A 55,746-nucleotide genomic window follows, 5' to 3' on the forward strand; every position below is an offset into this window, starting at 1 on the left:
AGCTGTACGCGGTTTGCTGGTTAGATCCCAAAATATGGGATGTAAATATATATATTGAGATTATTTGGCGGTCGGGTTTATAGTCGGTTCCATCAGCGATACGCACTCACACTAAAAAAACAAGACAGGTGAAGTGATGCAACGATCTTCCTCCGTACCGCCTGGCGGCGTACGCGATTCCAAAAGCCTATCGGCCGGTCATCTCTGGATGTCCGGTTTTCGTCGTGCTTACGGACAGGAGTCTTGAGTCATGGCCCAGACCCTGTCCTTGTCACCGATGCCCGAACCACCGAAAGGCGAACGCCTGAAAAACAAAGTGGTGCTGCTGACCGGTGCCGCTCAAGGCATTGGCGAGGCGATCGTCGCCGCGTTCGCCTCGCAGCAGGCCCGTTTGGTCATCAGTGACATCCAGGGCGAGAAGGTTGAGACAGTCGCTGCCCTCTGGCGTGAACGCGGGGCGGATGTGCAGGCACTCAAAGCCGATGTGTCCAACCAGCAGGACCTGCATGCCATGGCCCGTCGTGCCGTCGAGCTGCACGGTCGCATTGACGTTCTGGTGAACTGCGCGGGCGTGAACGTATTTCGTGACCCGCTGGAAATGACCGAGCAGGATTGGCGCCGCTGCTTCGCCATCGACCTGGATGGTGCCTGGTACGGCTGCAAGGCGGTGTTGCCGCAGATGCTCGAGCAGGGCGGGGGCAGCATCATCAACATCGCTTCGACCCATTCATCCCACATCATTCCCGGATGTTTCCCTTACCCGGTGGCCAAGCACGGTCTGCTCGGCCTGACCCGTGCATTGGGTATCGAATACGCGCCTAAAGGTGTGCGCGTGAATGCCATTGCACCGGGCTATATCGAAACCCAATTGAATATCGACTACTGGAACGGCTTCGCCGATCCACATGCCGAACGCCAGCGTGCGCTGGATCTGCACCCGCCACGCCGCATCGGCCAGCCGATCGAAGTGGCAATGACGGCCGTGTTCCTGGCCAGCGATGAAGCACCTTTCATTAACGCCTCATGCATCACCATTGATGGTGGACGTTCGGTCATGTACCACGACTGAATATTCCAGGATTTCAGTCGGAAACTTCGCCTGTAATCCAATCATCATACGATATGACTATTTGGATCTATGCTGTGCAGCTACATGTTTGACCGCCCAGCCTGCGTTTTTCCACTGATGTTGGAGCAGGGCCCTGGACGTTTTGGCTTTCAATAAAAAAAACAAGGAGACAGCTATGAATCATCGTCGTGGGATCCGTTCCCTGTGCCGTGCCGCCCTGGCGGTTACTGCGCTCAGCCTCAGCAGCAGCTTGCTGGCGGCCGAAGAAGTGAAGATCGGTTTTCTGGTCAAGCAGGCCGAGGAACCCTGGTTCCAGACCGAATGGGCGTTCGCCGAAAAGGCCGGTAAGGACAGGGGCTTCACGGTGATCAAGATCGCCGTGCCCGACGGCGAGAAGACCCTCTCGGCCATCGACAGCCTCGCCGCTAACGGCGCCAAGGGGTTTGTTATCTGCCCACCGGACGTGGCGCTCGGCCCGGCCATCGTGGCCAAGGCCAAACTCAACGGTTTGAAAGTCATTGCCGTGGACGACCGTTTTGTCGACGCCAACGGCAAGTTCATGGAGGACGTGCCGTACCTGGGCATGGCCGCGTTCGAAGTAGGCCAGAAGCAGGGCGCAGCGATGGCCGCTGAAGCCAAAAACCGCGGTTGGGAATGGAAAGACACCTATGCCGTGATCAACACCTACAACGAACTGGATACCGGCAAGAAACGCACCGACGGTTCGGTCGATGCTTTGAAGAAAGCCGGCATGCCGGAAGACCATATCCTCTATTCGGCGCTCAAGACCCTCGACGTACCCGGCAGCATGGACGCCACCAACTCGGCCCTGGTGAAACTGCCTGGCGAGGCCAAGAACCTGATCATCGGCGGCATGAACGACAACACGGTGCTGGGCGGCGTGCGCGCCACCGAAAGCGCCGGGTTCAAGGCGGCCAATGTGATCGGGATCGGCATCAACGGCACCGACGCCATCGGCGAGTTGAAGAAAGCCGACAGTGGTTTCTTCGGGTCGATGCTGCCAAGCCCGCACATCGAAGGCTACAAGACAGCCGAGATGATGTACGAGTGGATCACCACCGGCAAAGAGCCACCGAAGTACACCGCCATGGACGAGGTGACGCTGATCACTCGGGAGAACTTCAAGCAAGAGCTGGAGAAGATCGGCCTGTGGAACTGACGGTCGGTTGATTCAAAAGCGGCCCTGGCCTGACGAGTGCCGGGGTCGCTTGATCTCTGTGAGTTCGAGGTGGTTATGCAAGCGCAAACAGCGACACAGCAACACAACATTGGCGCCAGCCTGCGGTTCAACGGGATTGGCAAGTCCTTCCCCGGCGTGCAGGCGCTGGCCAATATCAGTTTCGTTGCTCACCCGGGGCAGGTCCATGCCTTGATGGGCGAGAACGGCGCGGGCAAGTCCACGTTGCTGAAGATCCTCGGCGGTGCCTATATCCCCAGCAGCGGCGACCTGCAGATTGGCGAGCAGACGATGGCTTTCAAAGGCACCGCCGACAGCATTGCCAGCGGCGTGGCGGTGATCCATCAGGAGCTGCACTTGGTGCCGGAAATGACCGTTGCCGAAAATCTGTTCCTGGGGCATTTGCCGGCCCGTTTCGGCCTGGTCAATCGTGGGCAGCTGCGCCAGCAGGCGCTGGCGCTGCTCAAAGGCCTGGCCGACGAAATCGACCCCCAGGAAAAAGTCGGTCGCCTGTCCCTCGGCCAGCGCCAACTGGTGGAAATCGCCAAGGCCTTGTCCCGTGGTGCCCATGTCATTGCCTTCGATGAACCCACCAGCAGCCTCTCGGCACGGGAAATCGACCGCTTGATGGCGATCATCACCCGCCTGCGGGACGAGGGCAAAGTGGTGTTGTATGTCAGCCACCGCATGGAAGAGGTGTTCCGTATCTGTAACGCGGTCACGGTGTTCAAGGACGGCCGTTACGTGCGCACCTTCGAGAACATGAGTGAGTTGACCCACGATCAGTTGGTCACCTGCATGGTCGGTCGCGACATCCAGGACATCTACGATTACCGCCCCCGCGAGTGCGGCGACGTGGCGTTGCAGGTCGAGGGGCTACTCGGCCCGGGCCTGCGTGAGCCGGTGAGTTTCCAGGTGCATAAAGGCGAAATCCTCGGCCTGTTCGGGCTGGTTGGCGCCGGTCGTACCGAGTTGCTGCGCCTGCTCAGTGGGCTGGAACGCCAGACTGACGGGCGCCTGGTTCTGCATGACCAGGAGTTGAAACTGCGTTCGCCCCGGGATGCCATTGCCGCTGGCGTATTGCTCTGCCCGGAGGATCGCAAGAAGGAAGGCATCATGCCCCTGGCCAGCGTCGGCGAGAACATCAACATCAGCGCTCGCGGCGCCCATTCCACCCTGGGTTGTCTATTGCGGGGCGACTGGGAGCGGGGTAACGCCGACAAGCAGATCAAGGCGCTGAAAGTGAAGACGCCATCGGCGGGTCAGAAAATCATGTACCTGTCTGGCGGCAATCAGCAGAAAGCGATTCTCGGTCGCTGGCTGTCGATGCCGATGAAAGTCCTGCTGCTGGACGAGCCTACGCGCGGTATCGACATCGGCGCCAAGGCCGAGATTTATCAGATCATCCACAACCTGGCGGCCGACGGTATTGCGGTGATTGTGGTGTCCAGCGATCTGATGGAAGTGATGGGCATATCCGACCGAATCCTGGTGCTCTGCGAAGGGGTTATGCGTGGCGAGCTGCCGCGTGACCAGGCCAACGAATCCAACCTGCTGCAACTGGCGCTGCCACGCCAACGCGTTGCCGACGCGGCGAACTGAGAGGTAAATCATGACCATTCAAAACAATGCACTGCCAACGGCACGCAAACCCCTGGACCTGCGGCGCTTCCTGGACGACTGGGTCATGCTGCTGGCGGCTGTGGCGATCTTCGTGCTCTGCACCCTGATGATCGATAACTTCCTCTCGCCGCTGAACATGCGTGGCTTGGGCCTGGCGATTTCCACCACGGGTATTGCGGCCTGCACCATGTTGTATTGCCTGGCTTCCGGGCACTTCGACCTGTCGGTGGGCTCGGTGATTGCCTGTGCCGGTGTGGTCGCGGCGGTGGTGATGCGTGACACCAACAGCGTGTTTCTGGGAGTCAGCGCGGCGCTGGTGATGGGGCTGATCGTCGGGCTGATCAACGGCATCGTCATTGCCAAGCTGCGGGTCAATGCGTTGATCACCACGCTGGCGACCATGCAGATCGTCCGCGGCCTGGCCTACATTTTTGCCAATGGCAAGGCGGTGGGCGTGTCCCAGGAATCGTTCTTCGTGTTCGGTAACGGCCAGATGTTTGGCGTGCCGGTACCGATCCTGATCACCATTGTCTGCTTTCTGTTTTTCGGCTGGTTATTGAACTACACCACCTACGGGCGCAACACCATGGCCATCGGTGGCAACCAGGAGGCGGCGTTGTTGGCGGGGGTAAACGTTGATCGGACCAAGATCATCATCTTCGCCGTTCATGGTGTGATCGGTGCCCTGGCGGGTGTGATCCTGGCCTCGCGCATGACCTCGGGTCAGCCAATGATCGGCCAGGGCTTTGAACTGACCGTGATCTCGGCTTGCGTGTTGGGCGGGGTGTCGTTGAGCGGCGGTATCGGCATGATTCGCCATGTCATCGCCGGGGTGCTGATTCTGGCGATTATTGAAAACGCGATGAACCTGAAGAACATCGACACCTTCTACCAGTACGTTATCCGTGGCTCGATCCTGTTGCTGGCGGTGGTGATCGACCGAATGAAACAACGCTGAAATTCACGCCGACCGGGCCGGCCGCAATCGCGAGCAAGCTTTGCTCCCACAGGATTTGTGCCGGACATATCAATGTGGGAGCGGGCTTGTCCGCGAAGGTGTCGGCACATTCAACATTTTCTTAGCTGACCTACCGCTTTCGCGAGCAAGCCCGCTCCCACAGTTTTTTGTGCCAGGCACAGAACCTCGGCACCGCGAAGAACCGTTGTGGGAGCGGGCTTGCTCGCGAAGGCGTCGGCCCTGACACCGACAATCAACCGGCCTTGCGCAATGCTTCAACCAATTCCTGCTTGCGCATCTTCGAACGTCCGGGAATATTCTTCGCCCGGGCCTCTTTCATCAGGTTATCCACAGTCTGGGTCGTGAGGGAGGCCTTGCTGGTGCGCGAATGACCTTCGCGGGTCTTGGCTGCGCGACGGGCCGACTCCTCGCGGTCGGTTTTCTTTTCTGCGGCCGGTTTTGCCTTCCCCGACCCACCGGACCGTTCGCCACCGCCAGACTGCTTGTTCACCGTCGCCCAGGCGCGTGCCTCGGCCTTATCCTCGGATAAACCCTTTTTCTCATAACTTGCTTCAATGTGTTCGGCTTTGCGCTTTTGTTCGGCTGTGTATTTGTCTTTGCTTCCACGAGGCATGGGAATCTCTCCTCAAGTGTGTGAGCAGAGCCACCCGCCAGGCGTGCGTCGCTCGCTCCCCGGGGTTACTGGCTGGCGCCACCCTCGGAACCCGAACCGCCGGTAGTGGTTTTCGAACCCGTGCCGGTTTCGGCGTTATCGGGGGCATTGGAGTTCGGTGTATTCATGCCGCCCTGACGACCCGCATCATTGCCCTGCACCCGCGGATCGGTGCCGTTGGCGGGAGGCTGACCATTGTTCAGGCCACCGCCGGTACCGTCGGTGTTCAACTTGGGCATGCCTTCGGTCGCGGGGGAATTGGGCGCCTGTACCGGATCGGTCGGCCCGGTGCCGTCGGTGGTGGCTGCGAAAGCCGCCGAAGACAGCAGTGTGGCGAATGTGAATGCAGTCAGCCTTGATGAGATCATGGTGTCGCCTCCTTTTTCAGAATGCTTGCCTGATTTTGGGCTGTCCCGAATCCGGGTTGGTGCCTCGCAGGCGACGAATGGTACTGCAGGAACCGTCACTCAAAATTCTTCTTTGAGATGTGACGAGCGCAGCGTAGCGGCTTAGTATGGCGCTTTCAATTGGCTACAAGGCCCGTTCATGTCGATCCAGATTCGTCCTGCGCAACCCAGCGATGCGCCTCAAATCCTTGCCTTCATCACTGAACTTGCCGATTACGAAAAGGCCCGTCACGAAGTCATCGCCAGTGTGGCGGACATTCAGCGCAGCCTGTTCAGCGAAGGCTCGACCGCCCATGGGCTGATCTGTCTGCGTGATGGCGTGCCCATCGGTTATGCGGTGTTTTTCTTCAGTTACTCCACCTGGCTGGGCAGCAACTGCCTGTACCTCGAGGACTTGTACATCACGCCTGACCAGCGCGGCGGCGGGGCGGGGAAGACGTTGCTGCGCCATCTGGCAAAAATTGCCTGTGACAACGATTGCGGTCGCTTCGAGTGGAGTGTGCTGGACTGGAACACGCCGGCGATCGAGTTCTACAAATCCCTCGGCGCGCAACCCCAGGAAGAGTGGGTGCGCTACCGGATGGACGGCCAGGTGCTACGGGATTTCGCCCAAGGCAACTGAGCGGTTCATGAGTACGCGGTGCCCGCGTACTCGGCAAACCCCGGCCGTTGTTCGAGTCGTTTGCAATAAGCGGCCACGGCTGGGTAGTTCGGGCGTTCCATGGGCGTCTGGCGCCAGCGATGCACCGACAGACCGATGAGTACATCTGCGAGGGAAAAATCCGCACCGGCCACGTAGGCGCCAGTACGGTTCAACTGATCCTCGAGCAATCCCATCTTTTCATTCCAGCCTTTGACTCCGGCGGCGATGCGTTGTGGGTCTTGGCAATCCGGATCCTTGCGCACCAGCGCGTAAAACGGATAACCCCAAGACGGGTTGAGTTCGGTCGCTTGCCAATCCATCCACTGCTCAACGCGCGCCCGGGCGGCCGCTTCGAGGGGCAGCAGATCGCTGCGTCCATGCTTGCCCGCCAAGTAGCGGCAAATGGTGTTGGACTCCCACAGCACACCGTTCTCATCAATGATCACCGGTACTTGGGCGTTGGGGTTGAGAGCCAGGAATTCGGGCTTATGGGTCGAGGCAAACCCGATGCCCCAGTCCTCGCGTTCGTAGGCGATTTCCAGTTCCTGGCAGGTCCACAGCACTTTTCTGACATTAATGGAGGAAGTGCGACCGAGGATTTTCAGCAGTTGTCCCATAACCATTTCCCTGAGTTCTAAGGCGTCCGGCAGAGAACGTAGCAGGGTTCGCGGGCAAATGGCGATTGGGCTTCGCAGTTGATATTTATATCCCAATATATGGGAGTGACATTTATATATTGAGATTATGCTGCGCCCAGGTTTATAGTCCGTGCACTCACTGCCAAAAAACAAAACAGGTGAAACGGATGCAGGCGCAACTGATTGCGCTCGATTGGGGGACCACCTCATTACGGGCTTACAAACTCGCCGCCGGTGGCGAGGTGCTCGAACAGCGCTCGCTGTCGTCGGGGATCATGCAATTGCCCTCAGGGCCGCGCAGCCTGGCTGGCGAGGTATGCGTCGACGGTTTTGAACTGGCCTTCGACGAGGCGTGCGGCGATTGGCTCGACGCCCAGCCAGGCTTGCCTGTGATCGCCTGCGGCATGGTCGGCAGCGCCCAGGGCTGGCGCGAAGTGCCTTACTGCGACACGCCTGCCAACGTCGCCAATCTCGGACACTCCCTACAAACCATCCGCAGCCTTCGCGGTGTCGATGTGCACATCGTACCGGGGGTGATCCAGCGTTCGCGGTTGCCCAATGTCATGCGCGGCGAAGAAACCCAGGTGCTCGGCGCCTTGCACAGCCTGCCGGACGAAGCGGTGCTGATCGGCCTGCCTGGCAGCCATTCGAAATGGGTGGAGGTCGTCAACGGCTGCATCGTGCATTTCGACACTTTCATGACCGGCGAGATCTTCGCCGTGCTCAGTGACCACAGCATTCTTGGCCGCACCCAACAACGCGGCACGGCGTTCGATTGCCTGGCCTTTGATCGTGGTGTGCAGGTGGCGTTGTCGGTGGACGGCCAGATCGGCCCGTTATCCACCGTGTTCAGTGCCCGCAGTCTGGGCTTGACTGGCGAGCTTAATGCCAGCGCCCAGGCGGATTACCTTTCCGGTCTTCTGATCGGTCATGAACTGACGGCCCTGGCCACCGTGCAACGCCGACGGCGCGACAGCATCCATCTGCCAACGGTCGTGCTGATCGGCAACTCCCAACTCTGTATCCGTTATCAACGGGCTCTCGACGCCTGCGGTTTTGCCCGGGTGACCCTGGCCGAACAGGCCACCGAACGTGGTTTGTGGCAACTGGCCGTGGCGGCTGGGTTGCTTGCTTCCACCGCCCCCTGAACCTGACTGGAGGTCTGACATGCTCACACAAGCACTGGCGCACAACGGGCTGATCGCAATCTTGCGCGGTCTGCGTCCGGAAGAGGCCGCCGCTATCGGCGAAGTCCTTTATAGCGCCGGCTTTCGCGTCATTGAAGTACCGCTCAATTCCCCCGAACCGTACGAAAGTATCCGCATCCTGCGCAGTACCTTGCCCGCCGATTGCCTGATCGGTGCTGGCACGGTGTTAACACCGGAGCAGGTCGAGCAAGTGAAGGCCGCCGGTGGCCAGGTCATCGTCATGCCCCACAGCGATCCGAAGGTACTGCGTGCAGCGAAAGCGGCGGGGTTGTACCTGTCGCCTGGCGTCGCCACGCCCACCGAAGCCTTTGCTGCGCTGGCTGAAGGGGCTCATGTGTTGAAGATGTTTCCGGCCGAGCAAATGGGCCCGGCGGTGGTCAAGGCCTGGCTCGCGGTGTTGCCGGCCGGGACCGTACTGGTGCCGGTGGGCGGGATTACGCCGGACAACATGGCGGTGTTCGTCGAGGCCGGTGTCAAGGGATTCGGCCTGGGTTCCGGCTTGTTCAAGCCGGGCCTGACGGCGGACGAAGTCGCGGTGCGCGCCAAGGCCTACGCCGAGGCATGGAATGCTTTGATCTGAAGACTTTTCCAGCGCCCCGTGCGCTGCATCTGACAAGAGAGACAACAAGATGAAAATCACCAAACTGACCACGTTCATCGTTCCGCCGCGCTGGTGCTTCCTCAAGGTCGAAACCGACGAAGGTGTCACCGGCTGGGGTGAACCCGTGGTCGAAGGCCGCGCCCACACGGTGGCGGCGGCCGTTGAGGAATTGTCCGACTACCTGATCGGCAAAGACCCACGCAACATCGAAGACATCTGGACCGTGCTCTATCGCGGCGGCTTTTACCGTGGCGGCGCGATCCACATGAGCGCCCTGGCCGGTATCGACCAGGCGTTGTGGGACATCAAGGGCAAGGCCTTGGGTGTGTCAGTCAGCGATTTGCTCGGCGGTCAGGTGCGCGACAAGATTCGCGTGTATTCGTGGATCGGCGGCGACCGTCCGGCGGACACCGCCCGGGCGGCGAAAGAAGCCGTGGCGCGGGGTTTCACCGCTGTGAAGATGAACGGCACCGAAGAGCTGCAATTTCTCGACACCTTTGAAAAAGTCGACCTGGCCCTGGCCAACGTCGCGGCAGTACGGGACGCAGTCGGGCCGAACGTCGGCATCGGCGTGGACTTCCACGGTCGGGTGCACAAGCCGATGGCCAAGGTGCTGATGAAGGAGCTTGATCCGTACAAACTGATGTTCATCGAAGAGCCGGTACTCAGTGAGAACTACGAGGCCCTGAAAGAACTGGCACCGCTGACCAGCACCCCGATCGCCTTGGGCGAGCGGCTGTTTTCCCGTTGGGACTTCAAGCGTGTACTCAGCGAAGGCTACGTGGACATCATCCAGCCGGATGCGTCCCACGCCGGCGGCATCACCGAAACCCGCAAGATCGCCAACATGGCTGAAGCCTACGACGTGGCACTGGCGCTGCACTGCCCCTTGGGCCCCATCGCCCTGGCGGCGTGCCTGCAGCTGGATGCGGTTTGCTACAACGCCTTCATCCAGGAGCAGAGCCTGGGCATCCACTACAACGAGAGCAACGACCTGCTGGATTACATCAAGGATCCGCAGGTGTTCGACTACGACAAGGGCTTCGTGAAAATCCCGAATGGCCCGGGCCTGGGCATCGAGATCAACGAGGATTACGTTATCGAACGCGCGGCCATCGGCCACCGCTGGCGCAACCCGATCTGGCGCCATGCCGATGGCAGTTTTGCCGAGTGGTGATTTGCGCCTGATCACTCTGATAGGAATCCTTTCAGGAGCAAAAGACTTCTGTGGAGCAAGGGGCTCTGTGGGAGCAAGGCCCTGTGGGAGCAAGGCTTGCTCCCACAGGGACTTGTTCAATCCTTGCCGTATTCGACAAATATAAAAAAGAGGCACTCACATGCAAGCGCACACCCTGAGCGCGCAAGCGTCGTTGGTGACGCCCAGCCGCAAACGTTTTTTCATCATGGTCCTGCTGTTTATCACCGTGGTGATCAACTACCTGGACCGCAGCAACCTCTCGATCGCCGCCCCCGCGCTGACCAGTGAGCTGGGCATCGATCCAATCCACGTCGGGCTGATTTTTTCGGCGTTCGGCTGGACCTACGCGGCCATGCAGATCCCCGGTGGCTGGCTGGTGGACCGGGTGCCCCCGCGTATTCTGTATAGCGTTGCCCTGTTGCTGTGGTCAGTGGCCACGGTGATGCTCGGTTTTGCCGCCAGCTTCATCGCGTTGTTCGTCCTGCGCATGGCGGTGGGGGCTCTGGAAGCGCCGGCCTACCCGATTAATAGCCGCGTGGTGACCACCTGGTTTCCTGAGCGCGAGCGGGCCACGGCCATTGGTTTCTACACCTCGGGGCAGTTCGTCGGGCTGGCCTTCCTGACACCGGTATTGGCCTGGCTGCAACACGCCTTCGGTTGGCACATGGTGTTTGTCGCCACGGGTGCGGTGGGCATCATCTGGGCGGTGATCTGGTACGCGGTGTATCGCGAGCCGCGGGATTTCAAAGGGGTCAACGCCGCCGAGATCGAACTGATCCGCGAAGGCGGCGGGTTGGTGGATATCCAGGCCGATACAGCCAAGGCCAAGTTCAGTTGGGCGGACCTGGGGATCGTCCTGACCCAGCGCAAGCTGTGGGGCATTTACCTGGGCCAGTTCTGCTTGAATTCCACGCTGTGGTTTTTTCTGACCTGGTTCCCGACCTACCTGGTGAAATATCGCGGCATGGACTTCATCAAGTCCGGCCTGTTGGCGTCGCTGCCGTTCCTCGCCGCGTTCGTCGGTGTGTTGTGTTCCGGGTTCTTCTCCGACTGGCTGATCCGTCGCGGTTCCACGGTGGGGTTCGCCCGCAAGCTGCCGATCATTGGCGGGCTGCTGATCTCTACGGCGATCATCGGCGCCAACTTCGTCGAGTCGACACCGCTGGTGATTGCATTCCTGGCCCTGGCGTTTTTCGGCAATGGCCTGGCGTCGATCACCTGGTCGCTGGTGTCGACCCTGGCGCCAGCGCGGCTGCTCGGGCTGACGGGCGGGGTGTTCAATTTCATCGGTAACCTGTCGGCCATCGCCACGCCCATTGTCATTGGTTTCCTCGCCAGCGGCGATTCGTTTGCCCCGGCCATCACCTACATCGCCGTGCTGGCGTTGATTGGCGCGCTGTCCTACATCCTGCTGGTGGGGAAGGTCGAGCGCATCGAGTTGTAGTCCGACGGGGCGGGCGACCATAATGCCGCCCGTTCCCCGCTCACTGTTGAAGGCCGGATATGCAGCAAGACGATCCAAAAATCACCAAGGACGCGGCGCCCACAGGCACCCAGACACTGCTGCGTGGTCTGGGTGTGGTCCAGGCAGTCGCCAGCGGCGCCCGTGACCTGAAGGAAATCGCCCGGTTGATCGGCACTACCCGCAGCACCACCCATCGCCTGGCCAGTTGCCTGGTGGATGAGCGCTACCTGCGCGTGGTGCCGCAAGTGGGTTATCTGTTGGGACCGAAGCTGATCGAGTTGGGTTTTCAGGCCCGGGAAGAGTTGCCGCTGGTGAGTCTGGCGGGGCCGTACCTGGACGAGTTGTCGGCGCTTACCGGTGACACCGTCCACCTGGCGATTCGCGAGGGCGACGAGGTGTTGTACCTGTTGAAAAATCCGGGGCGCAATGGCCCGGAAATGCGTTCGCGCGTGGGCCATCGCATGCCGCTGGCGCGTACCGGGATCGGTAAAGCGCTGATGCTCGATGATTCTCAGGAGCAATGGAAAAGGCTGTATGAAATCAGCTTGCCGGCGGGTGGGAAGAATCAGTTCTGGCCCCAGCATCCAGAGCAATCCTGGGAGCAGTTCCAGCAGCGGATGGTGGAGTATGTAGCGGGCGGTTATGCCTTCGATCTGGAAGACAACGAGCCGTCGATTCGTTGCGTGGCGGCGCCGATCCGAGATGCCGGCAAGCGTATCGTCGCCGGTATCAGCATCGCGAGCACCGTACCGTATATGCCGCTGGAAAAAATGGCCGAGCTGATTCCCCTGGTCAAAGGGGTCACAGCCCGGCTGTCGGCGGAACTTGGCGCGAAGGTCTGACGAGCGTCAGGCTTTGAGCGTCGCCATGTCGATGACGAAGCGATACTTCACATCGCCTGCGATCATGCGGCTGTAGGCCTCGTTGATCTGGCGGATGTCGAGCATTTCAATGTCGCAGCTGATGTTGTGTTCGGCGCAGAAATCCAGTACTTCCTGGGTTTCGGCAACACCGCCGATCAACGAACCGGCCAGGACCCGACGGCCCATGATCAGTTTTGCCGCGTGTACCGGCGGATCGATCGGCTCGACCAAGCCCACCAGGATGTGCACACCGTCGAAACGCAAGGTGTCGAGGTAGGGGTTGAGGTCGTGCTGCACCGGAATGGTGTCCAGCAGGAAGTGGAATCGCCCGGCCGCGGCGGCCATCTGTTCGGCGTCTGTAGATACGATCACATGGTCCGCGCCTTGACGACGAGCTTCTTCGGCCTTGCTCGCTGAGCGAGTGAACAACGTGACTTCTGCGCCCATGGCCTTGGCGAACTTGATGCCCATGTGGCCGAGGCCGCCCATGCCCAGCACGCCGACCTTGTCGCCGGCCTTCACGCCGTAGTGCTTGAGGGGCGAGTAGGTGGTGATGCCGGCGCACAGAATCGGCGCGGCGCCGGCCGGGTCGAGTGTTTCCGGGATGCGCAGCACAAAGTGTTCGCTGACCACGATGCTGTTGGAGTAACCGCCCATGGTGTGACCGCCGCTCACACGGTCCGGGCTGGCGTAGGTCTGTGTCATGCCCTGGTAGCAGTATTGTTCCAGATCAGCGCGACAGGCTTCGCACTCGCGGCAGGAGTCGACCATGCAGCCAACGCCCACCAGGTCGCCAATTTTATAGCGGGTGACATTCGCCCCGACAGCGGTGACTTTTCCGACGATCTCATGGCCGGGCATCAACGGATAAACGGCAATACCCCATTCATTGCGGGCCTGGTGGATGTCGGAGTGGCATACGCCACAGTAGAGAATGTCGATCGCCACATCGTCGGCGCGCGGGCTGCGGCGTTCGAACTTCATCGGGGCGAGGGGGGTGGTGGGCGATTGGGCGGCATATCCGATAGCAGTGTACATAATAGACCTCGCTAAGCAGTGAACGGTGAGGTGGTCCATTGTGGGAGTCATGTCGGTTCGCGGCGATGGCGATTCCTACGCGTGTCATGCCTATTCCTCCGACATTGGCTATGGTTTGATCCTACGAAGCATTAGACCTGCGATGATGCTTTCATCCCTTTTTTCGTGAAGTTTTCCCCATGTTGTTGACCCGTCATCTTGATGCCAATGCCACTTTGGTTTCGCTGATTGAACCCCTGGCGACCCGTGACGGTTTCGTGCCTACGCAACTGCCCGGCGTGCAAACTCTTCGCGCCAGCCAGGACGTCGCCCGTGGTCCACAGCTCTACGAGCCGAGTCTGGTGATCATTGCCCAAGGCAGCAAACTGGCGTTCCTGGGGCCTCGCACGCTGGAGTACGGTGCGGGGCACTATTTGATCCAGGCGCTGCCGGTGCCGTTCGAATGCGAAACCTACGCCATGCCCAATGCTCCGCTGCTGGGGGTTTCCGTGGCAATCGATCGGGCGATACTGGGGGAGCTGGTGCTGGCCATGGGGCTGGTGCCGGGGCGGAGCCTGGCCCCGCAGACGCCGGAATCGATGACCTGCGCAGTGCTCGATGACGCCATGCGTGGGTGTGTCGAACGCTTATTGCGCTGCCTGCACGATCCATTGGAATGCCAGGTCATGGGTCAGGCGCGGCTGCGGGAGCTGCTGTTCGTCGCCTTGCGCGGCCCTCAGGCCGACGTACTGCGCGCGCTGGTGGAGCAGCAAGGCCAGTTCGCCCGTATTGCCGCTGCCCTGAGCCATCTGCACGCACATTTCACCGAGCCGTTGAATGTCGAGACGTTGGCCAGTTGCGCGAACATGAGTGCTTCGACCTTCCATGAACATTTCAAACGCAGCACGCTGTTGTCGCCGGTGCAGTACCTCAAGCGACTGCGTCTGCTTAAGGCTCAGCGGTTGTTGCTGATCGAGGGCATGGGCGTGGCCCAGGTTGCGCATCAGGTGGGGTATCAGAGTTCGTCGCAGTTCAGCCGGGAGTACAAGCGTTACTTCGAGCGCAGTCCAGGGGAAGAGCGCGCGGCGTGATCCAGCGCAAATCCCCCTGTGGGAGCGGGCTTGCTCGCGAAAGCGGTTTATCTATCAGTATTTTTGTGACTGACACGACGCCTTCGCGAGCAAGCCCGCTCCCACATTTTGGACCGTGGTGGTTCTTGAAATCGCAGGCAACAAAAAGGCCCCATGTCGGGAGCCTTGATGTTCAGCGAATCGGCTTACATGTTCGGGTAAGTCGGCCCGCCAGCGCCTTCCGGCGAAACCCAGGTGATGTTCTGTGCAGGGTCCTTGATGTCGCAGGTCTTGCAGTGAACACAGTTCTGGGCGTTGATCTGGAAGCGCTTCTCGCCATCTTCCTGGGTCACCACTTCGTACACCCCGGCCGGGCAATAGCGTTGGGCCGGTTCGTCGTACAGCGGCAGGTTCTTGCTGATCGGGATGCTCGGGTCGGTCAGCTTCAGGTGGCAGGGCTGTTCTTCTTCATGGTTGGTACCGGAGATGAACACCGAGCTGAGTTTGTCGAAGCTGATCTTGCCGTCCGGTTTCGGATAGTCGATTTTCTTGCAGTCAGCCGCCAGTTTCAGGCAGGCATAGTCTGGCTTGTTGTCATGCAGGGTGAACGGCAGCTTGCCGGCGAAGATGTTCTGGTCGAGCCAGTTGAAGCCGCCGCCGATGATCGCGCCGTACTTGTGGATCGCCGCGCCGAAGTTGCGGCTGGCGAACAACTCTTCATACAGCCAGCTGGCCTTGAACGCGTCGACGTAGGAAGTCAGTTCATCCGCGCCTTCGGAGCCTGCAAACAGCGCATCGGCCACCGCATCAGCGGCGAGCATGCCGGACTTCATGGCGGTGTGGCTGCCTTTGATCTTGGCGAAGTTCAGGGTGCCGAGGTCGCAACCGATCAGCGCGCCGCCCTTGAAGACCATTTTTGGCAGCGAATTCAGGCCGCCCTTGCAGATGGCGCGGGCGCCGTAGCTGACACGCTTGCCGCCTTCCAGGTACTGCTTGAGCACCGGGTGATGCTTGAGGCGCTGGAACTCGTCGAACGGCGACAGGAAAGTGTTGCTGTAGGACAGGTCGACGATCAGGCCGACCACCACCTGGTTGTTTTCCAGGTGATAGAGGAAAGAGCCCCCGGTATTTTCGCTGCCCATGATGTCCAGCGGCCAGCCAGCGGTGTGCACCACCAGGCCGGGTTGGTGCTTGGCCGGGTCGATTTCCCAGATTTCCTTCAGGCCGATGCCGTAGTGCTGGGCATCGGCGTCGCTGTCCAGGTTGAAGCGCTTGATCAGTTGCTTGCCGATATGACCACGGCAGCCTTCGGCGAACAGCGTGTACTTGCCGCGCAGTTCCATGCCAGGGGTGTAGAGGCCTTCCTTCGGCTTGCCTTCGCGGTCGACACCCAGGTCGCCGGTAATGATCCCGCGTACTACGCCGTTCTCGTCGAACAGCGCTTCCTGGGCGGCGAAGCCCGGGTAGATTTCCACGCCCAGGTTCTCGGCCTGCTGGGCCAGCCAGCGGCACAGGTTGCCCAGGGAAATAATATAGTTGCCTTCGTTGTGCATGGTCTTGGGCACAAAGAAGTCAGGGATTTTGCTCGCGGCCTCGGCGTTTCTCAGGACATAAATGTCATCGCGCACGACGGGCGTGTTCAACGGTGCGCCGAGCGCTTTCCAGTCCGGGAACAGTTCGTTCAGCGCGCGGGGTTCGAACACCGCGCCGGAGAGGATGTGCGCACCGACTTCGGAGCCTTTTTCGACCACGCAGACGCTGATTTCCTTACCGGCTTCGGCGGCCTTCTGTTTCAGTCGGCAAGCGGCAGACAGGCCAGCGGGGCCGGCACCGACGATGACCACGTCGAATTCCATGTATTCGCGTTCCACAGGCTATCTCCTACTCAAGGCTCACAGTTTTTTCTAATTGGAGGTTTGGCGTTGCATCCATGATCTGCTTCGCGAAATCGACGAAAGCGGCAATGAATGACCCGCGGTTCTCTCTTAAGCGGCGCATTATATCTACACCACTCTCAGGGTCCAATACAAACGTTTGTTTGAAATAGCCGCAGGCCAGATAAATCACTGACGTACGGCTTATGACTGACCATTTTGCCGTATTGACCGGAATGGGCGTTCCGGTCAAGATACGGGCGGTTTTGCGCTCGCCGTAGGCTGACTGTTGGTTCCAAGAGCACCTCTAAAGACAGGGCGAAGGCAGCACAAAGTGACGTATTGCGTGGTTCGGACGCGCAGTTTACACGCCGCGATAATGAATGACTCGTCGGTCATCACTGACGAACGGTCTTCACTCCCGTGAGCAAGGTCATGTGTGGTTCATGCCGGCGTTTTTAGAGGTGCCCTTGCGCCCATGAGCATCAACCGCCAGGTTCGCCTAGGCGACTTTCTTTTCACCGGAGAGTAACGAGGAATCCATGAAGGTTCTTGTAGCTGTCAAACGAGTGGTCGACTATAACGTCAAGGTTCGCGTCAAGGCGGACAACTCCGGCGTCGACCTCGCCAACGTCAAGATGTCGATGAACCCTTTCTGCGAAATCGCCGTAGAAGAAGCCGTACGCCTGAAAGAAAAAGGCGTGGCGACTGAGATCGTCGTCGTTTCCATCGGTCCGACCACTGCCCAGGAGCAACTGCGTACCGCGCTGGCGCTGGGTGCTGATCGCGCCATCCTCGTCGAATCCGCCGAAGACCTGACTTCCCTGGCCGTGGCCAAGCTGCTCAAGGCTGTTGTCGACAAGGAACAGCCACAGCTGGTGATCCTTGGCAAACAAGCCATCGACAGCGACAACAACCAGACCGGGCAGATGCTTGCGGCATTGAGCGGCTACGGTCAGGGCACGTTCGCGTCCAAGGTTGAAGTGTCCGGCGACAGCGTTGCCGTGACTCGCGAAATCGACGGCGGCGCGCAGACCGTTTCCCTGAAACTGCCGGCCATCGTCACCACCGACCTGCGTTTGAACGAGCCGCGCTACGCGTCCCTGCCAAACATCATGAAAGCCAAGAAGAAGCCGCTTGAAGTGCTGACGCCTGACGCTTTGGGCGTTTCCACCGCCTCCACCAACAAGACCCTCAAAGTCGAAGCGCCGGCTGCACGCAGCGCGGGCATCAAGGTCAAGTCGGTGGCTGAACTGGTCGAGAAACTGAAAAACGAAGCGAAGGTGATCTGATCATGACTATCCTCGTAATCGCCGAACACGATAACAAGGCGCTGGCTCCGGCCACGCTGAACACCGTTGCTGCTGCCGCTAAAATCGGTGGCGATATTCACGTGCTGGTTGCCGGCCAGGGCGTTGGCGCCGTGGCTGAAGCCGCTGCGAAAATCGCTGGCGTGGCAAAAGTACTGTCGGCCGACAACGCCGCCTACTCGCACCAACTGCCAGAAAACGTTGCGCCGCTGGTTGCCGAGCTGGGCAAGGGCTACAGCCACATCCTGGCTGCCGCTACCTCCAACGGCAAAAACATCCTGCCGCGCGTTGCCGCTGCGCTGGACGTCGACCAGATCTCCGAGATTATCTCGGTAGAAAGCGCCGACACCTTCAAGCGTCCGATCTACGCCGGCAACGCCATTGCTACCGTGCAGTCCAATGCTGCGGTCAAGGTCATCACCGTACGTGCTACCGGTTTCGACCCGGTTGCCGCCGAAGGTGGCTCGGCTGCCGTTGAAGCGGTAGGCGCTGCCCACGACGCCGGCATCTCCAGCTTCGTCAACGAAGAACTGGCCAAGTCCGATCGTCCGGAACTGACCGCTGCCAAGATCGTCGTTTCCGGCGGGCGTGGCATGCAGAACGGTGACAACTTCAAGCACCTGTACGCCCTGGCCGACAAGCTCGGCGCTGCCGTCGGCGCATCCCGCGCCGCGGTCGACGCAGGTTTCGTCCCCAACGACATGCAGGTCGGCCAGACCGGCAAGATCGTCGCGCCACAGCTGTACATCGCCGTCGGTATTTCCGGCGCGATCCAGCACCTGGCCGGCATGAAAGACTCCAAGGTGATCGTCGCGATCAACAAGGACGAAGAAGCGCCGATCTTCCAGGTGGCCGACTATGGCCTGGTAGCGGACTTGTTCGAAGCCATCCCTGAGCTGGAGAAGCTGGTCTAATCCGGCGTCTTCACTTATAAAGAGCCCGGCCCTTTGGCCGGGTTTTTTATTATCTGCACGTTGTTGTCACTGCAAGGGGAGCATATCGCCATGGATCTTCGCCGTTTGGCTGGCGTGTCGTTGCTGTGGGCGCTGGCCGTTGTGCCAGGTCAGTCTGTCGCCGCCGGCAAATGTGAACGCCTGATCGCCACCGGTAGCCCGGATGCGCCGCCCTACTTGTGGCAAGACCCCCAGGATCCCAAGCACCTGATTGGCGCCAGTGCCGACCTGCTGGCGCAAGTGGCGACAGAGCTGGGGATCAAGATTGAACTGCTCTATGCCGGCAAGCGCGCCCAGGCACTGGACGAAGTGCGCAGCGGACGCATGGACCTGCTCGTCGACGCGGCGCTGACCATCAGCGAGCTTGAAACCCTGGACTATGTTCATCCGCCCTTGCTGGAAAACGATTACCTGGTCTGGACCCGCAAGGATTCGACACTGGTCATCACTCAGCCCGAGGACCTTCATGGTCATCCTGGGGCATTGTCGCAAAAGGCGCGAATGACCCAGGCATTTGACGTGTTTGCCGAACAACAATTGTCCCTGACCCGTACCCCCAACCTGACTGAAGCCTTTCAGAAACTGCTGCTGGGGGAGGTGGAGTATGTCCTGGCAGGGCGCTACTCGGGCTTGGCGATGACTCAGACATTGGGCATGGCCAACGACCTGCAGGCGGTGCCGCAACCGCTGGATACTCCGGGGCTGTTCCTCGCGGTTTCCCATAACTCCGCTTGCAATGACCCATGGTTGCGCGGACAGCTGGCGCAAAAGATGACAGAATTGGCCGCGTCCGGCCTGACGGAGACTGTGTTGCAGCGCAATACCGAGCGTTGGAAAACACAGTTGCAGCCACCTGTCGGTGCCCCAAAACAGTAGGGAACATTAGTGACTATTCGACCTCTTTTCGCTGCCCTGGCCGTTTTGGCTCTGGCGGGTTGCGCAGCCGATCCGGCGCCGAATGAACAGATCCGCCTGACCGAACAGGCCCTGGAGCAAGCCCGGGCCGTGGGCGCCACATCCGAAGAAGTGCCCGAGTTGAAACTCGCCGAAGAAAAGTTTGCCCGCGCCAGGTCCAACATGGCCGACGAGTCGTTCAAGAAGGCCCGCATGCGCGCCGAGCAAGCCGAACTGGATGCACGCCTGGCCGAAGCGAAGGTGCTGACCCTCAAGAGCGAGGAACACCTGAACGTGCTCAACACCCGCATCGAGCGTTTGCGCAAACAGCTGAGGGATGATGCCCAATGAAGCAGTCCCAAGTATTTGGCGGCCTGATCCTCGCAGGCCTGGCCAGCTTGTACGGTTGCGCGGGTCAGCGCAGCGAGGTGGCGCTGGAAAAGGCGGGTACCGACTTCCAGAAGGTCAAAGAAGATTCCAATGTATTACGTGCCGCGCCCAAGGACGTGATCCGCGCCAGCGAGTCCCTGGCCCGGGCCGATCGCTTGTCCAGCTACTGGGGCAGCGGCGGGGACGTACTGCATTACGCCTACCTGAGCCAGCGCTACAGTGCGATTGCTCGGGAGCACAGCAACCAGGTGCTCAACGAAGAGCGCGCAGCAAAGCTCGAGCTGGAACGCCAGCGCCTGCAACTGGCCCTGCGCGAGTCCAAGCTGCTGAGCGTCCAGCAACAGGGCAAGTGGCTGGAAGAGCAGATCATGGCGATGGCGACCACCCAGACCGATCGCGGCCTGGTGATGACGCTCGGTGACGTGCTGTTCGACACTGGCCAAGCGCAGTTGAAGAACTCGGCTAACCGGGTTGTGCTCAAGATTGTGCAATTCTTGCAGCTCAACCCCAAGCGCGTGGTGCGTATCGAAGGTTACACCGACAGCACTGGCGGCAAGCAGGAGAACCTCAAGCTGTCCCGTAACCGTGCCCAGGCGGTGGCGGACGTGCTGGTGGACTTGGGGATCGACGAAAAGCGTATTCAGGTCGAAGGCTACGGTGATGAGTTCCCGGTCGACGTCAACGCTTCCGAGCGTGGTCGGGCACAGAACCGTCGGGTTGAAATTGTGTTCTCCGACGAGAAAGGCCAGCTCGGCGCCACCCGCTAAGGGCTGCGTTGCTGGAGAACCCGGCCCCCTTCAGAGGTGCCGGGTTTTTTTTGCCTGCGGATCGGTGATTAATGAGTACAGTTGGGGCTGTCACTGCACTGTATGGTCGAGTAATCTGGCAACTGTCCCCGTACACTTCTAAACTGTTCCGGTATTGTCTCTCACAAGAATAAAATGCCCGTGAAATCGAGTGCTGCGTCATGACCAACCTCCTGCTCTATCAACGTATTGCCCAACAACTGGCTGAAGACATCCGGCGTGGTGTGTATCAGCCTGGTGAACGTGTGCCTTCGGTGCGCAAGATGAGCTCGCAGCTCAACGTCAGTCATGCGACGGTGCTGCAGGCCTACGCCAACCTTGAAGATCAGGGGCTGATCCGCGCGCGGCCACAATCGGGTTACTACGTGCATCAAACCCCGGCCCTGACGGCGCCGACGCCGGACATCGCCCGGGTCGAGCGTCCGGGGCTGGTCACGCGCAGCAGCATCATCCAGCAGGTATTGGTCGAGTCACGCCGCGAAGGGGTATTTCCCCTGGGCGCGGCGGTGCCAAGCGTCGACTACCTGCCTGTACGGGCCCTGCACCAGCAATTGGCCAAGGTGACGCGCTTCCACAGCCCGCGGGCGTTCAGCTACATGTTCAGCCCGGGCTTCGAGCCCCTGCGGCGCCAGGTGGCGATTCGCATGCGCGATGCCGGGGTGGTGGTGGATCCCTCCGAAGTAGTGATCACTCACGGTTGTGTGGATGCGCTGCAAATGTCCTTGCGGGTACTGACCCGGCCAGGAGACCTGATCGCCGCCGAATCGCCGACCTACTACGGTTTGCTGCAATTGGCGGATCTGCTGGGCCTCAAGGTCATCGAGATCCCCAGCGACCCGGTCACCGGCATGAGCCTGGAAGCCCTGCAACTGGCGGCCAACCAGTGGTCGATCAAGGCGTTGGTGCTGACCACGCGCTTGAGCAATCCCCTTGGCGGGACGATGCCCGAGGAGCGGCAAAAGCAACTGTTGCGCCTGGCTTCGGATTTCGACATCCAGATCGTCGAAGATGATATTTATGGCGAGTTGATGTTCGAACAGGGACGCACCAAGGCGCTCAAGGCCTATGACCGGTTGGACCGGGTCATCTACTGTTCGAGTTTTTCCAAGACATTGTCGCCAGGCGTACGTATCGGCTGGATGATCGCTGGCAAGTTCCAGCAGGAAATTCAGCGGCTCCAGACCTTCAGCACGCACTCGGCGTGCAGCGTCACGCAGATGGGCATCGCGGCGTACCTGGAAAATGGCGGCTATGACCGGCACTTGCGTTATATCCGCCAGGAGTATCGCAAAAACCTCAGCGCCTTTCAGTTGGCAGTGCAGCAATACTTCCCCGAGGGTACGCAAATGAGCCGTCCCACCGGCGGCTTCATTCTGTGGGTCAGCCTGCCGGGACGGGTCAACACCCAGGAGTTGCATGTGCGGGCGTTGCAGCAAGGTATCAGCATTGCACCAGGGCTGATTTTCAGTAACACCGAGCAGTTCAACCACTGCATCCGCCTCAATTGCGGAACGTCCTGGAACCGTGAGGCCGAACGGGCCTTGATGACGCTAGGCCTGCTGGCCACCCAACTGTGCCAGGAGACCGCCAGCGGTTTTTGATAGAAACGGGTGGACCCGGTCTGATGTGCTTGTCAGCGACGGATTAACAGGCGAGCATGGGGATCTCTGCCGTAAGTGCCGTAGTGTCTATGAAAGCCATTGCTCCTGCCGCCTGGGTTTTGATCGGCCTGTTGACTGCCTTCCCTTCGGAAGGCGTCGTGGCTGCGTCGGCGCAGGAGAAACCGGCCGCCAGCGCCACTAAAAACGCGTCGAAGAAAAAACCGGCAGTTGTTAAAAAAGCGCCCGTAAAAAAAGCCGCAGCAGCGAAGAAAAAACGTGCCCCTGTTGCCTCCAAGAGCACATCTGCCCGCGAGATCGCCAAGACCCGGTTACCGCCGGCCAAGCTCGACTTGAGCCTGCCTCAAGACATGGTCGAGAATCTACAGCCTCCGGGTACGGTGCCGTTACCCAAGCGTGAACCTTTGTTGCCGTCCATGTTTGGGGAAAAACCGGGACCGTTTCAACTCAATGGCCGTTTGCTGAGCAACGAAATGCAGTTGCCGCTGCGCAATCAAGAGCGCAATGAAGTGGAAGGCGCGGCGCTGGAGTTTGAGTTCAAGCAGTAATCCTGTGCAGCGAATCGCTGACTGTATGGTCACCCTGTCGTGATAGAAAAAACACCTGAACGGTAATTTAAAACGAGTGTTTTAGCCGTTACTCTGTATCTGTTACCAATCATTACCTGTCGTGAGGATGTCGTCGTCATGAAATGCCGTGAAGGCTGTGGCGCCTGCTGCATCGCCCCTTCCATCAGTTCGCCGATTCCTGGCATGCCCCACGGCAAGCCGGCGGGAGAACGTTGCGTGCAGTTGTCGGTCGATAATCTGTGCCGGATCTTCGGCCAGACGGAACGCCCGGCGGTGTGTTCGGCATTCGAAGCTGACATCGAGGTCTGTGGCAACAGCACTGAAGACGCCATCCGGCTGATCGGTTGGTGGGAGCAAATCACGGCAGCGTAATGGGGCAAGTCCGGAACGTCGACAACAAGGAAAATAATTATGGGTTCGCTGCATCGTATGGCTGTGTTGTGTGGTTTGACCGTGCTGCTGGCAACGGCAACCGTTCAGGCAGAAGACTGGAAAGTCGTCAAGGAAGAGGACGGCATCAAGGTGTCGCTCAGTGACGTGGCCGGTTCCAAGTACAAGGCCTACCAAGGCGTGACTGTCATGAAAACCACCATGGCCAAGCTGCAAGCGCTTCAGGAGGACGTTTCGGCCGCCTGTGCCTGGATTCACGAGTGCAAGAGCCAGGAGCTGCTCAAGCATGAAGGTGACCAGAGCTGGACCTACACCCAGTTCAACACGCCCTGGCCGGTTACCGCGCGAGACTCGGTGTTGCAAGTGACCACCGTCAAAGGTGCCGATGGCAGCCTGACCCGCAACCTCAAAGGTGTGCCAACGTATTTGCCTGAAAAAAAGGGGTTTGTGCGGGTCACTCAAGTCGAAGGCTTCTGGAAATTCACGCCCAAGGACGCCGGTCAGATCGAAGTGATCTACCAGGTCCACACCGAACCGGGTGGCGATGTTCCTTCCTGGCTGGCCAACAAATTCGTGGTGGATGCACCGTTCAACACCTTGAAAGCCTTGAAAGAACTCGCCGAAAAATAATCGTCGGCGTTGCATGAAAAAACCGCCTGTGAGGCGGTTTTTTCATGCGTGCCGTCCAACGCCTGAGTGGAACGATTGTTCAGCCCTCAATGTCGAGATAAAGGTAAGCCTGGCCCTGAATCGATCAAGGAGACACCGATGCAAAAGTGGGAAATCACTTTCGTTGATGACCACGGCGAAGCCATCGCCGAGCAATTCGACTATGACCAGGAGCCCACCATGGAGCAGGCTGCCCAATTGATTCGCCAAAAGCTGCTGCCCGTGCCCACCCAGCTTGATCTCAATGACCTGGAGGGTCGCACCGCAGACCCCACCGTCAAGAATCTCAAGTCCCAGCACAGTATAGAAATCATCAGCATTACACCGGTTTCATGAAGTCACTGCCTGGCCCCGCTTGGCAGTGACCACGACTTGCAGCTACTCTGCAATTGAGATCAGCGAAAGGATCGCGTAGGTCCGGTCTTGTCAGCTACATGCTTGTGTCCCGACGGTAATTTGATGCCGTATCGCTGCAACCCAAGGGTTGCCCGCACGGGAAGACGGAAAGTCTATCCATCGGTTTGAGGAGGACGTTTCATGAGCACAGCCTATCAAGAAGACATCAGCACCAGCGTGCTTCGCCGCATGAAAGAAGGCGGTTTCGATTTCTCACAATTTCATCCCATCGAGTTCTACGCCATTTTCCCGGATGAGGAGCGGGCGCGCAGGGCAGCAGGTCAATTTCGGGGTGAGTCATTGAATGCACAGATCAGCGCACGGGACGACGGGGCCTGGTCATTGGAGTTGAGCCGGGTGATGTACGCCACCTACGATGACATTGGAGACTTCGAACAAAACTTCGAGGCGGTGGTGGAGCCTTTGGGTGGCATCATCGAAGGTTGGGGTGTCAAACAGGAAATACGGCGTCTGCACGCCTGAAAACTCATTCACGCAACCCGAGCAACGGCTGACCTATGTGTCGGCCGTTTTCATAAGGTGTGCTCCTGCAAGGTCACCTCAGCCACAAAACCGACTTCATGGGGCCAACGGCTGTTTACGCCCCGCCATGTGCTTGAGATACCCCACCAGCAGATCCAGCTCCGAATCCGGCAGCACCGTGGCCGAGAACCCCGGCATCTTCCCTTGGGGCCAGCGACGCAGGCTTTGTGGGTCGCGGATATAGCGCTTGAGGAAATCCCCGGAAAAGTACTCGGTAGGATTGAAGGGGATGTTCAGATCCGGGCCAAACTGCGCGTCGCCTGCGCCGTTGAGCCGATGGCAAGCCAGGCAGTTTTTCTGGAACAGTTCAAAGCCCTTATAGACTGGATCATCCTGAGTCACCGTGGGCGCTGGCAGCAGGGCAGGGAAACGTTCGGCTACCGCTGACAGGCGCTTGATGGTTGCCACCGCGTACGGCCATTGTTCGGGGCTGATGTGGCCTGCCTGGGGGTTGGTCCAGACCAGGTAGAACGGCCCGGCGCTACCCTTGCCTTCACCCAGTGGGGGCCAGGGCTGGGTCGGGTCTTCAATTGCCAGCCAGGCTCGAGCACCGTTGGTGTTGAGTAACGGTGCCGCCGGCAATTCGGCGGCAAATCCGTCCAGCGCCACGGCCTGGAGATGGTCGTCAGGTTCGACGCCAGCCAACAGCGCTGTCAGCGGCACGGCGCGATAATTCATCGGTTTTTTGTAGGAAACGTCTTCAGCGATCTGGATCGTTCGGGCTTCAGGATGCTGGAGCAGTTCTTCGGTCTGCCAGGTACGAGCAGTCGTGCCCAGCTCCAGCACCAGCTGCGCGGCAAACAAGGGCGTGCTGAGCAGCAGCGCCCCGAACACAATGAGAGCTTTCACGAGGATCGTCTTCCATGTCGAGGGAGTGCCGCAAAGGTTGGCACAGCCACCGCGACTCGAACAACGAACTCGTCACATTTTTTGACGATACAAGCACTACCGCTTGCCGATGATACGGACGTCCACGTGCAGGACTCAGCCGATCATCTTGGTGATATTCGGCACAATCAACAGCAGCGTCGTGGCGAAGAGAATGAGTCCGGCTTGGCGAACTTTCGAATGTTTGAACATGGCTGACCCGCCTTTTTTGTTATTTCCTGAGGCCAGCCTGCATATCTCCTGACGGCTGGCGTTGCACTTCCTGTCTGACAAGCGCCTCGGCAAAACCCGACGACTATCTTGTACAAGGATTACATTAGGGGCCTCAGCCGCCTTTACTTAGATCCAATTCGTATCAATTCTCTACCGATCGCTATTAAACGGATATGAGGCCTAGTGCCACCTTCGTGAAGGCCCTTTTGCTAGACACTTTGCTCACCTGAATCGGTTAACCCGATAGCATGCTACCGTTCGTCTGAGCGTGGCCGTCAACGTCGTTGAGCACTGCGGTCATTGAATCTCGGGCTGCTGGGCTTATGGTTGGAGCCATTGCATTGTCCCAGTGGTTTGAGGATGTCATGACCGAAGCTTTGATTTTTGACGCATTACGCACCCCCCGTGGCAAGGGCAAGACCGATGGTGCTTTGCACAGCGTCAAGCCGGTGAATCTGGTGGGTGGCTTGCTCAATGCCATGCAGCAGCGCATGGGCCTGGACACCAGTCAGGTAGACGATATTGTGCTCGGTTGCGTGACGCCGATAGGTGATCAGGGCGCCGACATCGCCAAGACCGCCGCGCTGATTGCCGACTGGGATGTCAGCGTGGCAGGCGTGCAGCTCAACCGGTTCTGCGCCTCGGGCCTGGAGGCGGTGAACCTGGCGGCCATGAAAGTGCGCTCCGGGTTCGAGGATCTGGTGGTGGCCGGAGGTGTTGAATCCATGTCTCGCGTGCCTATGGGCAGCGACGGCGGTGCTTGGGCGCTTGACCCCCAATCCAACCTGCAGGGCCACTTCACGCCTCAGGGGATCGGCGCTGACCTGATCGCAACCCTGGAGGGCTTCAGTCGCGAGGACGTCGATGCGTTCGCGCTGCACTCCCAGCAAAAGGCCGCCCGGGCCCGGGCCGACGGCTCGTTCAACAAATCCCTGGTGGCGGTTCGGGATCAGAACGGCATCGTGCTGCTGGATCATGACGAATTTATCCGTGCTGACTCGACCCTGGAGGGCCTGGGCAAGCTCAAACCAAGCTTCGAAGCCATGGGCCAGATGGGCTTCGACGCTACGGCGCTGCGGGTCTACAGCCATGTGGAACGGATCCACCATGTCCACACGCCGGGCAACAGTTCCGGCATCGTCGATGGGGGCGGCGCTGATGCTGATCGGTTCCGAAGCCAAGGGGCAGGCGCTGGGGCTGCAACCGCGGGCGCGGATTGTCGCCACGGCTGTCACCAGCACTGATCCGACCATCATGCTCACCGGCCCGGCGCCGGCTACCCGCAAGGCTCTGGTCAAGGCTGGGCTGCGGGTGGAGGACATCGACCTGTTCGAAGTCAACGAAGCGTTCGCCTCAGTGGTGCTCAAGTTCATCAAAGACATGGCCATCGACCCCGCCAAGGTCAACGTCAACGGCGGCTCCATCGCCATGGGGCATCCTTTGGGGGCTACAGGCTGCGCAATCCTCGGCACCTTGCTCGATGAGTTGGAGGCGCGTCGCCTGCGTTATGGCCTGGCGACCCTGTGTGTCGGCGGCGGCATGGGCATTGCCACCGTTATCGAACGTCTCTGAGCCCCCGACTTCAAGGAATACTTTTCATGAGCGATGCCATCCGTTACGAAACCGGCCAGGACCGGATCGTCGTCCTGACCCTGGACATGCCAGGCCAGAGCGCCAACACCATGAATGCGACGTACCGCGAGGCCATGGCCGCCTGCGTCGCCCGGCTGACTGCCGAAAGAGACTCGATTGCCGGGGTGATCATTACCTCGGCCAAGAAAACCTTCTTCGCTGGCGGCGACCTCAACGAACTGGTCAAGGTCGGTAAACCCCAAGCCAAGGCATTCTATGACATGGTTCTCGGGCTCAAGGCGCAACTGCGTGCCCTGGAAACCCTGGGAAAACCGGTGGTGGCGGCCATCAATGGCGCAGCCCTGGGCGGTGGCTGGGAAATCTGCCTGGCTTGCCATCATCGTGTGGCACTGGATCACCCGTCGGTGCAGATTGGCCTGCCGGAAGTCACTCTGGGCCTGTTGCCCGGTGGCGGCGGGGTGGTGCGGATGGTGCGGTTGCTTGGCTTGGAAAAGGCCTTGCCGTATCTGCTCGAGGGTAAGAAGGTGCGCCCGCAACAGGCGCTGCAGGCCGGTCTGGTCGATGAGCTGGCGGTGGATCGCGAGGACCTGTTGAACAAGTCCAGGGCCTGGATTCTCGCCAACCCAAGCGTGGTCCAGCCTTGGGACATGAAGGGCTATCAGATCCCGGGTGGCACGCCGTCTCATCCGAAAGTCGCGCAAATGCTGGCGATAGCACCTTCGATCCTGCGCAACAAAACCCAGGGTTGCCTGCCCGCGCCCGAGAAAATTCTCTGCGCGGCGGTGGAAGGTGCCCAGGTGGATTTCGACACCGCCCACGTGATCGAAACCCGCTACTTCACCGAGCTGACCACCGGCCAGGTGGCCAAGAACCTGATTGGCACTTTCTGGTTCCAGCTCAACGAAATCAAGGCCGGTGGTTCGCGTCCGCAGGGCTTTGCACCTCATCTGACGCAAAAACTCGGGGTACTCGGCGCCGGCATGATGGGGGCTGGTATCGCCTGCGTCAGCGCTATAGCCGGCATTGAAGTGGTGCTCAAGGACGTCAGCCTTGCCGCCGCCGAGAAGGGTAAGGCCCGTGCGGTGGCGCTGCTGGATAAACAGGTCGCCCGCGGGCGGCTCACCGCCGAACAGCGCGACGCCACGCTGGCGCGGATTCAAGCCACTGACAGCGGCGCTGACTTGGCCGGTTGCGATCTGATCATCGAGGCCGTGTTTGAAGATCGCGCCCTGAAAGCCAGCGTCTCAGCCGCTGCGCAAGCGGTTGTTGGGGCGGACGCGGTGATCGCCTCCAACACCTCGACCTTGCCCATCACCGGCCTGGCGACGGCTGTGCCGGACCAGACGAAGTTCATCGGCCTGCATTTCTTCAGCCCGGTGGAGAAAATGCCTCTGGTGGAAATCATCAAGGGCGCCCGCACCAGCGACGAGACCTTGGCACGAGGTTTCGATTTCGTTCTGCAAATCAACAAGACGCCGATTGTGGTCAACGACAGTCGTGGCTTCTTCACCTCCCGGGTATTCGGCACCTTTACCAACGAAGGCATCGCCATGCTGGGCGAGGGCGTGAGCGCACCGATGATCGAGACCGAGGCGCGCAAGGCCGGGATGCCGATTGGACCTCTGGCAATCTCTGATGAAGTTTCCCTCAGCCTGATGAGCCATATCCGCGAGCAAACCGCCAAGGACCTGCGAGCGGAAGGGAAAACGCCGATCGAGCACCCCGCGTTCGCCGTGATTGACTTGCTGCTCAACGAATACAAACGACCAGGCAAAGCCGCCGGGGGCGGTTTCTATGAGTACCCGGCCGACGGGCAAAAGCACCTGTGGCCGGAACTCAAAAGCCGTTTCGAGAAAGCCGACGGGCAGATTTCGCCACAGGACATCCGCGATCGCCTGCTGTTCATCCAGGCCCTGGAAACCGTGCGTTGTGTGGAGGAGGGCGTGCTCACCGCGACGGCGGACGCCAACGTCGGCTCGGTCTTCGGTATCGGTTTCGCAGCCTGGACCGGCGGTGCGTTGCAGTTCATCAACCAGTACGGCCTGGAGGATTTTGTCGCCCGCGCTCAGTATCTGGCCGAGCAGTATGGCGAGCGTTTCTCGCCACCGGGCTTGTTACTGGAGAAAGCCGCCAGGCAAGAACTGTTCTGACCGGCAGGGAAGGGGCTTGCCTTGAGGCGGTGTTTCAAGGCACGCTCAGGGTGTGCATTATTCCCATCATCGTGTCAGGTATTTTTTATGTCGCTGCGCATCTGCATTTTGGAAACCGATATCTTGCGTGCGGAACTGATTGACCAATATCAGGGTTACGGGCAGATGTTCCAGCGCCTGTTTTCACAACAGCCCGTCGCGGCTGAGTTCATTGTGTATAACGTCATGCAGGGGCAATACCCCAACGATGATGAGCAGTTCGACGCGTACCTGGTGACCGGCAGCAAAGCCGATTCCTTCGGCACCGACCCCTGGATTCAAACCCTCAAGACCTTCCTGCTGGACCGCTACCAGCGAGGCGACAAGTTACTGGGCGTGTGCTTCGGTCATCAACTGCTGGCGCTGTTGCTGGGCGGCAAGGCCGAGCGCGCCACTCAGGGCTGGGGCGTGGGCACGCACCGCTACAAGCTCGCGGCCAAGGCGCCATGGATGAGCCCGGTGATGGAAGAACTGACCCTGCTGATCAGTCACCAGGACCAGGTCACCGAATTGCCGGAAAACGCCACGGTCATCGCGTCCAGTGATTTTTGCCCGTTCGCCGCCTACCACATCAACGATCAGGTGCTGTGCTTCCAGGGCCACCCGGAATTCATCCACGATTATTCCCGGGCGCTGCTGGAGATTCGCCAGCAACACCTGGGTGAGCAGATCTACAGTCAAGGCATGGCCAGTCTTGAACAGGCGCATCACGGCACAACAGTAGCTGAATGGATGATGCGTTTTGTCGCGCACAAGCCTGAGACCGAAGCGGCCCAAGGCTAAAACACCCTCGCCCCCCACATTTGACAGGCAGGCGATCAAATGTGGGTGCGAGCCTGCTCGCGATGAATGTCACGCCAGCCTCAACTGCATACACGCTCGCCTACAACCACCCCGAACGCTTGAAGCTCCCCCACAACGCGGTACAGCCCACCGCAATAAACCCCAGTACCAGAAAGTACCCGTAGTGCCATGTCAATTCCGGCATGTTCTCGAAGTTCATCCCATAGATTCCGGCCACCGCGGTGGGAAACGCCAGGATCGCCGCCCACGCCGCGAACTTGCGCTGTACCACGCTCTGGCGCGACGCTTCGAGCAGCACGCCGATTTCAATGGTCTGGCTGGCAATGTCCGCCAGCGTCGCCAGGTCTTCCATTTGCCGCGTGACATGAATCTGCACATCACGGAAGTACGGGCTCATGTTTTTGTCGATGAAGGGGAAGTCCAGTCTTTGCAGTTCTTCGCTGATTTCCACCATGGGTGCTGCGTAACGACGCAGGCGTAATACGTCACGGCGCAAACTGTGCAAGTTCTGAATATCCCGCTCGTTCAGGGCGCTGCACAGTACGTTGCGCTCCAGTTCATCGATCTCGGCGTGAATGGCTTCACCCACCGGCTGGTAGTTTTCAATGACGAAATCCAGGATGGCATAGAGAACGAAATCTTCCCCGTGCTCCAGCAGAATGGGCCGCGCCTCACAGCGCTGTCGCACATGGGCGTAGGACGCCGAGTGGCCATTGCGGGCGGTGATGATGTAGCCGTTGCCGGCGAAGATATGAGTCTCGATGAACTGCAGCTTGCCGTCCTTGCGCACTGGTGAATACGTGACGATAAACAGCGCATCGCCAAAGGTCTCCAGCTTGGGGCGGCTGTGCTTCTCCATCGCGTCTTCAATCGCCAATTCATGCAGATTGAATTGACGTTGCAGGTTGGTCAGCTCCTGGGTGCTGGGCTCTTCAAGCCCGATCCAGACAAAATGACCGGGTTTGGCTGCCCAGGTGCTGCCTTCGTCGAGGGTGATGTTGGTGACTTTCTTACCGGCGCTGTAAACCGCAGCAGCAACGACTCTACCCATGATGGTGGTTCACTTCTTCTTGGAAAATGGCAGTGGCAGGCAATCTGTAGCTTAGTGTGCCCTGCTGCTTGAGAGTCAGCAAAATCCGCTGAGTTCGCCGGTAGAGTCAAATGCCATACAGGTAAAATCAGAATCGTGCGGGCTTTTGTGGCGAGGGGATTTATCCCCGCTGGCTGCGCAGCAGCCATCTCACAGCGAACTCAACCTACCTGACACTCCGAGTTGCCTGTCTTTGGGCTGCTGCGCAGCCAGCGGGGATAAATCCCCTCGCCACAGGGTTATGTGCCCGGCTGGCTATTGTTTAACGGGCGCGTTAAACAGCCTGCACCTGCCGGTCCATCGCCGCGATGCACTCGCGCATCTGTTCACGGCATTGGGCGATGAGCTGGGGCATGTCGTCCAGGCTCAAGCCCGCCGTGGGAATGGCCGGTAGCGAGCGTATGAGGATGTCGCCGCTTCGCCAGCGATTGAGGCGCGTGTGCTTGATGTAGCTGCTGACGCACACCGGAACAATCGGCACCCCGGCAGCGATCGCCATCTGGAACGCGCCTTTCTTGAATGGCAGCAGATCCTCGCCAAGATTACGCGTGCCTTCCGGGAACACCCAGATTGATGTGTCCTCGTGCTGCAAGGTATGAGTGGTGGTCAACATCGACTGGCGCGCCTTGATCGCGTTGCCCCGGTCGATCAGCACATTGCCCGCCAGCCAGCCAGAACAACTGCCCGAACAACGGCACCCACTTCAGGCTCTTCTTGCCGATGCACACGGTGCGATACGGCACCACGTTGCCGAACACGAACAGGTCATAGTTGGATTGATGGTTGGCAATGATCACGCAGCTCTGGGATTTATTCACCAGCGTGTCGACCTCGGCCTTTACCCGCAGACGCAAAATGCACATGGCGGGCCACGCATACAGCCTGGCGCATAAACGGCTGTTGTCCGGATTGAACGGGCGACACAGCCCCAGGATTACCCCGAGCACACCCGCCAGCACAAAATGCAGACCCATCAACAACATACGCAATAAAAACAGCATCTACAGGCCCCATCGGGACAAAAGGTGGCGCAGTGTACGGATGTGCACTGTTTTCGGCAATTGCCGCTATAGATGTAGGAGATGGGCGATGTTTGAGCGCATGTTTCCGAATAACGTGACAGAAGCAGGCTAGAGCGGTTGTCGGTTTTTAAACGGAGCCTGTAAGAAAAAGCCCGACGCAGAGGTCGGGCTTTTCGTTTTGCGCTGTGGAGCGCTAACCCATGTGCTCCTGATCCAGCAGGATTGCACTGTCCAGCGTCTCCAGCAGAGCCTTGCGCACTTTCAGCTTGGTGTTCTTGTGGGCGGTCATGTTGATTTTCTTCAACTGACGCGCGGCCTCCAGCGCCGCGCCCTGCAGTTCTTCGGCTGATACCACCTTGTCGAGGAAACCGGCATCCACAGCGCTCTGCGGGTTGAACATCTCGCCATTGATCACCGAGCGATGGAACGCAGACTTGCGCAGACGATCACGGGCCAGCTCAATGCCTGCGTGGTGCATGGTCATGCCGATCTGCACCTCGTTCAGGCCAATGCTGAACGGTCCATCGACACCGATGCGATAGTCCGCCGACAGCAGCAGGAACGCACCCTTGGCCACCGCATGCCCGGGGCACGCGACAACGACGGGGAAGGGGTGCGACAACAGGCGACGGGCCAGGGTCGAGCCGGCCGTAACCAGGCTCACCGCTTCCTTGGGACCGGCGGTCATCACCTTCAAATCGTAACCACCGGACAAAATCCCCGGTTGCCCGGTAATGATCACCACCGCCCGATCCGTCACAGCCTGATCCAGCGCAGTGTTGAACGCGGCAATCACATCCGGCGAGATGGCATTGACCTTGCCGTTGTTCAAGGTCAGGGTCGCGATACCGTCTTCGAGATGGTAGGCAATCAGGTCGCTCATGGCGCTATTCCTTGTAAGAGAAGTGACGCAGACGTTACCCACCGCCGCAGGCCAGGTAAAGCGCTGTGACTGACTCACCGGTCAGCCCCCGGCCCCCACAAACCGCCTGACCGCCCCATCGCTCGCGCCTTGCTCCATGGAACACTGCGCGCACCAACCCGAAGATTGGCCGGTTTGCCATGCCCCGATGCGTTTGAAATGCCCGATCACCTTAACCGCATGAAAATTCTGAAAAAAACCTTTGCCATCGGAAAAGCTTTCGACTACATTAGCGCGCCTCGACAGACTGAACAGTTTGCCGAGACACGGTGAAGTGTCCGAGTGGCTTAAGGAGCACGCCTGGAAAGTGTGTATACAGGAAACTGTATCGAGAGTTCGAATCTCTCCTTCACCGCCATATTCTGCAAACACAAACCCCCGATTTTCCTAGAGAAAGTCGGGGGTTTGTGGTTTTTGGCGTCTGGAAAAGGGTGATATGGGACCGGGGGGCTACCCGCGTGGTGGCAGCAACCACGCATAGGAACCAGGCCCAGGTGTCCGCGCCGTTCCACTAAACAGCATCAGGCAACCTCTCAGCAGCATCAAGCAAAAGCTTCCGAGCCCATGCCGTTAAGGTTCCTCTTGAAGAGGTTCCTATCAACGATATTGTTGTGAGAGAAAGATCATGACCCCATGGATGAGTTTGGCTGTGCGCCTTCAGGCTGTCGCGCTGTGTTTGATGCTTTCAACGAACACGGTCTCAGCGTCGCAAGCCGCTGACCAAAACACCAATACCGACTTGGTGCGCCAAGCATTTACTAACTGGCAGCAAGGCCAAGGCACTGCTTTCGATCTGCTGGCGCCCGACGCAACGTGGACCGTATCTGGATCAAGCCCTGTTTCCGGTGTGTATAACAGCAAGTCGGATTTAATCGAGCGAGCCGTACGACCGATCACCGCTCGGCTGGCGACACCCATTTCCCCTACCGTGCAAAGCATTGTGGCCGAGGACGATGTCGTGGTGGTTCTCTGGAAGGGAGAAGCCATGGCGCTTGACCGCAAGCCCTACAACAACACTTACCTGTGGCACATGACATTCAAAGATGGCCAGATCACCGAAGTAAATGCCTTTCTGGACACCTACGTGTTGAATGACCTTATGCGTCGGGTTGATCCTGTTCGGTAATACCCGTACAGCGCCAGGAAACAAAGTACGGTCTTATCGTCGGGCCCGCGCATGTGGTGTGAATGGCCCGAAAAAACGGCTCGTTGAATAAACGAGCCGTTTTTTTATGCCGGTGTTATCCAGACAAGTGCCTGGCTATCAAAGATGATCGGCATCGATCACGGCCTTGGCAAACGCCTGCGGATCTTCCTGCGGCAAGTTGTGGCCGATGCCGCCGCTGATCAACCGGAATTCGTATTTGCCAGTGAAGCGCTTGGCGTAATCCTCGGGAGCTGGGTGCGGCGCGCCGTTGGCATCGCCTTCAAGGGTGATGGTCGGCACGCTGATGGAAGGCGCCGTCGCCAGTTTCTGTTCCAGCGCGTCGTACCGGGTCTCGCCCTGGACCAAGCCGAGACGCCAACGGTAGTTGAACACGGTGATCTCGACATGGTCGGGGTTTTCCAGCGCCTTGGCGCTGCGGTCGAAGGTGGTGTCATCGAATGCCCATTTTGGCGACGCCAGTTGCCAGATCAACTTGGCGAAGTCGTGGGTGTTTTTCTCGTACCCGGCGCGGCCCCGGTCAGTGGCGAAATAAAACTGATACCACCACTGCAACTCAGCCTTGGGCGGTAGCGGGTTCTGGCCGGCGGCCTGGCTGCCGATCAGATAGCCACTGACCGCGACCAGCGCCTTGACCCGCTCCGGCCACAGGGCCGCGACGATGTCCGCCGAACGTGCGCCCCAATCGTAGCCACCGAGCACGGCTTGCTTGATCTTCAGCGCATCGATGAAGTCGATCACGTCACTGGCCAGCGCGGCCGGTTGACCGTTGCGAAGTGTCTTCTCGGACAGAAAATGCGTATCGCCGTAGCCTCGGGCGTACGGCATCAGCACGCGGTATCCCTTCGCTGCGAGCAAGGGCGCGACTTCGTCATAGCTGTGAATGTCGTACGGCCAGCCGTGCAGCAGAATCACCACCGGCCCATCGGCGGGGCCGGTTTCAGCGTACGCCACGTCCAGCAGACCGGCCTTGACATGCTTCAGCGCACCGAACGGGGAGGGCGTTGTATGTGTGACGCCGGACTTGATCGCGGTTGGCTGCGCGGCGCTGGTGGATTGCCCATGGGCAACCCCGAGCGCGCCGAGCAGACTGAGCGCGAGGATGGATGAGCCGAGCACGCGGCGATGGGTTTTACCGGTTTTGCTGTGCTGCCGTGCCGTTTTCATAGTGATGCCTCCGTTGCGAGCGTGGGTCAGGGGCTCTGGTTGATGCCCTTGAAACCTTGGGTGCATTTGAACGGGGCAACGTATCCGGGCTGTGTCGAATGGGAGGCAAAAGTGCAAGGTTATGTAGCGAAGTATCCTCGGGATACACGAGGATACATGGCAGCAGAATATGTGGCTGAGAACAGCAGAGCCTACCTCTGATCCTTGCGCGTTCGGTTGCGCGTACAAGTGGTCAAGCAAGAGTGCATTGTCGTAATGACTTCCACTGTCATGCGTCTATGATCACTGATCACCTGGAGCGAGAACTTGAAATGGATGCCCACATTCGCCTCGCAACAATCGAGGACGCGCAAGCAATAAGCAACGTTGTGATCAGCGCTCTGCGCCAATCCAATGCGAAAGATTACCCGGCCGATGTAATCGCCCGTGTGGAGCAGAGCTTTTCTCCACTGGCGATTGAGCGATTGATGGCGCGGCGTCGGGTGTATGTGGCATCTGTCGAACAGCGGGTTGTCGCGACGGCCAGCCTCGATGGGGATGTGATCAGAAGTGTTTTTGTAGAGCCGAGCTATCAAGGAGCAGGCGTTGGCAGGCGGCTAATGTCAGTCCTGTGTTCAGCCGCTCTCGACTTGGGCCTGGAGACTTTGCATGTGCCATCCTCTATTACAGCTGAGAGTTTTTACACCGCGCTGGGATTCCATAAGGTACGTGACGAATTCAACGGCGCCGAGCGCACGATCATCATGCGTAAATCCATGACGCAAACCACCCCCACGCTCCAGACCCGCCGCCTTATCCTCACGCCTTTGCAACTGGTCGATGCAGCGGCTATTCAACAGCTGTTTCCCCATTGGGAAGTGGTGCGTTATCTCGACAGTCGCGTGCCATGGCCCTATCCGAAAGACGGCGCTCTGACGTACGTTCGCGACCATGCCCTTCCCGCCATTGCGGCGGGGCGTGAGTGGCATTGGATGATCCGCACTTGCGAAGATCCGGCACATTGCATCGGGAGCATCAGCCTGTATGACCAACCTGGGAACAACCGGGGTTTCTGGCTGGCGCCTCAATGGCAGGGAAAGGGCTACATGCGCGAGGCTTGTGAGGTTATCAACGCCTATTGGTTTGAAACCCTGGGGCGTCCCGTCATGCAAGTGCCCAAGGCGGAGGGCAATCATGCTTCGCGTAAAGTTTCGGAACACGAAGGCATGCGCATGATCGCGACACAGCAGGGTGATTTTGTCTGTGGGCCATTGCTTAAGGAAGTCTGGGAAATAACGCGGGAAGCGTGGCTTGAGAAAAAATCGGCTTTGGAGGCAATTGAGCAGGGTGCAAATGAGCCCGGTCGCCTTTGACGGTCATTCACTGCAGTCGCCAGACCTGACTATGACTACAGGCAAAGGAGTGTGAATTGGATATTCCACAGGGCTTCAAACCGTTATTTCGCAGCAGTCCTTTTCTTGATCTACTAGGCCCTTTCTACTATCGGGAAAACGCCGAAGGATTCACCGTTGGGATTCGGGTCGAGAAGAAACACACCAATGCGCGTGGACTCGCTCACGGAGGGTTGTTCATGGCGCTGGCTGATATTGCTTTGGGCTACAGCGCTGCCTTCTCGAAAGATCCGCCACTCAAGCTCGTGACCACCACAATGACCACTGATTTCGCTGGCTCCGCTAAGGTAGGCGATTGGTTGGAGGCTGCCGTTGATATTCAAAAGTCCGGTAGCCGACTGGTTTTCGCCAATACCTATATAAGCGCTGGAGAGGAGCGCGTGGTACGAGCCAGTGCGTCTTTTCTTGTGGTTGGTTGAAAGCATCTGGGGACGCACTACAGACGTCGAGCTTTGCATTCAAGCCCCCGCTGCGATGATGCGCGGGGTGCTAAGTTTTACCGTCAGCAGTGATCAAGGAAGAACGCATGGAACCGATACTTAATCGAATAATGCTGTATGTACGGGATGTCCAGGCGACCTGCGTTTTTTATGAGCGTCATTTCGGCTTTGTCAGTGAAAAACATGCCGATGATCGCGTCACGGAGTTGGGGTCTGCAAACGGAGGCGCGATTCTGATGGTTCACCCGGCAGGGAAGGGCGTTAAAACGGGACAAGTCACAGTCAAGCTTGTTTTTGATACCCGGGATGTTGAGGGCTTCAAGGAGAAGTGCATGGCCCAAGGCTTGAAGTTTGGCGCCACCCACAAGGCCGACGGCTATTCATTCGCCAATGCCAAAGACCCTGACGGCAACGTCATCTCTATCTCCAGTAGAGCGTTTGCATGCCGCTGAGCTTTCATAAAATGCACGCCAATGGCGATGATTTTGTTGTCGTGGACGCGCGAAACTCAACCAATCCCATAACAAATGCCATGGCCCGGCGGATGGGGGATCGCAACCGAGGCATCGGTTTTAATCAACTCGCGGTGATGCTCGATTGTGAGGATGCAGACGCGCGCCTGATGTTCTGGAATGCAGATGGCTCCACGCTGGACGTTTGCGGCAGCGCGACGCGGGGCGCCGCGGATCGGTTGATGCGCGAATCGAATGTGACTTCGATAACGCTACGCACCCATCGCGGTTTGCTCACTTGCGAACGAACTTCACCCGACGCAATTTCCGTCAACATGGGGCAGCCGCTTTTCGGCTGGTCGGACATTCCCTTGGCTGGGGACCTGGACACCGCTGTTCTGCCACTGGCTGGCAGCCCGATTGCGTGCAGCATGGGCAACCCACACTGCACTTACTTTGTGGAGGATCTGGCGGACGTTGATATCGCGACCATAGGACCTGCAATCGAAACCAGCCCTTTGTTCCCGCTCAAGACCAACGTGCATTTCGTTCAGGTCATCAATCGAAAGCACATTCGTTTGCGCATATGGGAGCGGGGCGGTGGCATCGCACTCGGCTCAGGTTCCTGCTCTTGTGGCGCCGCTGTGAACGGGATTCGTCGTGGCTTGTTGGATCATTGCGTTGAGGTTGAATGTGATGGTGGCAGCGTGACGGTTCAATGGGATGGCCTGGGACCGGTTTTTCTCATCGGGCCGGTAGAGGCAACGTTTTCGGGAGTTATCACCGATAGTTTTCAGCAAATCTCAACCTGATAGCGAAAAGTGCCAGCCGCTCCCCGTGACAGCCGATATTCCAGGGGTTGACGGTCGTAGCCCAGGGCAACCCGTTCAACTACCACCACCGGGCTGCCGGCCGTCACTCCCAGCGTGGCGGCCAGTGGCTCGTCGGCCGAGGCGACGGTGAGGGTTTCCCGGGCTGATGCGACGCGCATGCCGCAGCGTTCTTCGTAGAAGGGGTAGAGCAGGGTGCCGAAGTCGTTCAGGTCAGTGTCGAGTAGGGCGCCGAATTGAGTGGCCGGCAGCCAGATTTGCTCGTGGAACAGCGGCCGACCGTCCATGAGGCGCAGGCGCTCCAGGCGGATGGTGGAGTCGTGCTCGGTCAGATTCAGCGCCTGGCGCACGTGGGTGTCCGGGGCTTCCTGGGTGCGACTCAGTATGCGGCTTTGCGGCACTTGCGATTGACCGCTGGCATCGACCTGTCGAAAGAAACGAAACAGTGAACCGTCGAAGTTGGGCCGGCGCACGAACGTGCCACGGCCCTGGGCACGCAGCAGCAGTCCTTCCCCGACCAGCGTTTCCACCGCTTTGCGCACCGTGCCCACCGCAACGCCGTAGTGACGGGTCAGTTCTGCCTCGGTGGGAATGGCTTCACCGGGCAGCCATTCACCTGCGGCGATTTTCGCCAGCATCTCTTCGCGCAGTCGTTGATAGAGCGGCAGTCGCTCGTCATGTCCAAGGTGTGTAAGGGCCATACCGTCAATCCGATTCCAAGCAATGCACCACTTTACCTCACTGGGCGCGTTGACAGGGATGGTTGTTTATAGATATGGTCATTCAGTCATCTATATGAATTTCAGGTCTGTAATCACCTTACATGCCTGGCAGGCTTCCACAAAAATCAACAAAGGCAGCTTCCTGATGTCCCTGTCGTTCGAAGGCATAGATACTCACGCCCACATATTCCGGCATGACTTGCCCATGGCGAGTGATCGCCGCTACAGCCCTGATTACGACGCCTTGGCCGAGCACTATCTGGGGCATCTGGATCGCTGCAGCCTTGCCCAGGGTGTGCTCATCCAGCCGAGCTTCTTGGGAACCGACAACCGTTTCATGGTTGAGGCCCTGCAACGTTACCCACAGCGCTTGCGAGGTATCGCGGTGGTCGAGCCGGACATCGAGGATGCGCAGCTCCAAGCATTGGCCAAGGCTGGCGTGGTAGGCGTTCGCTTGAATCTGATTGGCAAGGCGCCGCAGGACTACATCGGTGCGCGTTGGCAGACTTTTTACCAGCGACTGGCCCGGCTTGGCTGGCAGGTTGAAATCCAGTGTGGCTTCGATGCCTTGGTCCTGGTTGTGCCGTTCGTTCTGGCGACCGGCGTCACGGTGGTCGTGGACCACTTTGGTCTTCCCTCTAATGGTATCGACCCGAGTAACCCCGCCCATCAGGGCTTTCTGGCCTTGCTCGGCGAGGACAGGCTGTGGGTCAAGTTGTCCGCCGCCTATCGCAGTCAGTCAGACCTGCCCCGCGCTGCCTGCGTGCTGGCGCAACTGCGCCAGGCGTGTGGCGGTATTGATCGTTTTGTCTGGGGCAGTGATTGGCCCCATACCCAGTTCGAGTCGCGTACCGGCTACGACGCGCAATTGGCCTTTCTGCACGCCTTGTTTCCCGACCCGGTGGAGCGCCGGCAGGTGTTGGTGGATAACCCCACGATCCTGTTCGGCTTTGCTGCGTCGACGCGTTGAATTTCCCATAACAAAATAATACGGAACACACATCATGATGAGCCTGTACGTCGTCGCCGCGATCGTTCTTGCTGTCGCGCTGGGATACACCACCAAAATCAACATCGGCCTGTTCGCCATCGCCTTTGCCTATCTACTGGGCTGCTTCGGCATGGGCTTGAGTCCTTCTGAAATCATCGGCATGTGGCCGCTGAAGATTTTCTTCATCATCTTCTCGGTCTGCCTGTTCTACAGCTTCGCCATCGTCAACGGCACGCTGGAGAAACTGGCCGAACACCTGCTCTATCTCTGTCGTAACGTGCCGCACCTGTTGCCTTATGCGGTGTTTCTGACCGCTTGCCTGATTGCCGGGCTCGGCGCGGGTTACTACACGGTGCTGGCTTTCATGGCCCCGCTGACGCTGCTGCTGTGCCAGCGCACGGGCATGAGCCTGATACTCGGTGGCATGGCGGTGAACTACGGGGCCCTGGGCGGTGCCAACTTTGTTTCCAGCCAGAGCGGCATCATCTTCCGTGGCCTGATGACCGGCCTGGGTGTTCCCGAAAGTGAAGCCTTCATCAATGGCCTGGCCATCTTTGCCAGCACCATGGTCATTCCACTGGTGGTCATCACCGCGTTCGTATTCTTCGCTGGCCACGGCCGTGCGCTGAAGAACGCGGCGGTCGCGATCGAGACGCCGAGCCCGCTCAATCGTGAGCAAAGAATCACCTTGTGGCTGACCCTGCTGATGATGCTGATCGTGTTGGCCGGTCCCATCGCGCACATCCTGTTCCCGGACAATGCGACGGTGACGTTCGTCAACTCGAAGGTGGACATCGGCCTGATCGCCAGCGTGTTCTCGGTGATCGCGCTGATGCTCAAGCTCGGCGACGAGCGCAAAGCCATCGCCTCGCTGCCTTGGGGCACGCTGATCATGATTTGTGGTGTGGGCATGCTGATTTCGGTGGCGATCAAGGCTGGCGCCATTGACGCTTTGGCATCGTGGATCGGCGGCAACATCCCACCGGTGCTGGTAGCCCTGGTGTTCGGTGTCGTCGCTGCGCTGATGTCGATTTTCGCCAGCACCTTGGGAGTGGTCACCCCCGCGCTGTTCCCCATGGTGCCGCCGCTGGCCGCCGCCATGTCGATCGACCCCATGGTGCTGTTCATCAGCATCGTGGTTGGCGCCCAAGCCACCTCGATCTCGCCGTTCTCCTCTGGCGGCAGTCTGATCCTGAGCTCTTGCGCCGATGAGCAGAGCCGAACCCGGCTGTTTCCCCAATTGCTGCTGCGTGCCGCGCCCATCGGTTTTGTTGTGGCGATGCTGTTTAACCTTGCGCTGACTTTTGCCTGAAGCGTTTTGGCTTTGGCAGGTCTGGGAAGTGCAGGTCTGGAAGGTGCAGGTCTGGGAGGTGCAATTCACTCAAGGCCTGCCCGAACCCCTTGTGGCGAGGGGATTTATCCCCGCTGGGCTGCGCAGCAGCCCCAAACCAGCTGGGATAAATCCCCCTCGCAACAAAGACGCTTAAGATCGACGGCTCAGCTCTCAGGGGTAATGACTGAATCTGGACCGGGCTCGGCAGCCAGCTTTAACCGGTCAGCCTTACTGATGTATTTGGATTTCTTTGGCGGGGCCAGTTTGGCACTCGCCTTTTTTGCGTGAGCCTTGAGTAACTGATTTAGTTTTTTACGACGATTCATACTTTCTACCCGGTTTGTAAAGTCTTGGATGATGGTGAACGTTTGGGCGTGAAGCCAAGCAGTGATTTTGCGCTTCACAGGCGGCCTTGCTGCCCGGAAGCCTACCCCCAACCCTCAAGCCGCATGGTCGCGCGCACCAGGCGTTGCTCCTCCTGTTCGATCTCCTTGAGGTTGTCGCGGATGCTGTGGATGTGTTCGCGCGCAGCGCGCTGAGCTTGTTCTGGCAGGCGCTCGATGACGGCGTGATAGAGCCGCGAGTGCTGGCGGTCGATCTGGCGTTTTTGCATGGGGCGATGGTAGAGGTTGTTGACCGAGGCGAACACCGTACTGAGCATCAAGTCGGTCAACGACTGCAGGGTGTGCAGCAACACCGGATTGTGCGAGGCCTCGCAGATCGCCAGGTGGAAGGCGTGGTCAAGGCGAGCATGTTCGCGCGGCTCGGCAGGTACGGGCTGGCTGTGGGCGGCGAGCATTTCTTCGTAGCGCCGGGTGAGCAGGACAAAGTCCGCATCTGTGCCGCGCAAGGCGGCCAGGCGCGCTGATTCGGCTTCCAGCAGTGCGCGCACTTCCAGAAGATCAAACAGGGTACGTGGCTGCGAATTGAACAGGTGCATCAGTGGGCTGGCATCGCGGCTCCCATTCAGCGTGGCCACCCGTGAGTCGCGGCCTTGGGCGGTCTCGATAATGCCGCGCCCGCGCAGCACTTTCAGCCCCTCACGCAGCGCCGAGCGGGATATCCCCAGCTTCTCGCACAGGCGGCGCTCCGAGGGCAGTGCCTGGCCAACCTTGAGCACGCCATCGACGATCAATCGTTCGATCCGCTCGGCGACCACATCACTGACCTGGCGGCGAACGGCGGATGTTTCTTCGAGCATGTCAGAGGCCTCGGCTAACTGGTAGTACCAGTTCTAAATGGTCATTCACGCTGCACCCAATATAGCTATCAACCCCTTTATATGTAAGGCCGTTGGCAAGGAGAGGCTAGAGGTTTGCTTAAACAAACTGGTCATACCAGTTCATTCGGTAATGGACGACCGCCCTGCAAGGCTCTACATATAGCGCATAACAAGCGGCCGGCTCGCTACCGGCGCCGCACAAAAGAACAATAAAGCGAGAAAGCCTGCCATGAGTATTTTGTACGACGAGCGCGTTGATGGGGCGTTGCCGGAGGTGGATAAGTCAGCGCTGCTGGCCGAATTGCGGCAGCAGCTTCCGGACCTGGAAGTGCTGCACACCCAGGAAGACCTCAAACCCTACGAGTGCGACGGGCTCTCTGCCTACACCACTACGCCGATGCTGGTGGTATTGCCTGAGCGCATCGAACAAGTCGAACGCCTGCTCAAACTCTGCTATCAACGCCGTGTGCCCGTGGTGGCACGCGGGGCCGGGACGGGCTTGTCCGGTGGTGCGCTGCCGTTGGTCCAGGGGATTTTGCTGGTGATGGCGCGCTTCAAGCACATCCTTGAAGTCAATCCAGAGGGGCGTTTCGCCCGTGTTCAGCCGGGCGTTCGCAACCTGGCCATCTCCCAGGCGGCCGCCCCTTACGACCTGTATTACGCACCGGACCCATCCTCACAGATCGCCTGTTCGATTGGCGGGAACGTCGCCGAGAACGCCGGAGGCGTGCACTGCCTCAAATATGGCCTGACCGTGCACAACCTGCTCAAGGTGGAAATCCTCACGGTCGAAGGCGAGCGCATGACCCTGGGCAGCGATGCCCTGGATTCGCCCGGCTTCGACCTGCTCGCCTTGTTCACAGGCTCCGAAGGCATGCTGGGGATCATCACCGAAGTCACGGTCAAGCTGCTGCCCAAGCCGCAGGTGGCCAAGGTGTTGCTGGCCAGCTTTGATTCGGTGGAGAAAGCCGGTCGCGCAGTGGGTGAAATCATTGCGGCCGGCATCATCCCCGGCGGCCTGGAGATGATGGACAACCTGGCCATTCGCGCCGCCGAAGACTTTATTCACGCCGGTTATCCGGTGGATGCCGAAGCCATCCTGCTGTGCGAGCTGGACGGTGTGGAGGCCGACGTGCATGACGATTGCGAGCGTGTCCGCGCAGTGCTGGGCGAGGCCGGCGCCACCGAAGTGCGCATGGCCCGCGATGAGGTTGAACGGGTCAAGTTTTGGGCCGGGCGCAAGAACGCCTTCCCGGCCGTCGGGCGTATCTCGCCGGACTATTACTGCATGGATGGCACCATTCCACGTCGAGAACTGCCCGGGGTGCTCAAGGGCATCAGTGAGCTGTCCGAGGCGTTCGGCCTGCGTGTGGCCAACGTGTTCCATGCCGGTGACGGCAACATGCACCCCTTGATTCTGTTTGATGCCAACCAACCCGGCGAGCTGGAGCGGGCCGAGTCCCTGGGCGGCAAGATTCTTGAACTGTGCGTCAAGGTGGGCGGCAGCATCACCGGCGAACATGGCGTGGGGCGCGAGAAGATCAATCAGATGTGTGTTCAATTCAACAGTGATGAACTGACCCTGTTTCACGCGGTGAAAGCCGCCTTCGATCCGCGTGGCCTGCTCAACCCCGGCAAGAACATTCCGACCCTGCACCGCTGCGCCGAATTCGGCGCCATGCACGTGCATCACGGCCAACTGCCCTTTCCTGAACTGGAGCGCTTCTAATGGTGATGCAGCACGACTGCGACGCCAGCGAGGCGCTGCTGGAACAAGTCAATCACGCCCTCAACAGTGCTACGGCGTTGCGTATTCAGGGGGGCAACAGCAAGGCGTTTCTCGGTCGCAAGGTCGAAGGCGAAGTGCTCGATACCCGTGCTCACCGCGGCATCGTCAGCTACGACCCGACCGAGTTGGTGATCACCGCCCGCGCCGGCACGCCGCTGGTTGAGCTGGAGGCGGCGCTGGACGCGGCCGGGCAGATGCTCACCTGCGAACCTGCGCAATTTGGCGGCGCCGCGACCCTCGGCGGGATGGTTGCGGCAGGTCTGTCGGGCCCGCGCCGGCCCTGGTCCGGCGCGGTTCGTGACCTGGTCCTGGGCACTCGCTTGATCACCGGAACGGGCAAGCACCTGCGCTTTGGCGGCGAGGTGATGAAGAACGTCGCCGGCTACGACCTGTCGCGGCTGCTGGCCGGTAGCTTTGGCTGCCTGGGGGTGATTACCGAGGTGTCGCTCAAAGTGCTGCCCAAGCCGCGGCAGTGCCTCAGTCTGCGGCTGGAGATGGACGCCGCCCTGGCCTTGCGCAAACTGGCCGAGTGGGGCCAGCAACCCCTTTCGCTGAGCGCCGCCAGCCATGATGGTCAGGCGCTGCACCTGCGCCTGGAAGGCGGTGAAGGCTCGGTCGCAGCGGCCCGCGAGCGCCTCGGTGGTGAGCTACTTGACAGCTCGTACTGGGTTGACCTGCGCGAGCAGCGCCTGGACTTCTTCGCGGACCCGCGCCCGCTCTGGCGTTTGTCGGTGCCGACCAACACTGGCGTGCTAGCGCTGCCCGGTGAGCAACTGATCGACTGGGGGGGCGCCCAGCGCTGGCTCAAGTCTGATGCCGATGTCGCGCTGATCCGCCAGATCGCCGCCCAAGCCGGTGGACACGCCACCTGCTTCACCGCCGGCCACGGCGACAGTCCGTTCCATCCGCTGGCCGCTCCGTTGCTGCGCTACCACCGACAGCTCAAAACCCAGCTTGACCCCCAGGGCATCTTCAACCCTGGCCGCATGTATCGCGAGGTGTAGCAGTGCAGACCCATCTGAGTGAACAGGCCAAGCACCTGCCGCGTGCCGAGGAAGCCGAACGCGTCCTGCGTAGCTGCGTGCATTGCGGCTTTTGCAACGCCACCTGCCCGACCTACCAGCTCATTGGCGACGAGCTGGATGGCCCACGTGGGCGCATTTACCTGATCAAGCAAGTGCTGGAAGGCAACGAAGTCACGGCCAAGACCCAACTGCACCTGGATCGCTGCCTGAGCTGTCGCAACTGTGAGACCACCTGCCCGTCAGGCGTGCAGTACCACAACTTGCTGGATATCGGCCGCGCGGTCGTCGATGCCGCCGTGCCGCGCCCGCTGGCTCAGCGTGTACTGCGTCAAAGCCTGCGGGCCGTGGTGCCCCATGCGCGGCTGTTCAAAGGGCTGATTGAGGTCGGCCAGGTTTTCCGTCCGCTGTTGCCGGCCAGTCTCAAGGCCAAATTGCCGCGCACTGCCAATGCCGCCAAACCCCGCCCCGAGCCACGCCATGCTCGCCGTATGCTGATGCTTGAGGGCTGTGTGCAGCCTGGCCTGGCACCTAACACCAATGCCGCCACGGCGCGGGTGCTCGATCGCCTCGGCATCAGCGTCACACCGATCAATGAAGCTGGTTGCTGCGGCGCGGTGGACTACCACCTCGACGCCCAGGAGCAAGGCTTGCAGCGTGCGCGGCGCAACATCGATGCCTGGTGGCCCGCCATCGAGCAGGGCGCCGAGGCTATTGTGCAGACCGCCAGCGGCTGCGGCGCCTTCGTCAAGGATTACGGCCATTTGTTGGCGCAGGACCCGGCCTACGCCGAGAAAGCCAGGCGCGTCAGTGCGCTGGCCAAAGACTTGGTTGAGGTGCTCAGCGTCGAACCTCTGGAGCAACTGGGTGTGCATGCCGACAAGCGCGTGGCTTTCCATTGCCCCTGCACCTTGCAGCATGCGCAGAAGCTGGGCGGCGCCGTAGAGAGCGTGCTCGCTCGCCTTGGTTTCGGCCTGACGGCTGTGCCCGACGGCCACCTGTGTTGCGGCTCGGCGGGGACCTATTCGTTGACCCAGCCGCAGCTGTCCAGGCAGTTGCGCGACAACCGACTCAATGCCCTGGAAAGCGGTAAGCCGCAAGTGATCGTCACCGCCAACATCGGCTGCCAGACCCACCTCGACGGCGCCGGCCGCACCCCTGTGCGGCACTGGATCGAACTGGTCGAAGAAGCCCTGAACTAACCGGAGAACAGCATGCTTAGCAAAGCCGTATTGAGCCAGACCGAAGTCAGCAAAATTCTCGCCGCTGCCCGCAGTGAAGCCGAGAAAAACCACTGGGCCGTGACCATCAGCGTGGTCGACGACGGCGGTCACCCACTGGCCCTGGAGCGGCTGGATGGCTGTGCACCGATCGCCGCCTACATCGCCGCCGAGAAGGCCCGCAGCGCCGCCATCGGGCGTCGTGAAACCAAAGGTTATGAAGACATGGTCAATGGCGGGCGTAGCGCGTTCCTGTCGGCGCCGCTGCTGACTTCGCTGGAAGGTGGCGTGCCGGTGATTGTCGACGGCCAGGTGATTGGCGCGGTGGGTGTTTCCGGGGTCAAGGCCGATCAGGACGCTCAAGTGGCCAAAGCCGGTATCGCCGCACTGGGCTGATTGCAAGGGCTAGGCGCTTGTTCAGTGAGCCGCTTGTTCAGTGAGTCGCTTGCTCGGTGAGCCGCGCTGACACCTGACGCCGGCCATCTACTGTTTTTTTGGAGAGTGAAAATGACTGATCGCGTGAACTGCCAGCGTTTGCAAGTGGCCGTCAACCTGCAACGTTTCGTCGACGAGCAAGTGCTGCCCGGCACCGGGATTGAACGCGAGGCGTTCTGGGCCGGTTTCGACGCCCTGGTGCATGACCTGGCGCCGCACAATCGTGCGCTGCTGGCCGAGCGCGATGCGCTGCAGGCGAAGCTGGACAGCTGGCACCGCGCGCACCCAGGCCCGATCAGCGACATGGCGGCCTATCGCGACTTTCTCGAGTCCATCGGCTACCTGTTGCCGCAGCCAGACACGGTGCGGGTCAGCACCGCCAACGTCGACAGCGAAATCACCCACCAAGCCGGTCCACAGCTGGTAGTGCCGATGATGAATGCCCGCTACGCCTTGAACGCCGCCAATGCGCGCTGGGGTTCTTTGTACGATGCGTTGTACGGCACCGATGCCATCGCTGAAGACGGTGGTGCTCAAAAGGGCCCGGGCTACAACCAGGTGCGTGGTGACAAAGTCATCGCGTTCGCCCGCGCGTTTCTCGATCAGGCCGCGCCGCTGGGCATGGGTTCCCATGCCGATTCGGTCAATTACCGGGTCAGTGAGGGGCAACTGCAGGTGACCCTGGCTGACGGCACCCAGACCGGTTTGGCCCAGGCTGACAAGTTCGTCGGTTATCAGGGCCAGGCCAGCGCACCGACAGCGGTGCTGCTGAAAAACAACGGCCTGCACGTGGAAATCCAGATCGATGCCGGCAGCCTGATCGGCGCCAGCGATGGCGCAGGGGTCAAGGACCTGTTGGTGGAGTCCGCACTGTCGACCATTCTCGACTGCGAAGACTCCGTCGCGGCAGTCGATGCGGCCGATAAAGTGCTGATCTACCGCAACTGGCTCGGCCTGATGAAAGGCGACCTCAGCGAAGCGCTGGAAAAGGGCGGCAAGTCTATCGTGCGCCGTCTCAACCCGGACCGCGAGTACACCGCTGCCGCTGGCGGTGCGTTGACGCTACACGGCCGCTCGTTGCTGTTTGTGCGTAACGTCGGGCACCTGATGAGCAACCCGGCGATCCTCGACGGCGAAGGCCACGAGATCCCCGAAGGTATCCTCGACGGCGTGATGACCAGCTTGATCGCCCTGCATGACCTCCAGCGCCACGGGAACTCGCGTACCGGCAGCGTCTATATCGTCAAGCCGAAAATGCACGGCCCGGCTGAAGTGGCCTTTGCCGATCAGTTGTTCACGCGCATCGAGGACCTGCTGCAGTTGCCCCGGCACACCCTGAAGATGGGAATCATGGACGAGGAGCGCCGCACCAGTATCAACCTCAAGGCGTGTATCGCCAGCGCGGCGGCGCGGGTGGCCTTCATCAACACCGGCTTTCTCGACCGCACCGGTGATGAGATGCACACCGCCATGGAGGCCGGCGCAATGCTGCGCAAGGGCGATATGAAGGGCAGCGCCTGGATCCAGGCCTACGAGCGCAACAACGTGCTGGTTGGCTTGAGCTGCGGTCTGCGTGGCCGGGCGCAGATAGGTAAGGGAATGTGGGCCATGCCGGACCTGATGGCGGCCATGCTCGAGCAGAAGATCGCCCATCCCCAGGCCGGCGCCAATACGGCCTGGGTACCGTCGCCGACCGCCGCCACCTTGCATGCCTTGCACTACCATCAAGTGGATGTGCAGGCGGTGCAACGCGAGCTGGAAGCCATCGACCTCAACAGTCAGCGCGACGACCTGCTCAATGGCCTGCTCAGCGTGCCGGTGGTGGCCGAGCCTGACTGGAGCGCCAGCCAGATCCAGCAAGAGCTGGACAACAACTGCCAGGGCATCCTCGGCTATGTGGTGCGCTGGGTCGAGCAGGGCGTGGGTTGCTCCAAAGTGCCGGATATTCACAACGTCGGCCTGATGGAAGACCGCGCCACGCTGCGTATTTCCAGCCAGCACATTGCTAACTGGCTGCACCACAACGTCGTCAGCCAGACGCAGGTGCGCGCAAGCCTTGAGCGCATGGCCAAGGTGGTCGATCAGCAGAACGCCGGCGATCCGCTGTATCGCCCCATGGCCGCCGACTATGCTGCTTCGATGGCGTTCCAGGCCGCCTGCGACCTGGTGTTCAAGGGCCGCGAGCAACCCAGCGGCTACACCGAACCGCTGCTGCACGCCTGGCGTCTACGGTTCAAGCAACAGGCCTGAGGGAGGTTAATTGTCGAGGGTGCTGCGGTGTCCATCGTGACCGCAGCCCCGAAAACCCTTGCCTTAGCAGGGGCGCAATACAACAGGCCCCGACAGCCCATGGCTGCCGGGGCCCTTGAGCATGAGCGCGGCGACGGGTGATCCCTGTCGACGCGGTTCGCGGAGCACATGTGCTCTGGATGCGTGGCGCCGGAAACCCCCGGCAAACTGTGGTTCACAACAATAAAAAGGAACCAAAACCATGAGTCAAACACTGCTGTCCATCTTGGCCTTCGTACCGCTGGTACTGGCGGGCGTGTTACTGATCGGCTTTCGCTGGCCAGCCAAATACGCCATGCCCGTGGTTTTCGTACTTACGGCTCTGATCGGCCTTGGGGCCTGGGACATGACGTTGAATCGGGTCCTGGCGTCCTCGCTGCAGGGCCTCGTCCTCACGGCGGCGATCCTGTGGATTGTTTTCGGCGCCATTCTGTTGCTCAACACCCTCAAGCATTCCGGCGGCATCAGCTCCATTCGCCGTGGCTTTGCCAATATCAGCCCGGACCGGCGGGTCCAGGCGCTGATCGTGGCCTGGCTGTTCGGCTGCTTTATCGAGGGCGCTTCCGGCTTTGGTACGCCTGCCGCGGTAGTCGCGCCGTTGATGGTTGCGTTGGGCTTCCCGGCCATGGCTGCAGTGGTACTCGGCATGCTGGTGCAGTCCACGCCGGTGTCTTTTGGTGCCGTCGGCACACCCATGGTGGTCGGGGTCACCGGCGGCCTTGACCAGACTGGTCTCGGCGCGCAACTGGCTGCGGTCGGCAGCAACTGGGACGTGTTCTTCCATCTGATCGTCTCGCGGGTGGCGATCATCCATGCCCTTTGCGGGATTCTCATGCCGCTGATCATGATCAGCATCATGACCCGCTTCTTCGGCAAGAACCAATCCTGGCGCGAAGGCCTGGTCATGGCGCCGTTTGCGATCTTCACCGGGTTCGCCTTCGTCATTCCTTACGCAGCCGCCGGGGTGTTCCTCGGTCCGGAATTCCCCTCGATGATTGGTGCCCTGGTGGGCCTGAGCATTGTGATCCCGGCTGCCAAAGCGCGCTTCCTGTTGCCCAAGACCACCTGGGATTTTGCCCCGGCCAGCGAGTGGCCAGCGGAGTGGATGGGCAAGATCGAGATGAAACTCGACGACATGGCCGGCAAGAAAGCGATTTCCGTCCCCATGGCCTGGGCTCCCTATGTGCTGCTGGCCGTGTTGTTGGTGCTGTCGCGCAACATTCCACCGCTCAAGGCCTGGCTGCTGTCACTGAGCTTCGGGGCCAAAGACATTCTGGGTGAAACCGGCGTGTCTGCCAGCCTGGAATTGCTCTACCTGCCAGGTGGCCTGCTCTGCGTGGTTGCGCTGATGACATTCTTCTTGCACCGCATGCGCGCCAGCGAATTGGTTGCCGCCGTGAGCGAATCGAGCAAAACCTTGCTGGGCGCCGGTTTCGTGTTGATCTTCACCATCCCGATGGTGCGTATCCTGATCAACTCAGGGGTGAACGGATCGGACCTGGTGTCGATGCCGGTGGCAATGGCGCGTCTGGTCGCAGACAGTGTCGGCAGCGTGTACCCGTTCTTCGCCCCGGCGGTGGGCGCACTGGGCGCATTCATCGCCGGCTCCAACACCGTGTCCAACCTGATGCTGGCGCAGTTCCAGTTCAACACCGCGCACCTGTTGGGCATCTCTGGCGCGCTAATGGTGGCGTTGCAATCGGTAGGCGCGGCGGCCGGTAACATGATCGCCATCCACAACGTGGTGGCGGCGTCGGCGACAGTCGGCCTGCTGGGTCGCGAAGGCATCACCCTGCGCAAGACCATGCTGCCGACGCTGTACTACATCGTCCTGGCCGGTATCATCGGCATGATCGGCTTCTATTTGCTGGGTATCAGCGATCCGCTGATGAAATCCTGAAACCTGCCGGCTGCCCGCCGATGGGGCGGGCAGCTTCGGTCAGGCGAGTCCGCCTGAGCTAAACCAGCGCATCTGTTGACAGGTTGTAAATGAAAGCCCCTGATTCGTGATGAATCAGGGGGCTTTGTTGTGTCTGGCGTTTTATAGAAGGGTACCTGCCGGCGCCGCATCCAGCCGTCTTGCAATCACATCCATCACGTCGCAACCGTCCCGCAGTGGAATGCAGCAAAGCTGTGCCAAATCCTGAAGAGTCGCAGGGTCGACGCTCTGTTCATCACGCATCGCAAAATTCTCAAGAAACTGAGTAGCGGCGCGGATTCGGTAGGCGGCTGCATCGAGCAGGATGTGTAGCGGGGCGCAAGTATCGACATAGAGGGGTTGGTCGTCGGCGTTGCTGGTAAGGCTCATGTATTGGTTCATAAGTAAGCTCCACTGGATAGTTTTGCCCACTGCGGGTCGCCAAACCCGGTCGCCATTTTGGGCGACGCCGAGACTATAGGCGCCACCGCAAAAAATACGCAAGGGATTGATAGCGCGGAGGTTTCCCAATCACATGTGGGATATTTCCGTAGCTCAATTAGCCAGTTTCGCCATTCCTCCCCCATTTACGACCCTACACGTCCCACAATCCAATCGCGCATTCCCCTCCGGCGCGAGATAATACGGCCCGGCTTGGGGTCACAACCGCTTCCCCCTGATTGTATTGGCGACTGAGAGGGATCGATCGCAATGACAGACTGGCTGCAAAGCTATGGAGAGATGGCTGAACGGGTGCGCGGCCACGATTGGGAGGCCAGCCCGCTCGGGCCGCCGAAGCAGTGGCCCGATGTGCTGAAGACCACCGTAGCGCTGAGCCTCGCCTCTCATTTTCCCCAGGCCATCGTGTGGGGACCGGACCTGATCACGTTGTACAACGATGCCTTCGTGCCCATCCTCGGCCATAAACCCCAAGCGCTGGGCCGGCGGTTCGATGAGGTGTGGAAGGAAGTCTGGAGCGACATCGGCCCGATTGTGCGGGCGGCTTTCGAGGGGCAGGCGACTTATATCGAGAACTTCCCTCTGATCATCGAGCGTGGCGGCGGCCTGGAACAGGCGTACTTCACGTTCTGCTACAGCCCCATCCGTGATCAGTTCGGCAAGGTCGTGGGCATGCTGGACACCGTCACCGAGACCACCTCCACGGTGTTCATGACCCAACGCCTGGCGGTGCTGGATGCCATTGGCAATGCCGTGGCGAATGCCACCGACCCGCAGGCCATCATGGCAACCACCACGCGGATTCTGGCGGCGCACCTGAACCTGTCCAATTGCGCCTATGCGGATATGGATGAGGACGAGGATGGCTTCACCATTCGCGGTGATTGGGCTCGGGCGGGGTCACCCAGTATTGTCGGGCATTACCGGCTGGCGGATTTCGGTCGGCTGGCGGTTGCCAACCTGCGGGCCGGCAAACCACTGGTGGTCAACGATAACCTCAAGGAGCTGGCGCCCGAGGAAGCGGCGACGTTCCAGGCGATCGGTATCGCCGCGACCATTTGCGTGCCGCTGATCAAGAACGGACGTTTGACCGCATTGATGGCCATCCACGATAAAACCCCGCGGGTCTGGTCCAGCAACGATCTGGCGCTGCTGATGGAAGTGACCGAGCGCTCCTGGGCTCACATCGAGCGGACCCGTGCGGACGCCGCCGTGCGCGAGGGGCTCACGGCCCTGGCGGAACTGAACGCGACGCTGGAGCAGCGGGTCGAGGAACGCACCACGCGCCTGAAGCAGACCGAAGCGGCCCTGCGCCAGTCGCAGAAACTTGAAGCCATCGGCCAGCTCACCGGCGGCGTGGCCCACGACTTCAACAACCTGTTGACGATCATTCGTTCCTCCGTCGACTTTCTGCGCATGCCCAACCTGTCCGATGAGCGTCGCAACCGCTACATGACGGCGGTGTCCGAGACGGTGGAGCGTGCCGCCAAGCTGACCAGCCAGTTGCTCGCCTTCGCCCGGCGTCAGCCGTTGAAGCCGCAAGTCATCGATGTGGGCAAGCAGGTGCAAAGCCTCGGCGACATGCTGCAAACCGTCACGGGCGCGCGGATTCAGGTCAAGGTCGAACTGAGCAACCGGCCTTGTTACATCCGCGCTGACGTGAGCCAGTTTGAAACGGCGCTGATCAACATGGCCCTCAATGCCAGGGATGCCATGGACGGGCAAGGCACGCTGTCGCTGCGGCTCATTGGCGGTGCTGGCATGCCGCCGATCCGTGGTCACTCGGGAGCCGGGCAGTCTTTTGCCGCCATTGCTCTGGCGGACACCGGCACCGGTATTGCGGCAGAAGTCCTGGAGCATATTTTCGAGCCGTTTTTTACCACCAAGGAGGTGGGCAAGGGCACCGGGCTGGGGTTGTCCCAAGTGTTTGGCTTTGCCAAACAGTCTGGCGGCAATGTGGATGTTTCGACCGTGGTTGGGGAGGGCACGGTGTTTACCTTGTACCTGCCGGAAGTCGAGCCTGAAGAGATTCATGAGCCCATTCAGGAGGAAACCACGCCCCTGCTGCTGGAAAAGGGCAAGCGTCGGGTGTTGATCGTGGAGGACAACCTGGAGGTCGGGCGTTTTGCCAATCAGATCCTGCAGGATCTGGGCTACGAAACGGCCTGGGCGACCAATGCCGAGGAGGCACTGGACATGGTTGGCCCGGATGCGATGGCGTTCGACGCGATATTCTCCGACGTCGTCATGCCCGGCATCAGTGGGATTGCCCTGGCCAAGGCACTGCGCCGGCGCCGCCCGGATCTGCCGGTGGTTCTGACGTCGGGTTATAGCGAAGAGTTGGCTCACCGTGGCCACGAAGATTTCGAGTTTCTATCCAAGCCCTATTCGGCCGATCAGGTTTCCCGGATTTTAAGCCGCACGATGGCCGGGCGGATTGAATAAAGCTGTCCGTGCGCAAATCACGCAGCTCCATTCGTCGGCCAAACGTCTACCTGAATAATCAGTCCGTTGATGACCGGCTAGTCTGAAAGTCGTGAAGGCCGATATTTTTCAGGCAACGGGTTGTTGCCGGTGTGGGCCTCGACGAAAAGGGGAAAGGCGATGGGAGCACCGTACAGCGAGGATAACGGAGCCGCATATCCGATCAATGAAGGTTTGCAGTGTGGTCAATCGGCCTACAGGGCTGACTTTGGCGACGAGCCGATCAAATCCATCAGGACCAAGGTGTCAAAAGTGCCGCGAGGGGAAAAGGCCAAGTTCCTGCCCAGGGTCCCGGTCAGCAAGTAATGTTACAACTCTTCAATGCAGCCCCGTCATCGTGGCGAGGGAGCTTGCTCCCGCTGGGCTGCGCAGCAGCCCCCAAACCAGGCAACTCGGTGTGCCAGGAAGATTGACTTAACTGCTTTAGGGCTGCTGCGCAGCCCAACGGGGCGGTGCGACGCTTCGCTAAATCCCCTCGCCACAACACCATTCCAGCCTCTGGCAAAAAAAATCCTCATCTTTTTTCTCGCGACGGTTTCTTTCACGTTTCTTTCACAACCGCACGCGTAGTCTTGGCTCATCCGTTAGAAAGCAGTAAAAGCAGTACCTGCCCGTTTCCCCAGCGGGCTTTTTTTTGCCTGTCATAAAACTA

Annotated in this window: 52 protein-coding genes, 1 tRNA gene and 3 pseudogenes (1 of these 56 cut by a window edge); 42 read left to right on the plus strand and 14 right to left on the minus strand. The window is 59.9% G+C overall.

All coding sequences use genetic code 11. The features are described 5' to 3' along the window. From PSH57_RS08125 to araH, 5 genes are all read left to right on the plus strand, one after another. A protein-coding gene (locus tag PSH57_RS08125) for an SMP-30/gluconolactonase/LRE family protein (protein ID WP_305388877.1) crosses the window boundary here: on the plus strand, nucleotides 1-24 show its 3' end. It extends 852 nt beyond the left edge of the window; the window shows 24 of its 876 coding nt (coding positions 853-876); the start codon falls outside the window, past its left edge; the stop codon is at nucleotides 22-24. A gap of 226 nt (nucleotides 25-250) precedes the next feature. Then, on the plus strand, nucleotides 251-1,069 hold the full coding sequence (locus tag PSH57_RS08130; protein ID WP_305388878.1) for an SDR family oxidoreductase: 819 nt from the start codon (nucleotides 251-253) through the stop codon (nucleotides 1,067-1,069). A gap of 175 nt (nucleotides 1,070-1,244) precedes the next feature. Then, complete coding sequence (locus PSH57_RS08135; RefSeq protein WP_305388880.1) at nucleotides 1,245-2,249, plus strand: substrate-binding domain-containing protein; 1,005 nt, start codon at nucleotides 1,245-1,247, stop codon at nucleotides 2,247-2,249. 75 nt (nucleotides 2,250-2,324) lie between these two features. Further along, nucleotides 2,325-3,869, plus strand: coding sequence for an L-arabinose ABC transporter ATP-binding protein AraG (gene araG, locus PSH57_RS08140; RefSeq protein WP_305388881.1), 1,545 nt, complete (start codon nucleotides 2,325-2,327; stop codon nucleotides 3,867-3,869). A 10-nt stretch (nucleotides 3,870-3,879) separates the two neighbouring features. Beyond that, the gene (araH, locus tag PSH57_RS08145; protein WP_076383836.1) at nucleotides 3,880-4,848 is read left to right on the plus strand and encodes an L-arabinose ABC transporter permease AraH; all 969 of its coding nucleotides are present in this window, start codon (nucleotides 3,880-3,882) and stop codon (nucleotides 4,846-4,848) included. Nucleotides 4,849-5,101: 253 nt separating this feature from the next. Here the strand turns inward: araH and PSH57_RS08150 are convergent, their stop codons facing one another. Together PSH57_RS08150 and PSH57_RS08155 are read right to left on the minus strand one after the other, a co-directional pair. Beyond that, complete coding sequence (locus PSH57_RS08150; protein WP_305388883.1) at nucleotides 5,102-5,482, minus strand: Rho termination factor N-terminal domain-containing protein; 381 nt, start codon at nucleotides 5,480-5,482, stop codon at nucleotides 5,102-5,104. Nucleotides 5,483-5,547: 65 nt separating this feature from the next. Next, nucleotides 5,548-5,889, minus strand: a complete 342-nt coding sequence (locus PSH57_RS08155) for a hypothetical protein (protein WP_256232864.1) — start codon at nucleotides 5,887-5,889, stop codon at nucleotides 5,548-5,550. A 178-nt stretch (nucleotides 5,890-6,067) separates the two neighbouring features. Here PSH57_RS08155 and PSH57_RS08160 point away from each other — a divergent pair, with 178 nt between their 5' ends. After that, nucleotides 6,068-6,550, plus strand: coding sequence for a GNAT family N-acetyltransferase (locus tag PSH57_RS08160; RefSeq protein WP_305388884.1), 483 nt, complete (start codon nucleotides 6,068-6,070; stop codon nucleotides 6,548-6,550). Nucleotides 6,551-6,555: 5 nt separating this feature from the next. On the opposite strand, the gene PSH57_RS08165 is transcribed toward PSH57_RS08160, so the two are convergent. Further along, nucleotides 6,556-7,188: a glutathione S-transferase family protein gene (locus PSH57_RS08165; RefSeq protein ID WP_305388886.1), complete on the minus strand. Its 633-nt coding sequence runs from the start codon at nucleotides 7,186-7,188 to the stop codon at nucleotides 6,556-6,558. Nucleotides 7,189-7,376: 188 nt separating this feature from the next. Here PSH57_RS08165 and PSH57_RS08170 point away from each other — a divergent pair, with 188 nt between their 5' ends. The 5 genes from PSH57_RS08170 (at nucleotide 7,377) to PSH57_RS08190 (ending at nucleotide 12,523) form a co-directional block, all read left to right on the plus strand. Beyond that, nucleotides 7,377-8,357, plus strand: coding sequence for a 2-dehydro-3-deoxygalactonokinase (locus PSH57_RS08170; protein ID WP_305388887.1), 981 nt, complete (start codon nucleotides 7,377-7,379; stop codon nucleotides 8,355-8,357). Nucleotides 8,358-8,376: 19 nt separating this feature from the next. Continuing rightward, the gene (locus PSH57_RS08175; protein ID WP_305388889.1) at nucleotides 8,377-8,997 is read left to right on the plus strand and encodes a 2-dehydro-3-deoxy-6-phosphogalactonate aldolase; all 621 of its coding nucleotides are present in this window, start codon (nucleotides 8,377-8,379) and stop codon (nucleotides 8,995-8,997) included. A 49-nt stretch (nucleotides 8,998-9,046) separates the two neighbouring features. Then, nucleotides 9,047-10,195 carry a galactonate dehydratase gene (gene dgoD, locus PSH57_RS08180; RefSeq protein WP_305388890.1) on the plus strand — a complete coding sequence of 383 codons (1,149 nt, stop codon included), beginning with the start codon at nucleotides 9,047-9,049 and terminating at the stop codon, nucleotides 10,193-10,195. Nucleotides 10,196-10,355: 160 nt separating this feature from the next. Then, entirely contained in the window at nucleotides 10,356-11,660 is a 1,305-nt protein-coding gene (locus PSH57_RS08185) for an MFS transporter (RefSeq protein WP_305388892.1), read from the plus strand. 59 nt (nucleotides 11,661-11,719) lie between these two features. Continuing rightward, nucleotides 11,720-12,523, plus strand: a complete 804-nt coding sequence (locus PSH57_RS08190) for an IclR family transcriptional regulator (RefSeq protein ID WP_305388893.1) — start codon at nucleotides 11,720-11,722, stop codon at nucleotides 12,521-12,523. Nucleotides 12,524-12,529: 6 nt separating this feature from the next. Here the strand turns inward: PSH57_RS08190 and PSH57_RS08195 are convergent, their stop codons facing one another. Next, nucleotides 12,530-13,582 (minus strand): NAD(P)-dependent alcohol dehydrogenase, encoded by a 1,053-nt coding sequence (locus PSH57_RS08195; protein WP_305388894.1) that lies wholly within the window; start codon nucleotides 13,580-13,582, stop codon nucleotides 12,530-12,532. 179 nt (nucleotides 13,583-13,761) lie between these two features. Between PSH57_RS08195 and PSH57_RS08200 the strand changes: the two genes are divergently transcribed. Continuing rightward, nucleotides 13,762-14,652, plus strand: a complete 891-nt coding sequence (locus PSH57_RS08200) for an AraC family transcriptional regulator (protein ID WP_305388895.1) — start codon at nucleotides 13,762-13,764, stop codon at nucleotides 14,650-14,652. A 185-nt stretch (nucleotides 14,653-14,837) separates the two neighbouring features. On the opposite strand, the gene PSH57_RS08205 is transcribed toward PSH57_RS08200, so the two are convergent. Then, nucleotides 14,838-16,502, minus strand: a complete 1,665-nt coding sequence (locus tag PSH57_RS08205) for an electron transfer flavoprotein-ubiquinone oxidoreductase (RefSeq protein WP_305388897.1) — start codon at nucleotides 16,500-16,502, stop codon at nucleotides 14,838-14,840. Nucleotides 16,503-17,047: 545 nt separating this feature from the next. Between PSH57_RS08205 and PSH57_RS08210 the strand changes: the two genes are divergently transcribed. The 11 genes from PSH57_RS08210 to PSH57_RS08260 all read left to right on the plus strand — a co-directional run bounded on the left by PSH57_RS08210 (nucleotide 17,048) and on the right by PSH57_RS08260 (nucleotide 24,984). Further along, a complete protein-coding gene (locus tag PSH57_RS08210) occupies nucleotides 17,048-17,797 on the plus strand; it encodes an electron transfer flavoprotein subunit beta/FixA family protein (RefSeq protein WP_007908338.1) in 750 nt (249 codons plus the stop codon). A 2-nt stretch (nucleotides 17,798-17,799) separates the two neighbouring features. Continuing rightward, the gene (locus tag PSH57_RS08215; protein WP_305388898.1) at nucleotides 17,800-18,729 is read left to right on the plus strand and encodes an electron transfer flavoprotein subunit alpha/FixB family protein; all 930 of its coding nucleotides are present in this window, start codon (nucleotides 17,800-17,802) and stop codon (nucleotides 18,727-18,729) included. A 90-nt stretch (nucleotides 18,730-18,819) separates the two neighbouring features. Beyond that, entirely contained in the window at nucleotides 18,820-19,644 is an 825-nt protein-coding gene (locus PSH57_RS08220; RefSeq protein ID WP_305388899.1) for a substrate-binding periplasmic protein, read from the plus strand. 9 nt (nucleotides 19,645-19,653) lie between these two features. Continuing rightward, on the plus strand, nucleotides 19,654-20,013 hold the full coding sequence (locus tag PSH57_RS08225) for a DUF4398 domain-containing protein (RefSeq protein WP_305388900.1): 360 nt from the start codon (nucleotides 19,654-19,656) through the stop codon (nucleotides 20,011-20,013). Beyond that, a complete protein-coding gene (locus PSH57_RS08230; protein ID WP_305388902.1) occupies nucleotides 20,010-20,819 on the plus strand; it encodes an OmpA family protein in 810 nt (269 codons plus the stop codon). The genes PSH57_RS08225 and PSH57_RS08230 overlap by 4 nt, the downstream gene beginning before the upstream one ends. A 200-nt stretch (nucleotides 20,820-21,019) precedes the next feature. After that, the gene (locus PSH57_RS08235) at nucleotides 21,020-22,459 is read left to right on the plus strand and encodes an aminotransferase-like domain-containing protein (RefSeq protein WP_305388903.1); all 1,440 of its coding nucleotides are present in this window, start codon (nucleotides 21,020-21,022) and stop codon (nucleotides 22,457-22,459) included. Between the two features lie 89 nt (nucleotides 22,460-22,548). Next, complete coding sequence (locus PSH57_RS08240) at nucleotides 22,549-23,025, plus strand: translation initiation factor 2 (RefSeq protein WP_305388905.1); 477 nt, start codon at nucleotides 22,549-22,551, stop codon at nucleotides 23,023-23,025. Between the two features lie 138 nt (nucleotides 23,026-23,163). Continuing rightward, nucleotides 23,164-23,418 (plus strand): YkgJ family cysteine cluster protein, encoded by a 255-nt coding sequence (locus PSH57_RS08245; RefSeq protein WP_305388906.1) that lies wholly within the window; start codon nucleotides 23,164-23,166, stop codon nucleotides 23,416-23,418. A 39-nt stretch (nucleotides 23,419-23,457) separates the two neighbouring features. Then, entirely contained in the window at nucleotides 23,458-24,066 is a 609-nt protein-coding gene (locus PSH57_RS08250) for an START domain-containing protein (RefSeq protein WP_305388908.1), read from the plus strand. Between the two features lie 138 nt (nucleotides 24,067-24,204). Next, nucleotides 24,205-24,441: a hypothetical protein gene (locus PSH57_RS08255; protein ID WP_305388909.1), complete on the plus strand. Its 237-nt coding sequence runs from the start codon at nucleotides 24,205-24,207 to the stop codon at nucleotides 24,439-24,441. Between the two features lie 201 nt (nucleotides 24,442-24,642). After that, nucleotides 24,643-24,984: a ribonuclease E inhibitor RraB gene (locus tag PSH57_RS08260; protein ID WP_047228234.1), complete on the plus strand. Its 342-nt coding sequence runs from the start codon at nucleotides 24,643-24,645 to the stop codon at nucleotides 24,982-24,984. 96 nt (nucleotides 24,985-25,080) lie between these two features. On the opposite strand, the gene PSH57_RS08265 is transcribed toward PSH57_RS08260, so the two are convergent. Beyond that, nucleotides 25,081-25,893: a c-type cytochrome gene (locus PSH57_RS08265; protein WP_305388911.1), complete on the minus strand. Its 813-nt coding sequence runs from the start codon at nucleotides 25,891-25,893 to the stop codon at nucleotides 25,081-25,083. Nucleotides 25,894-26,510: 617 nt separating this feature from the next. On the opposite strand from PSH57_RS08265, the pseudogene PSH57_RS08270 reads away from it, so the two are divergent. The 3 genes and pseudogenes from PSH57_RS08270 (at nucleotide 26,511) to PSH57_RS08280 (ending at nucleotide 30,710) form a co-directional block, all read left to right on the plus strand. Beyond that, a pseudogene (locus PSH57_RS08270) lies at nucleotides 26,511-27,717 on the plus strand (acetyl-CoA C-acetyltransferase). Nucleotides 27,718-27,743: 26 nt separating this feature from the next. Continuing rightward, a complete protein-coding gene (locus PSH57_RS08275; protein WP_305388914.1) occupies nucleotides 27,744-29,888 on the plus strand; it encodes a 3-hydroxyacyl-CoA dehydrogenase NAD-binding domain-containing protein in 2,145 nt (714 codons plus the stop codon). A gap of 87 nt (nucleotides 29,889-29,975) precedes the next feature. Then, the gene (locus tag PSH57_RS08280; RefSeq protein ID WP_305388915.1) at nucleotides 29,976-30,710 is read left to right on the plus strand and encodes an amidotransferase; all 735 of its coding nucleotides are present in this window, start codon (nucleotides 29,976-29,978) and stop codon (nucleotides 30,708-30,710) included. A gap of 100 nt (nucleotides 30,711-30,810) precedes the next feature. On the opposite strand, the gene PSH57_RS08285 is transcribed toward PSH57_RS08280, so the two are convergent. The 3 genes and pseudogenes from PSH57_RS08285 to PSH57_RS08295 form a co-directional block, all read right to left on the minus strand. Next, nucleotides 30,811-31,782 (minus strand): magnesium and cobalt transport protein CorA, encoded by a 972-nt coding sequence (locus tag PSH57_RS08285; RefSeq protein WP_305388916.1) that lies wholly within the window; start codon nucleotides 31,780-31,782, stop codon nucleotides 30,811-30,813. Between the two features lie 313 nt (nucleotides 31,783-32,095). Further along, a pseudogene (locus PSH57_RS08290) lies at nucleotides 32,096-32,822 on the minus strand (lysophospholipid acyltransferase family protein). Nucleotides 32,823-33,036: 214 nt separating this feature from the next. Further along, a complete protein-coding gene (locus PSH57_RS08295) occupies nucleotides 33,037-33,726 on the minus strand; it encodes a crotonase/enoyl-CoA hydratase family protein (protein ID WP_305388918.1) in 690 nt (229 codons plus the stop codon). Between the two features lie 307 nt (nucleotides 33,727-34,033). On the opposite strand from PSH57_RS08295, the gene PSH57_RS08300 reads away from it, so the two are divergent. Both PSH57_RS08300 and PSH57_RS08305 read left to right on the plus strand, forming a co-directional pair. Further along, a tRNA-Ser gene (locus PSH57_RS08300) sits at nucleotides 34,034-34,123 on the plus strand. 267 nt (nucleotides 34,124-34,390) lie between these two features. Beyond that, complete coding sequence (locus PSH57_RS08305; protein WP_305388920.1) at nucleotides 34,391-34,891, plus strand: nuclear transport factor 2 family protein; 501 nt, start codon at nucleotides 34,391-34,393, stop codon at nucleotides 34,889-34,891. Between the two features lie 138 nt (nucleotides 34,892-35,029). Here PSH57_RS08305 and PSH57_RS08310 read toward each other — a convergent pair whose 3' ends face one another. Continuing rightward, nucleotides 35,030-36,097, minus strand: a complete 1,068-nt coding sequence (locus tag PSH57_RS08310) for an alpha/beta fold hydrolase (RefSeq protein WP_305388921.1) — start codon at nucleotides 36,095-36,097, stop codon at nucleotides 35,030-35,032. Between the two features lie 311 nt (nucleotides 36,098-36,408). On the opposite strand from PSH57_RS08310, the pseudogene PSH57_RS08315 reads away from it, so the two are divergent. The 5 genes and pseudogenes from PSH57_RS08315 to dapF form a co-directional block, all read left to right on the plus strand. Beyond that, a pseudogene (locus PSH57_RS08315) lies at nucleotides 36,409-36,762 on the plus strand (GNAT family N-acetyltransferase); the annotation flags it as partial. Nucleotides 36,763-36,852: 90 nt separating this feature from the next. After that, nucleotides 36,853-37,449, plus strand: a complete 597-nt coding sequence (locus PSH57_RS08320; protein ID WP_305390327.1) for a GNAT family N-acetyltransferase — start codon at nucleotides 36,853-36,855, stop codon at nucleotides 37,447-37,449. A gap of 56 nt (nucleotides 37,450-37,505) precedes the next feature. Further along, nucleotides 37,506-37,907, plus strand: coding sequence for a PaaI family thioesterase (locus tag PSH57_RS08325; RefSeq protein WP_305388922.1), 402 nt, complete (start codon nucleotides 37,506-37,508; stop codon nucleotides 37,905-37,907). Between the two features lie 107 nt (nucleotides 37,908-38,014). Then, on the plus strand, nucleotides 38,015-38,380 hold the full coding sequence (locus tag PSH57_RS08330; RefSeq protein WP_305388924.1) for a VOC family protein: 366 nt from the start codon (nucleotides 38,015-38,017) through the stop codon (nucleotides 38,378-38,380). After that, on the plus strand, nucleotides 38,371-39,192 hold the full coding sequence (dapF, locus tag PSH57_RS08335) for a diaminopimelate epimerase (RefSeq protein WP_305388925.1): 822 nt from the start codon (nucleotides 38,371-38,373) through the stop codon (nucleotides 39,190-39,192). Before PSH57_RS08330 ends, dapF begins: the two co-directional genes overlap by 10 nt. Here dapF and PSH57_RS08340 read toward each other — a convergent pair. Next, nucleotides 39,174-39,911 (minus strand): GntR family transcriptional regulator, encoded by a 738-nt coding sequence (locus tag PSH57_RS08340; protein WP_305388926.1) that lies wholly within the window; start codon nucleotides 39,909-39,911, stop codon nucleotides 39,174-39,176. The two genes, dapF and PSH57_RS08340, sit on opposite strands and share 19 nt — an antisense overlap. A gap of 166 nt (nucleotides 39,912-40,077) precedes the next feature. Between PSH57_RS08340 and PSH57_RS08345 the strand changes: the two genes are divergently transcribed. Both PSH57_RS08345 and PSH57_RS08350 read left to right on the plus strand, forming a co-directional pair. Then, entirely contained in the window at nucleotides 40,078-40,902 is an 825-nt protein-coding gene (locus tag PSH57_RS08345; RefSeq protein ID WP_305388928.1) for an amidohydrolase family protein, read from the plus strand. A gap of 34 nt (nucleotides 40,903-40,936) precedes the next feature. Continuing rightward, the gene (locus PSH57_RS08350; protein ID WP_256232896.1) at nucleotides 40,937-42,235 is read left to right on the plus strand and encodes an SLC13 family permease; all 1,299 of its coding nucleotides are present in this window, start codon (nucleotides 40,937-40,939) and stop codon (nucleotides 42,233-42,235) included. A gap of 185 nt (nucleotides 42,236-42,420) precedes the next feature. Here PSH57_RS08350 and PSH57_RS08355 read toward each other — a convergent pair whose 3' ends face one another. Continuing rightward, a complete protein-coding gene (locus tag PSH57_RS08355; RefSeq protein ID WP_305390328.1) occupies nucleotides 42,421-42,582 on the minus strand; it encodes a DUF2986 domain-containing protein in 162 nt (53 codons plus the stop codon). Between the two features lie 101 nt (nucleotides 42,583-42,683). Continuing rightward, nucleotides 42,684-43,457 carry a transcriptional regulator GlcC gene (glcC, locus tag PSH57_RS08360; protein WP_305388930.1) on the minus strand — a complete coding sequence of 258 codons (774 nt, stop codon included), beginning with the start codon at nucleotides 43,455-43,457 and terminating at the stop codon, nucleotides 42,684-42,686. Between the two features lie 250 nt (nucleotides 43,458-43,707). Between glcC and glcD the strand changes: the two genes are divergently transcribed. The 6 genes from glcD to PSH57_RS08390 all read left to right on the plus strand — a co-directional run bounded on the left by glcD (nucleotide 43,708) and on the right by PSH57_RS08390 (nucleotide 52,133). Further along, complete coding sequence (glcD, locus tag PSH57_RS08365) at nucleotides 43,708-45,207, plus strand: glycolate oxidase subunit GlcD (RefSeq protein WP_305388931.1); 1,500 nt, start codon at nucleotides 43,708-43,710, stop codon at nucleotides 45,205-45,207. Nucleotides 45,208-45,212: 5 nt separating this feature from the next. After that, the gene (gene glcE / locus PSH57_RS08370; protein WP_305390329.1) at nucleotides 45,213-46,271 is read left to right on the plus strand and encodes a glycolate oxidase subunit GlcE; all 1,059 of its coding nucleotides are present in this window, start codon (nucleotides 45,213-45,215) and stop codon (nucleotides 46,269-46,271) included. 2 nt (nucleotides 46,272-46,273) lie between these two features. After that, nucleotides 46,274-47,491 carry a glycolate oxidase subunit GlcF gene (glcF, locus tag PSH57_RS08375; protein WP_305388933.1) on the plus strand — a complete coding sequence of 406 codons (1,218 nt, stop codon included), beginning with the start codon at nucleotides 46,274-46,276 and terminating at the stop codon, nucleotides 47,489-47,491. A 12-nt stretch (nucleotides 47,492-47,503) separates the two neighbouring features. Beyond that, nucleotides 47,504-47,905 carry a heme-binding protein gene (locus PSH57_RS08380; protein ID WP_305388934.1) on the plus strand — a complete coding sequence of 134 codons (402 nt, stop codon included), beginning with the start codon at nucleotides 47,504-47,506 and terminating at the stop codon, nucleotides 47,903-47,905. A 111-nt stretch (nucleotides 47,906-48,016) separates the two neighbouring features. Beyond that, nucleotides 48,017-50,194, plus strand: a complete 2,178-nt coding sequence (locus PSH57_RS08385; RefSeq protein WP_305388936.1) for a malate synthase G — start codon at nucleotides 48,017-48,019, stop codon at nucleotides 50,192-50,194. Between the two features lie 241 nt (nucleotides 50,195-50,435). Beyond that, entirely contained in the window at nucleotides 50,436-52,133 is a 1,698-nt protein-coding gene (locus tag PSH57_RS08390; protein WP_305388937.1) for an L-lactate permease, read from the plus strand. Nucleotides 52,134-52,274: 141 nt separating this feature from the next. Here PSH57_RS08390 and PSH57_RS08395 read toward each other — a convergent pair whose 3' ends face one another. Continuing rightward, nucleotides 52,275-52,553, minus strand: a complete 279-nt coding sequence (locus tag PSH57_RS08395) for a short-chain dehydrogenase (protein ID WP_139049490.1) — start codon at nucleotides 52,551-52,553, stop codon at nucleotides 52,275-52,277. A gap of 309 nt (nucleotides 52,554-52,862) precedes the next feature. On the opposite strand from PSH57_RS08395, the gene PSH57_RS08400 reads away from it, so the two are divergent. After that, nucleotides 52,863-55,055, plus strand: coding sequence for a GAF domain-containing hybrid sensor histidine kinase/response regulator (locus PSH57_RS08400; protein WP_305388938.1), 2,193 nt, complete (start codon nucleotides 52,863-52,865; stop codon nucleotides 55,053-55,055). The last annotated feature ends 691 nt before the right edge of the window (nucleotides 55,056-55,746 follow it).

Source organism: Pseudomonas hefeiensis, from assembly GCF_030687835.1.
Taxonomy (GTDB): Bacteria; Pseudomonadota; Gammaproteobacteria; order Pseudomonadales; family Pseudomonadaceae; genus Aquipseudomonas; species Aquipseudomonas hefeiensis.

Coding starts and splice junctions, on each gene's coding strand:
- PSH57_RS08130 (WP_305388878.1), top strand. CDS start 251: ATGGCCCAGACCCTGTCCTTGTCACCGATGCCCGAACCACCGAAAGGC.
- PSH57_RS08135 (WP_305388880.1), top strand. CDS start 1,245: ATGAATCATCGTCGTGGGATCCGTTCCCTGTGCCGTGCCGCCCTGGCG.
- araG (WP_305388881.1), top strand. CDS start 2,325: ATGCAAGCGCAAACAGCGACACAGCAACACAACATTGGCGCCAGCCTG.
- araH (WP_076383836.1), top strand. CDS start 3,880: ATGACCATTCAAAACAATGCACTGCCAACGGCACGCAAACCCCTGGAC.
- PSH57_RS08150 (WP_305388883.1), bottom strand. CDS start 5,482: ATGCCTCGTGGAAGCAAAGACAAATACACAGCCGAACAAAAGCGCAAA.
- PSH57_RS08155 (WP_256232864.1), bottom strand. CDS start 5,889: ATGATCTCATCAAGGCTGACTGCATTCACATTCGCCACACTGCTGTCT.
- PSH57_RS08160 (WP_305388884.1), top strand. CDS start 6,068: ATGTCGATCCAGATTCGTCCTGCGCAACCCAGCGATGCGCCTCAAATC.
- PSH57_RS08165 (WP_305388886.1), bottom strand. CDS start 7,188: ATGGGACAACTGCTGAAAATCCTCGGTCGCACTTCCTCCATTAATGTC.
- PSH57_RS08170 (WP_305388887.1), top strand. CDS start 7,377: ATGCAGGCGCAACTGATTGCGCTCGATTGGGGGACCACCTCATTACGG.
- PSH57_RS08175 (WP_305388889.1), top strand. CDS start 8,377: ATGCTCACACAAGCACTGGCGCACAACGGGCTGATCGCAATCTTGCGC.
- dgoD (WP_305388890.1), top strand. CDS start 9,047: ATGAAAATCACCAAACTGACCACGTTCATCGTTCCGCCGCGCTGGTGC.
- PSH57_RS08185 (WP_305388892.1), top strand. CDS start 10,356: ATGCAAGCGCACACCCTGAGCGCGCAAGCGTCGTTGGTGACGCCCAGC.
- PSH57_RS08190 (WP_305388893.1), top strand. CDS start 11,720: ATGCAGCAAGACGATCCAAAAATCACCAAGGACGCGGCGCCCACAGGC.
- PSH57_RS08195 (WP_305388894.1), bottom strand. CDS start 13,582: ATGTACACTGCTATCGGATATGCCGCCCAATCGCCCACCACCCCCCTC.
- PSH57_RS08200 (WP_305388895.1), top strand. CDS start 13,762: ATGTTGTTGACCCGTCATCTTGATGCCAATGCCACTTTGGTTTCGCTG.
- PSH57_RS08210 (WP_007908338.1), top strand. CDS start 17,048: ATGAAGGTTCTTGTAGCTGTCAAACGAGTGGTCGACTATAACGTCAAG.
- PSH57_RS08215 (WP_305388898.1), top strand. CDS start 17,800: ATGACTATCCTCGTAATCGCCGAACACGATAACAAGGCGCTGGCTCCG.
- PSH57_RS08220 (WP_305388899.1), top strand. CDS start 18,820: ATGGATCTTCGCCGTTTGGCTGGCGTGTCGTTGCTGTGGGCGCTGGCC.
- PSH57_RS08230 (WP_305388902.1), top strand. CDS start 20,010: ATGAAGCAGTCCCAAGTATTTGGCGGCCTGATCCTCGCAGGCCTGGCC.
- PSH57_RS08235 (WP_305388903.1), top strand. CDS start 21,020: ATGACCAACCTCCTGCTCTATCAACGTATTGCCCAACAACTGGCTGAA.
- PSH57_RS08240 (WP_305388905.1), top strand. CDS start 22,549: ATGAAAGCCATTGCTCCTGCCGCCTGGGTTTTGATCGGCCTGTTGACT.
- PSH57_RS08245 (WP_305388906.1), top strand. CDS start 23,164: ATGAAATGCCGTGAAGGCTGTGGCGCCTGCTGCATCGCCCCTTCCATC.
- PSH57_RS08250 (WP_305388908.1), top strand. CDS start 23,458: ATGGGTTCGCTGCATCGTATGGCTGTGTTGTGTGGTTTGACCGTGCTG.
- PSH57_RS08255 (WP_305388909.1), top strand. CDS start 24,205: ATGCAAAAGTGGGAAATCACTTTCGTTGATGACCACGGCGAAGCCATC.
- PSH57_RS08260 (WP_047228234.1), top strand. CDS start 24,643: ATGAGCACAGCCTATCAAGAAGACATCAGCACCAGCGTGCTTCGCCGC.
- PSH57_RS08275 (WP_305388914.1), top strand. CDS start 27,744: ATGAGCGATGCCATCCGTTACGAAACCGGCCAGGACCGGATCGTCGTC.
- PSH57_RS08280 (WP_305388915.1), top strand. CDS start 29,976: ATGTCGCTGCGCATCTGCATTTTGGAAACCGATATCTTGCGTGCGGAA.
- PSH57_RS08285 (WP_305388916.1), bottom strand. CDS start 31,782: ATGGGTAGAGTCGTTGCTGCTGCGGTTTACAGCGCCGGTAAGAAAGTC.
- PSH57_RS08295 (WP_305388918.1), bottom strand. CDS start 33,726: ATGAGCGACCTGATTGCCTACCATCTCGAAGACGGTATCGCGACCCTG.
- PSH57_RS08305 (WP_305388920.1), top strand. CDS start 34,391: ATGACCCCATGGATGAGTTTGGCTGTGCGCCTTCAGGCTGTCGCGCTG.
- PSH57_RS08310 (WP_305388921.1), bottom strand. CDS start 36,097: ATGAAAACGGCACGGCAGCACAGCAAAACCGGTAAAACCCATCGCCGC.
- PSH57_RS08320 (WP_305390327.1), top strand. CDS start 36,853: ATGACGCAAACCACCCCCACGCTCCAGACCCGCCGCCTTATCCTCACG.
- PSH57_RS08330 (WP_305388924.1), top strand. CDS start 38,015: ATGGAACCGATACTTAATCGAATAATGCTGTATGTACGGGATGTCCAG.
- dapF (WP_305388925.1), top strand. CDS start 38,371: ATGCCGCTGAGCTTTCATAAAATGCACGCCAATGGCGATGATTTTGTT.
- PSH57_RS08340 (WP_305388926.1), bottom strand. CDS start 39,911: ATGGCCCTTACACACCTTGGACATGACGAGCGACTGCCGCTCTATCAA.
- PSH57_RS08345 (WP_305388928.1), top strand. CDS start 40,078: ATGTCCCTGTCGTTCGAAGGCATAGATACTCACGCCCACATATTCCGG.
- PSH57_RS08350 (WP_256232896.1), top strand. CDS start 40,937: ATGATGAGCCTGTACGTCGTCGCCGCGATCGTTCTTGCTGTCGCGCTG.
- PSH57_RS08355 (WP_305390328.1), bottom strand. CDS start 42,582: ATGAATCGTCGTAAAAAACTAAATCAGTTACTCAAGGCTCACGCAAAA.
- glcC (WP_305388930.1), bottom strand. CDS start 43,457: ATGCTCGAAGAAACATCCGCCGTTCGCCGCCAGGTCAGTGATGTGGTC.
- glcD (WP_305388931.1), top strand. CDS start 43,708: ATGAGTATTTTGTACGACGAGCGCGTTGATGGGGCGTTGCCGGAGGTG.
- glcE (WP_305390329.1), top strand. CDS start 45,213: ATGCAGCACGACTGCGACGCCAGCGAGGCGCTGCTGGAACAAGTCAAT.
- PSH57_RS08380 (WP_305388934.1), top strand. CDS start 47,504: ATGCTTAGCAAAGCCGTATTGAGCCAGACCGAAGTCAGCAAAATTCTC.
- PSH57_RS08385 (WP_305388936.1), top strand. CDS start 48,017: ATGACTGATCGCGTGAACTGCCAGCGTTTGCAAGTGGCCGTCAACCTG.
- PSH57_RS08390 (WP_305388937.1), top strand. CDS start 50,436: ATGAGTCAAACACTGCTGTCCATCTTGGCCTTCGTACCGCTGGTACTG.
- PSH57_RS08395 (WP_139049490.1), bottom strand. CDS start 52,553: ATGAACCAATACATGAGCCTTACCAGCAACGCCGACGACCAACCCCTC.
- PSH57_RS08400 (WP_305388938.1), top strand. CDS start 52,863: ATGACAGACTGGCTGCAAAGCTATGGAGAGATGGCTGAACGGGTGCGC.